Here is a 57,150-nt window from a genome sequence, read left to right on the forward strand (position 1 = left end):
GCTTGGGTGTGGTTGCTAAACACCCCCCCCACACAATCCTTATGAGCGGGGCTGGTTGATCCGAGCAGGATCAACCAGCCCCGCTTTTTCGTCGTGAGGTTCTTCGGCCGTGGTCCCGGCCGGTCGGAGCGGGTCGACGAGCTGTACGATTTGTAGAAGGCGGTTCGGTCGTGGCTGTTCAGTCCCGCTCGGGGCTTGGATGACAGCACGGGCGCAGGTGGTCGATCAAGACCCCGCGATGACGGGCGCGCTAAGCCAGGGCTACTACCTTGGTAAGATTTTTTGGCTTTTCTTCTTCAGGAGGTTCGGTGTCCGGTTCCGACGACAAGCGCGGCGGTCCCCGCCGCGGGGCCGGTGCCGGCCGCAGCGGCCAGGGCGGCCGCGGCAACTACGACCGCAAGCCAGGCGGCAACTCGCAGGGCCGCGGCTCGTACGGTGGCCCGCGGCGCGACAACGACGGTGGTCAGCGTCGCTTCAACGACCGGGACAGCCGGGGCGGAGAGCGCGGCGGCTACCGCGGCGACCGCAGCCGGGATGACCGGGGTGGGTTCCGCAACGATCGGAACGACCGCGGTGGTTACCGGGGCGACCGGGACAACCGGGGTCCGCGCGACGATCGTGGTGGGTTCCGCAACAACCGCGACCGGTTCAACGACAACGATCGCCGGGGCCCGCGCGACGACCGCAACCGGGATGACCGAGGCGGCGCCCGCCGTGACGATCGTCCGCGGCGTGATGACCGGCGTGATGATCGTCGGGACAACCGGGGTGGCGACTTCCGTCGCGATGACCGTGGCCGGGACAACCGGGGCGCGGATCGCGGTGGCTACCGCAACGACCGCAACCGCGACGACCGCGGCGGCTTCAAGCGTGACGACCGCCCCCGTCGTGACGACCGGGACAACCGCGGGAACTTCAACCGCGATGACCGCCCCCGCCGCGATGACCGTGGCGGCCGCGATGGTTTCCGGCGTGATGACCGGCGTGATGATCGTCGGGACAACCGGGGTGGCGACTTCCGTCGCGATGACCGTGGCCGGGACAACCGGGGCGCGGACCGGGGCGGCTACCGCAACGACCGCAACCGCGACGACCGCGGCGGCTTCAAGCGCGATGACCGCCCTCGTCGTGACGACCGTGGTGGTTTCAAGCGTGACGATCGCCCGCGTCGTGATGATCGGGACAACCGCGGGAACTTCAACCGCGATGACCGCCCCCGTCGTGACGACCGTGGTGGTTTCAAGCGTGACGATCGCCCGCGTCGTGATGATCGGGACAACCGCGGGAACTTCAACCGCGACGATCGTCCCCGTCGTGACGACCGGAATCGGGATGACCGTCCGCGCCGCGACGACCGTGACAACCGTGGCGGCTTCAAGCGCGACGACCGACCCCGCCGCGACGACCGCGGTGGCCGGCGCGACGACTTCAAGAAGAAGGACGGCTTCCGCAAGGACGACGGCGGCTTCAAGCGCGATGATCGCAAGCCGGAGCGCAAGGACGACGATGCGCCGAAGCCGGTCGAGCCGGAGCTCCCCGAGAGCGGCGTCGACCCGTCGGAGCTGGACCCGGAGGTCCGCCGCGAGCTGCTGTCGCTGCCGAAGGGCGCTGCCGACAAGGTCGCGCAGCACCTGGTCGCAGCCGGTCAGCTGATCGACGAGGACCCCGAGCGCGCCCTGGCGCACGCCCGCTTCGCGCGGCAGAAGGCCTCCCGGACCCCGTCGGTTCGCGAGGCCAACGGTCTCACCGCCTACCTGACGGGCGAGTGGAACGAGGCGCTGTCCGAGCTGCGCGCTGCGCGGCGGATGGGCGGCGGCCCGGGCCACCTGGCGATCATGGCCGACTGCGAGCGGGCGATGGGACGTCCGGAGCGGGCGATCGAGCTGGTGCGCAGCGAGGAGGCGTTGCAGCTCGACAAGGAGGACGAGATCGAGCTGCGGATCGTCGCGGCCGGCGCGCGGCGCGACCTCGACGAGATCGAGGCGTCCGTGGTCAGCCTGCAGATCCCGGAGCTGGACCCGAAGGTCCAGGAGCCGTGGAGCGCCCGGCTGTTCTACGCCTACGCCGACAACCTGCTGGCGGCCGGTCGCGAGCGGGACGCCTTCACGTGGTTCGTCCACGCGGCGCACGCCGACGACGAGGAGGAGACCGACGCTCCCGAGCGGCTCGAGGAGCTCGCGGTGCAGCTCGGTGGTCCCGAGGTCGTCGAGGAACTGGTCAACGAGGCCGAGGCCGCGGCGGAGATCGACGACGACGATGACGACCTCGATGAGGACGACGTCGATGGAGAAGATCTCGACGAGGACGACGAGGACGACGAGGACGACGAGGACGACTTCGACGAGGACGACGTCGAGGAAGGCGATCTCGACGAGGACGACGAGGCGGACGCGGACGACGTGAAGGTCGACGAGGACGGCGCCGACGCCGAGCCCGCGGCCGAAGGAGGATCGCGGACGCAGTGAGCGGCATGCTGCTCGACGATCACGACGTCGTGCTGTTCGACCTGGACGGCACGGTGTACCGGGGCGGGGAACTGGTCCCCGGCGCGCTGGAAGCGATCCAGCGGGTGCACGACCGCGGCGTGCCGGTCCGCTACGTCACCAACAACGCCTCCAAGCCCGATCGGGCGGTCGTCGACCACCTGATCGGGCTCGGGCTGAAGGCCGAGCGCAGCGAGGTGAGCACCAGCGCCCAGGCGGGTGCTGCGATGCTCGCCGAGAAGCTGCCCGCCGGATCCCGGGTGCTGGTCGTCGGTTCCGCAGCGCTGGAGTCCGAAGTGGACCGGCTCGGTCTGGTGCCGGTCACCGAGTTCGCCGACGAGCCGGTCGCGGTGGTGCAGGGCCTGTCGACGGACCTGGGCTACCGCGACTTCGCCGAGGCGTGCCTGGCGATCCGCGACGGCGCGTTGTGGGTGGCGTGCAACGCCGATCGCACGCTGCCCACCGAACGCGGGCTGATGCCCGGCAACGGCGCCTTGGTCGAGTTGCTGCGCGCGGCCACCGATCAGGACCCGCTGGTCGCGGGCAAACCGGAGCGTCCGCTGCTCGACCGCGCGGTGTCGTCGGCCGGAGCCGATCGGCCGCTCATGGTCGGGGACCGGCTGGACACCGACATCGCCGGTGCGGTGAAGGCGGGCATGCCCTCGTTGATGGTGCTCACCGGTGTCAACACGCCTCGCCACCTGCTGGAGGCCGTGCCCGGTGAACGGCCGGGCAGCGTCGCGGCCGATCTGCGCGGCCTGTTCTCGCCCCAGTCCGAGGTCGCCATCGCCGCACAACCGGCGTGGTCGGTGACGGTCGGCGACCGGCTCGAACTGTCCTCGCGGGGTGACGGCGACGAGCTCGGTGCGCTGCGCGCGCTGTGCGCGGCGTGGTGGTCGGCGGGTTCCGGACCGGTGCAGGTGGAGGGCAGCGACGACGCGGCGCGCGCGGCGCTGCGGGTGCTGAACATCGACTGACCTGACGGGAACGTCCTGGATCAGTCGGCTAGCGTGAAGGTGGTGCCGCGCAACGTTCGCGCCCACCGGTGATCGAGGGGAGTACCCGCCCATGACCTCTCCGTGGCAGCAGCAGGCGCCCAACCCGGCGATGCTGGCGCGTCAGGCCGACGACGGGCAGTCGGCGATCGACGCGATCTCCGCGGCGATGACCGAGCTCGACGAGGTGCGCGATCAGCCCGTCGCCGAGCACGTGCAGCGCTTCGAGAACGTGCACAGCTCGTTGACCGAGGCGTTGTCGAAGGCCGACCACCTGCAGTCCCAGAACACCCCTCGGAGTTGACGAAGTGCCTCGCAAGGCGCGCCTGGACGCCGAACTGGTTCGGCGCGGGCTGGCCCGGTCCCGGGAACACGCTGGAGAACTGGTCGCGGCAGGCCGGGTGAGCGTGCGCGGCATGATCGCGCGCAAGGCCGCCACCGCCGTGGAGATCGACGCACCCGTGCTGGTCACCGACGACGTCGACGACCCGGGCTGGGCTTCGCGCGGCGCCCACAAGCTGGTCGGCGCGCTGGAGGCGTTCGAGCCCGGCGGGCTGTCGGTGGCGGGCAAGCGTTGCCTGGACGCGGGTGCTTCCACCGGCGGGTTCACCGACGTGCTGCTGCGTCGCGAGGCTCGAGAGGTCGTCGCCGTCGATGTCGGGTACGGCCAGCTGGTGTGGAAGTTGCAGACCGACGAGCGGGTGCACATCCACGACCGCACCAACGTGCGGTCGCTGACGCCCGAGGACATCGGTGGCCAGGTGGACCTGGTGGTCGCGGATCTGTCGTTCATCTCGCTGAAGCTCGTGCTGCCCGCGCTGGTCGCCTGCGCCACCGAGAACGCTGATCTCGCCCTGATGGTCAAACCGCAGTTCGAAGTGGGCAAACAGCGGCTAGGCTCGGGTGGCGTGGTGAGGGATCCGCAGCTGCGCGCCGAAGCGGTGCTGGAAGTGGTCGACTTCGCCGCCGAGCACGGATTGGGACTGCGCGACGTCGTCGCCAGCCCGCTTCCGGGCCCGTCCGGGAACGTCGAGTTCTTCGTCTGGCTGCGGCCGGGCGCCGAAGCGGACCACGATCGCGCCAGCAGCATGGTGGCGGACGCGGTCGAGCGCGGACCGCAGACGTCGACCAGGAATTCATCCCGGCAAGGGAGTGGGAGTTGACCCGACGGGTGCTGCTGGTGGTGCACACCGGCAGGGAGCAGAACCTGCGCACAGCGGAGAAGGTCGCCGGTCGTCTGCTCGACGCGGGGATCGAGGTCCGGGCGCTCGCCGGCGAAGCCGATGAGCTGCGGGAATCCGCCTGCGAGGTCGCGAGACCGGACGAGAACCCCGCTGTCGGCACCGAGCTCGTGCTCGTGCTCGGCGGTGACGGCACGCTGCTGCGCGCCGCCGAACTCGCCCGACCCGCCGGGGTGCCGCTGTTCGGGGTGAACCTCGGCAGGGTCGGGTTCCTGGCCGGTGCCGATTCCGACGCCCTCGACGAGGCGATCGCCGCCGTCGTCGAATCCCGCTACCACGTCGAGGAGCGGATGACCCTGGAGGTCACCGCGACGCTCAACGGCGACCAGGTCGCCTCCACCTGGGCGCTCAACGAGGCCAGCGTGGAGAAGAGCAGCCGGGAACGGATCCTGGACGTGGTCGTCGAGGTCGACGGCCACCCGGTGTCGGCGTTCGGCTGCGACGGCGTGCTGTGCTCGACCCCGACCGGTTCCACGGCCTACGCGTTCTCCGCGGGCGGTCCGGTGGTGTGGCCGGACGTCCAGGCGCTGCTGGTCGTGCCGAGCAACGCCCACGCGCTGTTCGCGGGCCCGCTGGTGGTGTCGCGGGATTCCCTGGTGGCGATGGAGATCGACCAGCACGGTCACCACGCGGTGCTGTGCTGCGACGGTCAGCGGCAGTTCGACCTGCCGCCCGGGGCGCGCGTGGAGGTCGTCGGCGGTTCGACGCCGATCCGCCTGGTGCGCCTGCACGACACGTCGTTCACCGATCGGCTGGTTCGGAAGTTCGAGCTGCCCGTCCAGGGATGGCGCGGACCTGCCAAGTAGCGACCGCCGGCCGAGCAGATCGAACACAGTGTCTAACGATTTCGGTGGCGATCACCGCAGTGGGGCGTTCTCCGGCGCTCGGTGCCGATAGGGTGCTGTGTGTGTTGGCGGAGATGCGTATCCAGGGACTGGGCGTCATCGACGACGCCACGCTCGCACTGCACGCCGGCCTGACCGTGGTCACGGGTGAGACGGGCGCGGGCAAGACGATGGTGGTCACGGGACTCCATCTGCTCAGCGGCGGCAGGGCCGACGCCTCGCGGGTCCGGTCCGGTGCGCAGCGTGCCGTCGTGGAGGGCCGTTTCGCGACCACCCCGGACTCACCGGCGGCGAAGGTCGCCGGCGACGCCGGTGCCGAACCCGACGACGATGGAAGCCTGATCGCGCTGCGCACGGTGACCTCCGACGGGCGTTCGCGGGCGCACCTCGGCGGGCGTTCGGTGCCCAACGGCGTGCTCTCCGAGCTCTCCGAGCAGGTGCTCGCGGTGCACGGGCAGAACGACCAGCTGCGGCTGCTGCGCCCCGGAGAGCAGCGCGCGGTGCTCGACCGCTTCGCCGGTGAACCGGTGCTGCACGTGCTGGCCGACTACCAGCGGGTTCGCACCGAGTGGGCCGAGGTGGTGGGCGAACTCACCGAGCGCACCGAGCGCTCCCGCGAGCTGTCCCGCGAAGCCGACCTGCTGCGCCACGGGCTGGCCGAGATCGAAGCCGTCAACCCCGAAGCGGGCGAGGACGTTTCGCTGGTCGACGAGGCGCGGCGACTCGCCGACGTGGACCAGCTGCGGGAGATCGCCGCAGGCGCCCAGCACGCGCTGTCCGGTTCCGCTGACGCCGACCCGGAGGCGCCGGGCGCGATCGGGTTGATCGGGGAGGCCGCCCGGCGGCTGTCCTCCTCGGAGGACCCGGCCCTGCGGGAACTCGAACCGCGCGTGGCCGAGGCCGTTGCCGTGCTCTCCGACGTCGGCGGCGAACTGGGCGCCTACCTGGACAAGCTCGACGCCGACCCGGCCCGCCTGGAGCAGGTGCTGGCCCGGCAGGCCGAGCTCAAGCAGCTCACCAAGAAGTACGCGGCCGACGTCGACGGGGTGCTGGCCTGGGCGGAGGACGCCCGCTCGCGGCTGTCCGGAATGGACACCTCCGAGGAGGCGCTGGCCGCGCTGGCGGCCCGCCGCGACGAGCTCGCGGTGGAACTCGCCGAACACGCCAAGGTGCTCAGCGCGGCCCGCGCCGAAGCAGCCGTGCGCCTGGCCGACGCGGTCTCGGAGGAGCTGTCCGGACTGGCGATGGCGCAGGCCAAGCTGCAGGTCCTGGTGCACGCCAAGGAAGCCGAGGACGGCGACCCGAACGGGATCCCGGTCGACGACCGCAGGCTGCACGCCGGGCCGGAGGGCGTCGACGAGGTCGAGCTCCAGCTCGTCGCGCACTCCGGAGCGCCCGCGCTGCCGATCCACAAGGGCGCCTCGGGCGGTGAGCTCTCCCGCGTCATGCTGGCGCTGGAGGTCGTGCTCGCCGACGCGGACACCGTGCCCACGCTCGTCTTCGACGAGGTCGACGCCGGTGTCGGCGGTCGCGCGGCCGTGGAGATCGGACGTCGGCTGGCCCGGCTCGCGCGCACCCACCAGGTCGTCGTGGTCACCCACCTCCCGCAGGTCGCGGCGTTCGCCGACCGGCACCTGGTGGTCGACAAGGGCCAGGTGGACGGCGGTCTCACCAAGAGCGACGTGCGCCTGGTCGCCGACGAGCGCCGAGTGGTGGAGCTCGCGCGCATGCTCGCGGGCATGGAGTCGACCGAGACCGGTCGTGCGCACGCCGAAGAGCTGCTCGAGACCGCGAAGACCTACAAGCTAACGCAAGAGAAGTTCGGCCGAAAGAACAAGAGCGGCAAGGCCTCCAAGTAGCTCTGTGGTCGCCCTGCTTGACGGTGCGGGTGGCGGAACCTCAGACGCCGTCTGGCTCCGGGATCCGAGACTCGAGTATGAACGGATACGCGGCGCTACGGCTGTCCTCGCCAGACGACGTCTGAGAACCCGCGGCGGCGCGAGTTGGTTGCTCGGGACAAGGAGAAAGCGACTGCGTCGCTTGCCTGACGGCTGGGCCGACATGAACGACTAGGCCGAAAGGTTCTTTGTGCGCTGCGGCATATGGCGCAGTGGTTTCGGCGTGGCGCGGCCACGATCGGTGATTGGTTTGTCACCATCGGCTCATGAAAATCAGCGGACTGCTGACTCGACAGCAGGAGGACCTGCCCGGTCTCGCCGGGGTCGCCAGGGTGGAACGCCGCTCCGGTGATCTGCCACGCCGGGTCCGCGCCGGTGACATCGCGGTGATCGACCACGCCGACCTGGATCGGCGCAGCGCCGAGGCACTGGTGGCGGCCGGGGTGATCGGTGTGGTCAACGCCGCCCCGTCGATCTCCGGGCGCTACCCGAACCTCGGCCCGGAGGTGCTGCTCGCCGCCGGGATCGCGCTCGTCGACGGCGTCGGAAGCGACATCCTCAACCAGGTCAAGGACGGCGCGAAGATCCGCCTGTTCGAGGGCGGCGTCTTCGCCGGGGAACGCGAGCTGGGGCGCGGCGTCGAGCAGGACGCCAACTCGGTCGCCGACCAGCTCATCGAGGCCAAGGCCGGGATGTCCACGCAGCTGGAGGCGTTCTCCGCCAACACCATCGAGTTCCTGCGCACCGAGCGCACGCTGATCCTCGACGGCATCGGCGTTCCCGCGCTCTCCGGTTCCATGGAGGGTCGGCAGGTGCTGGTGGTCGCGCCCGGTTACGGCCACGCCGACGACCTGCGCACCCTCAAGCGCTACATCCGCGAGTACAAGCCGGTGCTGATCGGCGTCGAGGGCGGCGCCGACTCCCTGCAGCGCGCCGGATACAAGCCGGACGTCATCGTCGCCGCCCCGGACACCGTCAGCACCGCCACGCTGCGCAGCGGTGCCGAACTGGTCATCCCCGCGCACCTGGACGGGCACGCGCCCGGCCTGGAGCGCATCCAGGACCTCGGCGTGGGCGCGATGACCTTCCCCGCCTCCGGCAACCCGGAGGACCTCGCGCTGCTGCTGGCCGACGCGCACCAGGCGAGCCTGGTGGTGACCGTCGGGTTCCAGGCCACGCTCAGCGAATTCCTCGACCGCGGCCGCTCGGGTTCGAACCCGTCGACGTTCCTGACCCGGCTTCGGCTGGGCAGCAAGGTCATCGACGGCCCGGCAGTCGCCGCGCTGCAGCGCAGCCGCACGCCGATGTCGGCCGTGGTGCTGCTGGTGCTGGCGGTGCTGCTGGTGGTCGCCGTGGCGCTGCTGGTGTCCGGGCTCGGCGCCGCCGCCATGAGCCAGATGGCCGACACCGCCGGTGTCGTGTCGGCCTACTTCAAGGGGCTGTTCTCGTGATCACGCTGCGCTACCACATCATCTCGATCGCCGCGGTCTTCCTCGCGCTGGCCGTGGGCGTGGTGCTGGGCACCAGCTCGGTCAGCGAAGGCCTGCTGACGGCTATGAGCGGGGAGAAGCAGGAGCTGCGCGCTCAGGTCGACGAGTTGGGTGCCGAGCGCGCCCAGCTCAAGGCCCAGGCCGACGCCGCCGACCAGTTCGACACGACCATCGCGCCGATGGCCGTGCGGGATCAGCTCGCCGGTCGCAGCGTCGTGGTGATCAGCTCCGCCGACACCGACGACGGCCAGCGCACCGCGATGACCAAGCTGCTGCGCGACTCCGGCGCCGACATCACCGGTGAGGTTCGCCTCGGCGAGGCGCTCACCGACCCGGACCGCACCGACCAGCTGCGCGGCGTCGTCACCCAGCTGCTGCCCGCCGGGGTCCAGCTGCCCACGGCGGCGGACCCGGGCACCCTCGCCGGCGGACTGATCGGCCCGCTGACGCTGGTCAACCCGCAGACCGGGCAGCCGCAGGCCGCCGACGACGCCCGCGCGGCGGCGCTGTCCGGCCTGGCCGGTGGCGGCTACGCGACCGCGTCGGAGGGACTGCGTCCCGCGCAGCTGGCGGTGGTGCTCACCGGCGGTCGCGTGGAGGGCGACAACGCGGCGGACCGGGCGACGGCGCTGGCGCGCTTCGCCACCCAGATCGACCGCTCCGGGCAGGGCGCTGTCCTGGCCGGTACGACCGGGTCCGCCGACGGGCGCGGTGCGGTCGGCGTGGCGCGCGTGGACCCGGCGATGTCGTCGAGCCTTTCCACGGTGGACAACGCGGAGACCGGTGCCGGTCGAGTGGCGGTCGTGATGGCCGCCCGCGAGCAGGCGGACCGGCAGGCCGGGCACTACGGTGTGGCCAGCAGCGCGCAGGGGCCCGTGCCGGGCACCCGCGGCGCTTCGTGACCCGCGGGTTCGCCCCTGGTCGTGCGCGGTTCACCGAGACGTCACGGTTGACCGGCCGGTAGGCCGCCGGATGGCGGTTGACCCGGCCGGTTCGCGTTTTCCAGGTAGGGCGGGTCTCGGTGCGGGCCTCGACCGTCGTGCGTTAGGCTGGAATTCCGTGGGAGCGACGGATCCAGCCGTCCTGCCAGCGCAGAAATCCAGCCAGGCGACGGCTTGACCACGGGGAGCTTTTCTTGGTGCCGCAAGCACGCACTATCAAGCATGTTTTCGTAACGGGGGGCGTTGCCTCGTCGTTGGGGAAGGGGCTCACGGCGTCCAGCCTGGGCGAACTGCTCACCTCCCGCGGCCTGCGGGTGACCATGCAGAAGCTCGACCCTTACCTGAACGTCGATCCGGGGACGATGAACCCCTTCCAGCACGGTGAGGTGTTCGTCACCGAGGACGGCGCCGAGACCGACCTGGACATCGGTCACTACGAGCGGTTCTTGGACCGCGATCTGACCCGCAACGCCAACGTCACCACCGGCCAGGTGTACTCCGCGGTCATCGCCAAGGAGCGCCGCGGCGAGTACCTGGGCGACACGGTGCAGGTCATCCCGCACATCACCGACCAGATCAAGGCCCGCATCCGGGCCATGGCCGAGCCCGACGAGAACGGCGTCACGCCTGACGTGGTGATCACCGAGGTCGGTGGCACCGTCGGCGACATCGAGTCGCTGCCGTTCCTGGAGGCCTGCCGCCAGGTCCGCCACGACGTGGGCCGGGACAACTGCTTCTTCCTGCACGTCTCGCTGGTGCCGTACCTGGCGCCGTCGGGCGAGCTCAAGACCAAGCCCACCCAGCACTCGGTGGCGGCGCTGCGCAACATCGGCATCCAGCCGGACGCGCTGGTCTGCCGCGCCGACCGCGAGCTGCCCTCCGACCTCAAGCGCAAGATCGCGCTGATGTGCGACGTCGACACCGACGGCGTGGTGGCCTGCCCGGACGCGCCGTCGATCTACGACATCCCGAAGGTGCTGCACAGCGAGGGCCTGGACGCCTACATGGTGCGCAGGCTCGGCCTGCCGTTCCGCGACGTCGACTGGTCGGTGTGGGGCGACCTGCTGGACCGGGTGCACAACCCGTCCGAGCGGGTGCGCATCGCGCTGGTCGGCAAGTACGTCGACCTGCCCGACGCGTACCTGTCGGTGACCGAAGCCCTGCGCGCGGGCGGGTTCGCCCACCACGCCAAGGTGCAGATCTCCTGGGTCGGTTCGGACACCTGCGAGACCGACTCCGGCGCGGCGCAGGCCCTGGCCGGCGTGGACGGCGTGCTGATCCCGGGCGGGTTCGGCGTGCGCGGCATCGAGGGCAAGCTCGGCGCCATCCGCTACGCGCGGACCAACAACATCCCGGTCCTCGGGTTGTGCCTGGGCCTGCAGTGCATGGTGATCGAGGCGGCCCGGTCGCTGGGCGGTCTGGAACGCGCGAACTCCACCGAGTTCGAGGAGCCCTGCCAGCACCCGGTGATCAGCACCATGGCCGACCAGCACGACGTGATCTCGGGTGATCGGGACATGGGCGGCACGATGCGGCTGGGTTCCTACCCGGCGAAGCTGGGCGAGGGCTCGATCGTCGCCCAGGCCTACGGCACCACCGAGGTCCACGAGCGGCACCGGCACCGCTACGAGGTCAACAACTCCTACCGGGACCGGCTGAGCAAGGCCGGCGTGGTCTTCTCCGGCACCTCGCCCGACGACCGCCTGGTCGAGTTCGTCGAGCTGGACCGCGAGATCCACCCGTTCTTCGTGGGCACGCAGGCGCACCCGGAGCTCAAGAGCCGTCCGACCCGCCCGCACCCGCTGTTCGCGGCGTTCGTGAAGGCGGCCATCGACTACCAGGCGGCCGAGCGGCTCCCGGTGGAGCTGGAGACGGCCGCTCCGGAGCCGGAGTCCGAACCCGCCGGAGCTTGATTCATCGCAGGTGAGCGGCCCGCACGACCGGTGACGGTGGTGCGGGCCGCTTCATCGGCGGGCGATCGGCTCTAGGGTGGTCCTCGTGGAGACCACGGGTAGCGGTGTCGCGCGCACCAACGGAGAGCACGAGTTCACCACGCTGGCCAGCGAAGACGTCTACGTCGGGCGGATCCTGGCGCTGCGGGCGGACGAAGTGGGCATGCCCGGCGGAGGTCACGCCCGCAGAGAGGTCGTCGAGCACTACGGCGCCGTGGCCATCGCCGCGATCGACGAGCAGGACCGGGTCGTCCTGGTCCACCAGTACCGCTATCCGGTCGGCCGCAGGCTGTGGGAGCTCCCCGCCGGTCTGCTGGACGTGGCCGGCGAGCCGCCGGTGCGCACCGCGCAGCGCGAGCTCGCCGAGGAGGCGGGACTGGCCGCCGAGGACTGGTCGGTGCTGGTCGACGTGGCCACGTCGCCGGGCTTCACCGACGAGGTGGTGCGCGTGTTCCTGGCCACCGGGCTGTCCGAGGCGACCCGTCCCGACGCCGTCGGCGACGAGGAAGCGGACCTGGTCATCGAGCGGTTCCCGCTGGCGGAGGCGGTGCGGATGGCGTTCGCGGGGGAGATCGTGAACGGTCCCGCGGTGGCCGGTCTGCTGGCCGCCAAGGCGGCCCGCGACGGTGTCGCGCAGACCCGCCCGGCCGACGCCGAGTGGATCGACCGCCCGCTGCGATTCGCCGCCCGGTGAAGGGTTTCGAGTCGCTGCCGCCGGGGTTGCGCACCGCCGTCGGCGAATACCTCGACCACCTCGCGGTCGAGCGCGGAACCGCGCGCAGCACGCTGGACTCCTACGCCCGCGACCTGCGCAGGTACGCGGAATTCCTGATGACCCGAGGCGTTTCCGGGCTCGGTGAGGTGCGCACCGAGCACCTGGCGGAGTTCCTGGCGCAGCTGCGCGAAGGCGTCGAAGGCCGGCCGCCGCTGGCGTCGTCCTCGGCGGCGCGGGCGCTGGTGGCCGCGCGCGGCCTGCACCGGTTCGCGCACGCCGAGGGCAGGATCGCCGTCGACGTGGCGCGCGAGGTCGCCCCGCCGAGCCCGCCGAAGCGGCTGCCGAAGGCGCTGTCGGTCGACGACGTGGGACGGCTGCTGGAGCACTCCGGCGGCGACGATCCGCGAGGGCTGCGGGACAGGGCGCTGCTGGAACTGCTGTACTCGACCGGAGCCCGCATCTCCGAGGCGGTCGGGCTCGACGTCGACGACATCGACCGCACCGACCGGACCGTTCTGCTGGACGGAAAGGGCGGCAGGCAGCGGCTCGTGCCGATCGGGCGTCCCGCGCTGGCGATGCTGGAGGCGTACCTGGTGCGGGCGCGGCCCGTGTTGGTGGCGCGCGGGCGAGGCAGTTCGGCGGTGTTCCTGAATTCGCGCGGAACCGGACTTTCTCGCCAAAGCGCGTGGAACGCGTTGAAAACAGCTGCGCAACGGGCGGGAATCGCGGAAACGGTTTCACCGCACGTGCTGCGCCATTCCTTCGCCACGCACCTGGTCGAAGGAGGGGCTGATGTGCGCGTGGTGCAGGAGTTGCTGGGGCACGCTTCGGTGACGACGACGCAGGTGTACACGCTGGTCACGGTCAACACGCTTCGGGAGGTCTACGCCACGGCACATCCGCGCGCGCACCTTTCGGGGTGAGATCACCGCTTGCGCATGCGCGCGTTCACCGAAAGCGGTAGATCTTCATCACACGAACATCACGAACTTCCGCCGACCCAATTACCGACACGACGGCGAGGCACGTTGCCGCAGGTCGTTTGAGCGACTTAGGCTGCGATCGATCGCCACCGGTACCGAAGGAGTCAGATCGCCATGTCGTTGCCGCATCCTTCCGCCGCCCGGCGGCCTCGGGGCGCGGTCGACCTGAGCATCGCCCCCGAGACCACGGGTCCTGCGGCCAACGCCGATCAGAACCAGGACGCCCGCGGTCTCGGTCCCACCGGTCGGCCGCTCCGGTACATCCCCGAACCTCCGCTGCTGGACGAGCACGGTCCCGCTTCGGTGCTGGCGATGTGCAACCAGAAGGGCGGCGTCGGCAAGACCACTTCGACGATCAACCTCGGTGCCGCGCTCGCTGAACACGGGCGCCGGGTGCTGCTGGTGGATTTCGACCCGCAGGGCGCGCTTTCGGTCGGCCTCGGCGTTCAGCCGCACCAGCTCGACCAGACGATCTACAACGTCATCATGGAGCGCGGGGTCGCCGTCGAGGACGTGGTGCGCCGCACCACCGTCGAGGGCATGGACCTGCTGCCCAGCAACATCGACCTCTCCGCCGCCGAGGTGCAGCTGGTCACCGAGGTCGGCCGCGAGCAGACCCTGCACCGCGTGCTGCGGCAGTCGATCGAGGAGTACGACTACATCCTGGTGGACTGCCAGCCCTCGCTCGGCCTGCTCACGGTGAACGCGCTGGCGGCCGCCGACGGCGTCATCATCCCGCTCGAGTGCGAGTTCTTCAGCCTGCGCGGGGTGGCGCTGCTGATCGACACCATCGAGAAGGTGCGCGAGCGGCTGAACCCGAAGCTGGAGATCAGCGGCATCCTGGCGACGATGTTCGACCCGCGCACGTTGCACTCCCGCGAGGTCATGCAGCGCGTGGTGGAAGCGTTCGGCGACGTCGTCTACGACTCGGTGATCAACCGGACGGTGCGGTTCCCGGAGACCACGGTCGCCGGTGAGCCGATCACCAGGTGGGCGCCGCGTTCCGCGGGAGCCCAGGCGTACCGGGCGCTGGCCCGCGAGGTGATCGCTCGATGACGCGTCGGGTCGCCCTGCCCGGGGCCGCTGAACTGTTCCGTACTACTGTGCCTCGGACGGATCAGGCCTCCGCGCCGCAGGAGGACCCGACGCCGCCCGCCCCGGTCAAGGAGCAGGGGCGAGCGAGGTCGGCGGGTTCCGGTCGGCGCAAGCACGATTCGAAGATCACCGTGTACGTGTCCGACGAGGAGTTGCTGGGTTTGGAGCAGGCTCGGCTCGCGTTGCGGGCGGACCACGGCATCGCCGTGGACCGCGGTCGCGTCGTGCGCGAGGCGATCGCGGTGCTGCTGGCCGACTTCACCGAGCACGGTGCGGACTCGGTGCTGGTGCGGCACCTGCGGGAGTCCGGCGAGTGACCGATGCCCCGCAACCCGGCGCCGAACTCGCACCGTCCGACGCCGGGGTCGATGCAGCACAACAGGATTCCTCGTTAGCTGAGGCCGAAGCGCAGCCCGGTGACGGGAAGTTCACCGTGCGGCTGGAGAACTTCGAGGGTCCCTTCGACCTGCTGCTCCAACTGATCTCCGCGCACGAGCTCGACGTCACCGAGGTGGCGCTGCACAAGGTCACCGACGAGTTCATCGCCTACACCCGCACGCTCGGTGAGCACTGGGACCTGGACGAGACCACCGAGTTCCTGGTGGTCGCCGCGACCCTGCTGGACCTCAAGGCCGCCCGGCTGCTGCCCGCCGCCGACGTCGAGGACGAGGCCGACCTCGCGCTGCTGGAAGCCCGCGACCTGCTGTTCGCGCGGTTGCTGCAGTACCGCGCCTACAAGCAGGTGGCCGCGCTGTTCGCCGAGCTGGAAGCCGGTGCGCTGCGCCGCTACCCGCGCTCGGTGTCGGTGGAGGAGCGCTACGAGAACCTGCTGCCGGAGGTGGTGATCGGCGTCGACCCGCAGCGGTTCGCCGAGATCGCCGCGTCGGTGTTCCGGCCGAAACCGCCGCCCACGGTGTCGCTGGACCACATCCACCAGCACGGGGTGTCGGTGCGCGAGCACGCCGCCCTGCTGCGGGTGCGGCTGGCGGAGAAGGGCACGTTGACCTTCACCGACCTGGTGTCGGACTGCGGGCACACCGTCGAGGTGGTGGCCAGGTTCCTGGCCCTGCTGGAGCTGTACCGGGAGAAGGTCGTGCAGTTCGAGCAGGACAGCCCGCTCGGCGAGCTGCAGGTGAGCTGGGTCGGCGGCAGCATCGCCCAGGCGCAGGCCGAGGCCGAGGCGCAGCGAGCCAACCGGGAAGAAGAGGAGTACGGCTGATGGCCGCCGAAGCGGAACCCGAAGTCGACGCGCAGCCGGACGAGGTGACGGGTCCGGAGGGTGCCGAGGTGGGCGGCGAAGCTCCCGCCGAACCCGCACCGGAGGCGGCTGCCGATGAGGCGGTGGAGACCACCGGGGCTCCCGACCTCACCGCCGATTCCGAGCTGGATGCCGCGCTGGAGGCGTTGCTGCTGGTCGTGGACGTGCCGGCGGGGGACGAGCTGCTCGCGGAGACGCTGGAGCAGCCGGTCGCCCGGGTCCGATCCGCGCTGCGGAGGCTTTCCGAGGGCTACGCGGAGAGCGAGCGCGGCATCGAGCTGCGCTACGTCGGTGACGGCTGGCGCTTCTACTCGCGCGAGAAGTACGCGCCCTACGTCGAGCGCTACCTGCTCGACGGGCAGCGGACCAAGCTGACCCGCGCTGCGCTGGAGACCCTCGCGGTGATCGCCTACCGGCAGCCGGTGACGCGCTCCCGCGTCGCGGCGGTACGGGGTGTGAACGTGGACGGCGTCATCCGTACCCTTGTGGGGCGCGGCCTGATTAGCGAGGCCGGCACCGACCCGGAGACGGGCGGCATCCTGTACTGCACGACCGAGCTGTTCCTGGAACGGCTGGGGCTGTCGTCGCTCAAGGACCTGCCGCCGCTCGCACCCCTGTTGCCCGAAGTGGATTCGATCGATGACGTCTGAACGCCGTTCCCCCTCCAGTGCCGCGAAGGACCCCAACGAAGAGGGGGTGCGCCTGCAGAAGGTGCTGTCGCAGGCCGGTGTCGCGTCTCGGCGGGCGGCCGAGGAGATGATCGTCGAGGGCCGCATCGAGGTCAACGGCGAGGTCGTCATGGAGCTGGGCCGTCGCGTCGACCCGGAGACCGCGGTGATCCACGTCGACGGCAGCCGGGTGATGACCAACAGCAACCTGACGCACCTGCTGCTGAACAAGCCCGCCGGGATCCTGTGCACCATGTCCGACGACAAGGGACGTCCGTGCATCGGTGACTACCTGCGGGAGCGCCAGGGCAAGCTGTTCCACGTGGGGCGCCTGGACCAGGACACCGAGGGTCTGCTGCTGATCACCAACGACGGTGAGCTCGCCAACCGGCTGATGCACCCGTCGTACAAGGTGCGCAAGACCTACATGGCCGAGGTGCTGGGACCGATCCCGAAGGACCTCGGGCAGCGGCTGCGCGAGGGCGTGGAGCTGGAGGACGGCCCGGTCAAGGTGGACCGCTTCAAGCTGGTCGACCAGAACCAGAACCGCGCGCTGGTGGAGATCGTGCTCCACGAGGGCCGCAAGCGCATCGTGCGCCGGCTGCTCAAGCACGTCGGACACCCGGTGCAGCGACTGGTGCGCACCCGCATCGGCGACGTGCAGCTCACCACCGAGCGCCAGGGCGCGATCCGCCCCCTCAACGGCCAGGAGGTCGCGTCCCTCTACAAGATCGTCGACATGTGAGCTTCCGCTGAAGAAGAATCCGCGGCCGGGAAATCCCGGCCGCGGATTCTTCTTCCAGGGGGTGAACCGCTCACGCGGTTTGGGGCTTGCGCATCAGGACCGCGCGGGCGAGTGGCTCGACGACGCGGGCCGCGACCGGGCCGATGATGGCCATGAGCAGGACGTAGGCGGTGGCCAGGGCCGCGAGTTCGCCGTCGACCGCGCCGGAGGACACCGCCAGGCCCGCGATGACGATGGAGAACTCGCCGCGCGCCACCAGGGCCGCGCCCGCGCGCAGCCGGCCCATCCGGGCCACGCCCTGCATGCGGGCCGCGATCCACCCGGTGAGGACCTTCGTGGCGCAGGTCAGCACGGCCAGGCCCAGCGCGATCGGCAGCACCGGCGGGATCTGGACGGGATCGGTGTTGAGGCCGAAGACGACGAAGAACACCGCGGCGAACAGGTCGCGCAGCGGCTCGAGCATGCGGGTCGCGTTCTGCGCCGTGGACCCGGAGATCGCGATGCCGAGCAGGAACGAGCCGACCGCGGCCGAGACCTGCAGCTCGGAGGCCAGCCCGGCCACCAGCAGCGCGGCACCCAGCAGCCGCAGCAGGAACACTTCGGGGTCGGGGCTGTCCACGATCGCCGAGACGTACTTGCCGAAGCGCAGCGCGATCAGCAGCACCACGGTGATCACCAGCAGCGAGATGCCGACCGCGGTCAGACCGCCGACGAAGCTCACCCCGGCCAGCAGCGCGGTGAGGATCGGCAGGTAGACGGCCATCGCGAGGTCTTCGAAGACCAGGATCGACAGGATCACCGGCGTCTCGCGGTTACCGAGCCTGCCCAGGTCGCCGAGGACCTTGGCCACGATGCCCGACGAGGAGATGTAGGTGACGCCGGCCATCGCCAGCGCTGCGATCGGGCCCCAGCCCAGCATGAGCGCCACGAGCGCTCCGGGAGCGGCGTTGAGCACGATGTCGATCAGCCCGGCCACCCAGGAGCGGCGCAGTCCGGTGACCAGTTCGCCCGCGGAGTACTCCAGCCCCAGTAAGAGCAGCAGGAGCACCACGCCGATCTCGGAGGCGATGTGGGTGAATGGCTGGATGCCGTGCAGCGGGATCAACCCACCGGTGCCGAACGCGACTCCACCGAGCAGGTACAGCGGGATCGGTGATATGCCGATCTTCCACGCGAGTCTCCCGAGGATGCCGAGACCGAAGAACACCGCTCCCAGCTCGATAAGGGAGATCGCCGTGTCGTGCACCGTGTTTCCTCTCGCGTGTTCCCTGCGTATGGAGTTGTGACGGTCGGTCGGCGTCGACCTCCGCCGGCTCAGCCCTGGGTGAGGATCTCCCCGGCCGCCCGCAGCCCTTCGGCCGTGCCCACCACGACCACCAGGTCACCGGCGGCGAAGACGAAGTCCGGCCGCGGCGACGGGTGGACGACGCTCTCCCGCACCACCGCGACGATCGACACCGAGGTGCGGGTGCGCATCTCGGTGTCGCCCAGCTCGCGGCCGGCGTAGGGCGAACCGGCGGGGACCGGCAGCTGCCAGGTGGTCACCCCGGCGACCTCCCGCTGCTGCTCGGAGAGCTTCGACACCAGCTGAGGCGCCCCCAGCAGACCGGCCAGCGTGCTGGTCTCGGTACTGGACAGCTCGACCGAGGCGGCGACCTTGTCCGGGTCCTCGTGGTCGGAGACGATCAGCTCGAAACGCCCGTCCCGATAGGTGATCACCCCGACGCGGTGACCAGATCCAGTGGTGAAGTCCTGGCGCGTGCCGAGCCCCGGCAGCGGAGTCACAGTTACGTCCACTCGTGGAACCCTAAAGGGCTTCACGTCTATTCCTTGATCCGCCCGGAGGAGTCCCGGTCTCGGTCCGGTTCCGATCCCGAACCGGACGCGATTGGGATTCACCGGTGGCGGCCAGGCAGAATGGTTGGTTGGTTCCGGCGATCCGCCGGGAAGGATTCTGCGAACGGGGAGGAACGGCGACGTGGCGCAGGCCAGGCTTCGTGGAGTAGTGGCTCTCGACGGACCGTCGGGTACCGGCAAGTCCACGGTGTCGAAGAAGTTGGCGGCGGCTCTCGGCGCGACCTACCTCGACACCGGTGCCATGTACCGGGCCGTGACGCTCGCGGTGCTGCGCGCGGGGATCGACCCCACCGACGCCGCAGCGGTGACCCGGGTGGCCCGCGCCGCAGAGCTGGGCATGGGAACCGACCCGCTCGCGCCTGCCGTGCGGCTCGACGGCGCGGACGTGGAACCGGAGATCCGCGGTCCCGAGGTCACCGCCGCCGTCTCGGCGGTCTCCGCGGTGCCCGAGGTCCGCGAGCTGCTGGTGGCGATGCAGCGCGAGCTGATCGGCGTCGCGATCGACGATCCGGGCGGCATGGTCGTCGAAGGCCGCGACATCGGCACGGTCGTCGTGCCGGACGCAGGTCTGAAGGTGTACCTGACGGCCTCCCCGGACGCGCGCGCCGCGCGCCGGACCGCGCAGGACGCCTCCGACGGCCGCGAGAGCGACCTGCGCAGCACCCACGCCGATGTGCAGCGCCGCGACGCGCTGGACTCCGGCCGCAAGGTGGCGCCGCTGCGCCAGGCCGAGGACGCCGTCGAGGTCGACACCACCGACCTCGACATCGCGGGGGTGCTCGAACAGCTCACCAAGCTCGTGGAGTCGCGCGGGCTGCTGGGAGGTGCGGCATGAGCGCGGAGCTTCCCGAGGGCACCTCGGCCGGCCTGCACCGCGTGGCCCGGTGGATCTCGCGCTGGCCGCTGCGGCTGCCGTTCCGCGTGAAGGTGCGCGGTCGCGAGCGGATCCCGCGCAGCGGTCCGGTGGTCCTGGTGGCCAACCACAGCTCGCTGCTGGACGGTCCGCTGCTGCTGGGAATGGTTCCGCGCCCGATGGTGTTCCTGATCAAGCAGGAGATGTTCAGCGGTGCGCTGGGCTGGTTCCTGACCCGCATCGGGCAGATCGGCGTCCGGCGCGGTGAACCCGATCGAACTCCGCTGCTGACCGCGGTCCGCGTGCTCAAGGGCGGCGGTGTGGTCGGGGTGTTCCCCGAGGGCACGCGCGGTTCCGGGGAGATCGACAACGCCCAGCACGGGGCGGCGTGGCTCGCGCGCGCTTCGGGGGCGCAGATCCTGCCGGTGGCGTGCCGGGGCACCCGACGTCCCGAAGGCTCGGGCCGTAGGCTGTTGCCCAGGATCGACGTGTTGTTCGGGGAGCCGATTTCCCCGGCGGGCGGCAAGGGCCGCGCCGGGCTGGTGGCGGCCACCGAGACCGTCCGCAACGAACTGGTCGCGCTGATCGCCGAGTTGGATCGGCAGGTCGCCGACCGGACCAATGACGATGTGAGAGGTAAACGAGCGTGACCGACGAGTCGCTGGAGGACCTGGACGGCACGTGGTCCGACGAGTCCGAATGGGCGGAGTTCGACGAGGCCGCCGCGCAGGGCGACGAGGCGCCGCCGAAGCCGCAGCCGGTCCTGGCCGTGGTCGGGCGCCCCAACGTGGGCAAGTCCACCCTGGTCAACCGCCTGCTGGGGCGTCGTGAGGCCGTCGTGCAGGACACCCCGGGCGTGACCCGGGACCGCGTCGCCTACGACGCGCTGTGGAGCGGTCGCCGCTTCACCGTGGTCGACACCGGTGGTTGGGAGCCCGATGCCAAGGGCCTGCAGAGCGCGGTGGCGGCCCAGGCCGAGCTGGCCATGCACACCGCCGACGCGATCGTGCTGGTCGTCGACGCCAAGGTCGGCGCCACCGCCACCGAGGAAGCCGTGGCCCGCGTGCTGCGCCGCTCGAAGCGGCCGGTGATCGTGGTGGCCAACAAGGTCGACGACGAGCGAGGCGTGGCCGACGTGCACTCGCTGTGGTCGCTGGGCTTGGGCGAGCCGATGCCGGTCAGCGGTCTGCACGGGCGAGGCTCGGGCGACCTGCTGGACAGGGTGCTGGAGGCGCTGCCGGAAACCCCGCGCGAGGTCTTCGGCGCCACCGGCGGACCCCGCCGCGTCGCGCTGGTCGGCAAGCCCAACGTCGGCAAGTCCAGCCTGCTCAACAAGCTCACCGGCGAGGACCGCTCGGTGGTGCACGACGTCGCCGGCACCACCGTGGACCCGGTCGACTCGCTGGTCGAGCTCGACGGCCAGGTGTGGCGCTTCGTCGACACCGCCGGCCTGCGCAAGCGGGTCAAGACCGCCAGCGGCACCGAGTACTACGCGTCGCTGCGCACCAAGGCCGCCATCGAGGCCGCCGAGGTCGCGATCGTGCTGGTCGACGGTTCGGAGCCGATCAGCGAGCAGGACCTGCGGGTGATCACGATGGTGGTCGAGGCGGGGCGCGCGCTGGTGCTGGCCTACAACAAGTGGGACAAGGTCGACGACGACCGCCGCAATCAGCTGGAGAAGGAGATCGACCGCGAGCTGGTGCGGGTGCGCTGGGCGGAGCGGGTCAACGTCTCGGCGCTGACCGGCCGCTCGGTGGCCAAGCTGGCTCCGCAGCTGCGCACCGCGCTGGACTCCTGGGACACCCGGGTCTCCACCGGTCGCCTCAACGGCTGGCTCAACGAGCTCGTCGCGGCCAACCCGCCGCCGGCGCGCAGCGGTCGTCAGCCGAAGATCCTCTTCGCCACCCAGGCGCAGACCCGGCCGCCGACGATCGTGCTGTTCACCACCGGCTTCCTGGAGGCCGGCTACCGGCGGTTCCTGGAGCGCAAGTTCCGCGAGACCTTCGGGTTCGTCGGCAGCCCGGTGCGGATCTCGGTGCGGGTGCGCGAGCGCAAGGCCAAGGGCAAGCGCGGCTGAGCAACTCGCCTCTCTCAGCGGTGCGGTAGCAGGTCGAGCAGGCGGCGAGGGCCGCGTGTTCGGGTGGTGCGTGCGCTGAGGACATCCGCTGCCGTTAGTCTGCTGGCGACCCTCGGGAACGGCGGAGGTGAACCGAGAGGTGGCGGCAACCGACGGCGGCGGGCCGATCCGGGTCGTGCTGGCCGACGACGAGCCGATGCTGCGACGCGGGCTCAAGGTCATGCTGGAGAGCAGCGGCACCATCGAGGTGGTGTCCGAGGCCGGTGACGGTCACGGACTGCTCTCCGAGGTGCGCGCGCACCGGCCGCACGTCGCCCTGATCGACGTCCAGATGCCGGGCAAGGACGGGCTCACCGCGCTGCGCGAGGTGGTGCGGTTGCCCGAGCCACCCGCGTCCGCCGTGCTGACCACGTTCGACCTCGACGACTACGTCGCCGACGCGCTGCGCTTCGGCGCTCAGGGGTTCCTGCTCAAGGACGCCGAGCCGGAGGTGCTGGTGCGCGCGGTGCAGGACCTGGCCGCGGGCGGTGCGGTGCTGGATCCGCGGATCACCGCGCGACTGCTGCCCCGGCTGCGCGCCACCAGCGACAACGCCCGTGAGCTCGACCTGGTCAAGGCGTTGTCCGCGCGGGAGCGGCAGGTGCTGCAACTGCTCGCCGACGGCCGTTCCAACGCCGACATCGGCTCCCGGCTGGGACTGACCGAGGCGACCGTGAAGAGCTACGTCTCCACCGTCCTGTCCAAGCTCGGCGCGCAGAACCGGGTGCAGGCCGCTCTGATCGCGCAGCGGGTCGCCGGGGTCGGCGGTGAGCGGTGAACGGCGTGAACTGGCGGTTCTGGGGCCTGGAGGTCCTGGCGGTCGGTCTGCCCGTCGCCGCCGTCATCGCCGCCCCGGACCCGATGGGCTACGAGGTCCTGTCCGGGTTGGCCGCGGGGCTGCTGCTGCCGTTGCGGCACCGGTGGCCCCGGCTGACCGTGCTGCTGTGCATGCCCGCGATGGCCGGTGGCCTGGGCTGGGCGGCGATCCTGGTGGCGATGTTCCGCCTAGGACGGGTGCGCACCAAGCCGCTCGAACTGGCCGGGTGGGTTCTGCTGACCTGCGTGGTCGCCGTCACGCCCGTGCTGATCACGCAATCGCTGACACCCGGTTCGATCTTGCTGACCCTGGCGTTCGTGGTGCTGTCGGCGGGAGCGCCCGCTGTGCTGGGACTGCTGGTGGCGTTGCGCGAGCAGCTGGCCGAGAGCCTGCAGCGGCTCGCCGACGCCGGTGAGGTGGTCGCGCAGGCCAAGGCCGAGATGGCCAAGTCGGAGGAGCGCGCCCGCATCGCCCGGGAGATCCACGACGCCGTCGGTCACCACGTCACGCTGATCGCGGTCGAGTCCGCCGCGCTCGGTGCGAGCAGCGGCGAGCCGGCCGTGCGCGAGGCCGCCAGGCGGGTGCGCGGGTTGGCCAAGCAGGCGCTGGACGAGATGCGCACGACCCTCGGACTCAGCTCGACCACAGCCGAGGCCGACGCCAGGACGATCACCGACCTCGTGCGCCAGGCGCGGGCGTCCGGTGTGGACGTCGAGCTGACCGGCGAGCTGGAGCACCACGAGGTGCCCGGTGCTGTGGAGCGGGCCGCCTACCGGGTCGTGCAGGAAGCGCTGACCAACGCCTCCAAGCACGCGCCCGGCGCCGGAGTCCGGGTGGACCTGAGCAACCGGGCCGACGCGCTGCGCATCGTGGTCACCAACGACGCCCCGGACGGCGAGCCGATCACCGAGCTCACCGGCGGTGCCGGGCTGGAGGGCCTGTCCGAGCGGATCCGCATGGCCGGCGGCGAGCTGGACGCGGGCCCGTCCGAGGACGGCGGTTTCCGGCTCGTCGCGCTGCTCCCGCAGGAGTCCTAGCGCGCCAACGACGCGCGCAAGAAGTCGACCTGCATGAGCAGGAGGTTCTCGCTGGTCGTCTCGTCGGTGGGCATGTGGCTCACGCCGGCGAGCGGGAGCACCGAGTGCGGGCGCGCGGCTGCGGTCAGCGCCGCTGACAGGCGCAAGCCGTGCGCCAGGACCACGTTGTCGTCCACCGTGCCGTGCACGATCAGCATCGGGCGTTCCAGCTTCGCCGCGTCGCGCAGCAGCGAGTTGGCCTCGTAGACCTCGGGCGCGGTGTTCGGATCGCCCAGGTAGCGCTCGGTGTAGTGGGTGTCGTAGAGCCGCCAGTCCACGACGCCCGCTCCGACGATCGCGGCGTGGAAGACGTCCGGGCGGCGCAGCACGGCCAGTCCGGCGAGGTAGCCGCCGAACGACCAGCCGCGGATCGCCACCCGGTCGAGGTCGAGCTCGGGGTGCTCGGCAGCGGCGGCGTGCAGCGCGTCGACCTGGTCCTGCAGCGGCGGACCGGCCAGGTCACCGGCGATTGCCCGGTCCCAGTCAGGACCGCGACCGGCCATCCCGCGACCGTCGGTGATCAGCACCGCGAAGCCCTGGTCGGCGAACCACTGGGAGGTCAGGTAGCCCTGCTGGCGAGCCAGCACCCGCTGGGCGTGCGGGCCGCCGTAGGGGTCCAGCAGCACCGGCAGCGGCCCGTCCGCCGCGGTGTATCCGCTGGGCAGCAGCAGGGCGCTGCGCAGCTCGCGCTCGCCGAGCCGCAGCAGCCGGACGTTGAGGTCCAGTCCGTGGGCCTCGGCGTGGTTGTCGATCTCGGCGATCGTCCGCGCGCCGCGCCGCACGACCACGCCGGTCCGCGGCCGGTCCAGATCGCTGGTGGCCACGACCAGGACGTCGCCGCCGCGAGTACCGGTATGCACGCCGAAGCCGCTGGTCAGTCGCTCGTGGCCGGTTGCGGTGACGCGGTAGAGGTGCACCTCGGCCGGATCGTCCTCGGAGCCGGAGACCAGCACGTCCTCGGTGCCGATGTCGACGATGCCGCGCACCTGCAGCGGAGGCGCGGTCCACGGCCGGTCGCCGACGACCAGGCGGTAGGCGCCCTCCGCGGCGTCGATGCGCACGAGCTCACCGCCCGGCGTCCACGACGGCCCGCCCGGCTTGATGTCGATCCACTGCGGGTCGGTGTCCCGGTGGATCTCGGTGGTGGTGCCGGCCTCGGTGTCGACGGCCAGCAGCAGCTGGGTTCGCTGGTCTCGGGTCTGCACCGCGATCAGCGGGCGGCCGTGCCGCGACCAGTGCGCCGTGACCAGGTACGGGTAGGTGCTCCGGTCCCACTCGACGGCGACGCGCCGGCCGTCCAGCCCGATCGCGGCGAGCGTGACCTCGGCGTTGGCGGTGCCCGCGGCCGGGTAGCGGGTGGCGACGGGGACGCGGTCGGGGTGGGCGGGATCGCCCAGGTACCAGTGCCGGACCGGGGTTTCGTCGACGCGCGCGACCAGCAGTTCCTCGCCGCTGGGCGCCCACCAGTAGCCGCGGTGGCGGTCCATCTCCTCGGCCGCGATGAACTCGGCGGCTCCCCAGGTGACGTTGTCGCCGTCCGGTTCGGCCAGGGCGCGGTCGCCGGAGCCGTCGGCGGCGATCACGCGGAGCTGACCAGCGGAGAGGTAGGCGATGTGGCGTCCGTCGGGGGAGGGGCGCGGGTCCGCGACCGGCTGCTGGACCGGGAGCTCGCGGGCGTCACCTGTGGAGACGTCGGCGATGAACAGGCGCCCGGACAGGGTGAACACGACCTGCTCGCCGTCGCGGTCGGTGCTGTAGCCGGTGATGCCGGTCGCCCGTTCCCGCGCGCGTTCCCGCCGGGCCTGCTCTTCGGCGGTCACCTGGTCCTCGGCCTGCAGCTTCGCCGGGTCCAGCAGCAACCGCTCGGTTCCGGTGGCGGTGTCCAGCGCCCACAGCGCCGTGGTGCGGTCCGTGCCGCTGGTGGAGCGCAGGAACAGGACGCGCGCGCCGTCGCCGACGACGGTGAAGTTGCGTGGCGCACCGAGGCTGAACCCCTGCGTGCGCGCGCTTCGGCGAGGAAACGATGCGGACGACATGCGAACCAGCCTGCCATCACGCACACCCCGATGCCGCACCAGGTCCGCCGGTCAACCCCGTCGGTGCGTCCACCGAACATCCGGTGGCGCGCGCTCCACCTCCCGGCGACCGGATCCCGGTGCGACGGCGTCCGCCCTCTCCCGCCGCCGGATCCAGGCGGACGGATTTCCATTGAAATCCGGTTCCCCGGTGAGGATCTGACGCTGGGGTGGGGGATTCGTCGGTGTGTTGGGAGGGGGTTCAGGCGGGGGCGGCGGGCATGGTTCGGGGCGATCCAGCAAGGCCCGCAGCGGTTTCCGGGGTTTCCGGGGTGCGCGGGCCGCCGGCCCCGAGACGGATGAGAACTGCACCATGCACCTGTCGATCGTCGTGCCGTGCTTCAACGAGGAGCACGGACTGCAACGGCTGCGCGACGCGCTGGTCGAGGCGCTGTCCGGACACGTCCGGGATTACGAGGTGATCCTGGTCGACGACGGCAGCACCGACCGCACGTTGTCCGAGGCCCGGCGCCTCAGCGAGCACGACCCGCGGTTCCGCTACGTGTCGCTGAGCCGCAACTTCGGCAAGGAACCTGCGATGCTCTGCGGGCTCCGGCACGCCTGCGGCAACCGGGTGGCGCTGCTCGACGCCGATCTGCAGCACCCGCCGCGTCTGCTTCCCCGGATGCTGGTGCTGCTCGACACCGGGTACGACCAGGTCGTCGCGCGGCGCAGCCGATCCGGAGAACGGGCCTGGCGGACCGCGGCCTCGCGCGCCTACTACCGGCTGGCGAGCCGGTGGCTGGACGTGCGGCTGCAGGACGGTGCCGGGGACTACCGGGTGCTGTCGCGACGCGCGGTCGACGCCCTGCTGTCCTTGCCCGAGCACCACCGCTTCTCCAAGGGGCTGTTCGCCTGGATCGGTTTCGACACCGGATGGGTCACCTACCGCAACGTGCCGCGCGAGACCGGTGAGTCGCGGTGGCGGCTGTCCGACCTGGTCGATCACGGCATCGACGGGCTGACCGCGTTCAACGACAAGCCGCTCCGCCCGGCGATCTACCTCGGCCTGCTCGTCGCCGGACTCGGGGGTCTGCTCGCAGCGCTCGCCGATGGCGAGAAGCGCTGGGCCGCACTGCTTCTCGGGTTGGGCGGTGTTCATCTCCTCGTGCTCGGGGTGCTCGGGGAGTACGTCGGTCGCGGTTACGCCGAGTCCCGGCGACGGCCGCACTACCTGGTCAAGGAGACCGGCCCGGTACCGGACCCGCTGCCCGGCGAGCACCGGGTGTGCACCGCGGGACTGGTGTCGTGATGCGGCGGCTGATCGAGTCCTCGCAGTTCGGCCGGTTCGCCATGGTCGGTGGGGTGAACACCGGCGTGCACTGCGCCGTGTACCTGGCGCTGTGGTTGGTGCTGCCGTACCTGGTGGCGCACGCGCTCGCGACCGGCGCGGCGATGGTGTGTTCCTACGCGCTGAACTGCCGGTTCACCTTTCGGGTGCGACCGAGCGGGCGCTCCTTGCTGCTGTTCCCGCTGGCGAGCCTCGTGCTGCTGGGCGTGAGCACCTCGGCGGTGGCGCTCGCGGTGGCGGTGTTCGGGGTCGATCCGAGGCTCGCGCCGCTGGTGGGGTTCGCGTTGGTGCCGGTGACGTTCCTGGCGAGCCGCGCGGCGCTGACCCGCCCGGACCGCGGTGAGTGGCGAGGTGCCGCCGGTGTCGGGCTGGCGGTGGCCGGGCTCGGGACGCTGCCGCTGCTGGTCAACCCCTCGTTCTACTTCGCCGACGACAGCGCGGCCCAGTTCCTGCCGATGTGGCACCGCCTCGGCGAGCGACTGCTGGCGGGCGAGTGGGCGTTCGGGCTGGAGCCGGATTCGTGGATGGGTGGGAACCTGGCCGCCGAGTCGCTGTTCGGGATCTGGAACCCGCTGCACCTGCTGGACTTCGCCGTGGTCGCGCTGATCGGCGACCTGGCGATCGCGGCGGCGGTGGTGAAGATCCAGTTCCTGGTGCTGCTGGCGGTCGGCACGCACCTGCTGTGCCGGGGCTACGGGGCGAAACCCGCTGCGGCGTCGGCGATGTCGGTGGCGCTGCCGGTGTCGGGTTTCGTGCTGCACTTCCAGGCCGCGAGCTGGGCCGGCGGGCTGATGGGCTTGGCGTTTTTGCCGTGGGCGTGGTGGGCGCTGCGCCGGTACCTCTCCGGAGAAGCACCGGCGGTGCTGCCGTTCGTGCTGTGCTACCTGTGCGTCTCGGCCGGTGATCCGTACGGCCTGCTCGCGTTGTGCTTGGTCTTCGCCGCGCTGGCGGTCGAATCCGGGCCGCGCCGGTTGGTCGCGATCGGTGTCGCGGTGGCCGCGTGCCTGCCGCTGGTGTTCTGGCCGGTGCTGGCGACCGCCGGGGTGGGCTGGCGGTCGGGTCGCGAGCTGTTCAACTCGGGTCTGCTGGTACCGGGCATCGGCGATCTGCTCAACGCGAGCACGCCCGGTTTCCTGCCGCAGATCATCTCCTTCGGCGACTACCGGATGACGGTTCCCGCCACCTTCCTCTCGTGGTTCGCGGTCCCGCTGCTGCCCTGGCTGAAGTGGCGCGAGATGCCGTGGCGGCGGTGCACCGCGGCGGTCCTCGTCGCGGGCTGCTTCGCGCTGCTGTGCCTGGGCCCGTCCAACGTGTGGATGTTCCGCTGGCCGCTGCGGCACATCGCGGTCCTGCACCTGGCGGTGGCGGTGCTGCTGGCGGTGGCGTTGTCCAGCGGTCTGCGCCGGGACCGCGCCCCGACGCGTGCGGTGGCCTCGGCGCTGCTGATGCTGGCGGGCGGCTACTTGGCCTTCGCGGCCTGGCCCGCGCAGGCGCCGAAGCACCTGGTCGGACTGGTGCTGGTCGCCGGGCTGCTGGCGTGGGCCCTGCGCGGCAGGCTGTTCCCGGTGCTGCACCTGGGAACGGCGTTGGTGCTGGGTCTCCAGCTGCTGTGGTTCCCGATCAACCGCGATGTCGCCGACTACAACTTCCCGACCGACGTCGACGCCCTGCGCCGCGCCCACGCGCCGCTGCGCGACGGCACGGTGGTGCAGGTGGCGGCGCGCGAGCGGATCCCGCCGGAGCGGATCGCCGACCGCAGCGCGTGGTCGCATCTGCTGCTGGGCAACATGCCGGCCGCCGCCGGGGTCGCGAGTCTGGTGTCCTACACCGGGATGGGCCACGACGCCCTGCACACGTCGTTGTGCCTCAACTACTTCGGCGGAACCTGTCCGCGCGCGTACGACCGCCTGTGGGGTCCCGATCGGCTCGCCGACCAGCTCAAGGCGACCCACGTCGTGGTGCAGCGACGGCTGCGCGAGGTCACCCAACCGCCTCCGGGCTGGCGCGTCGCGCACCGCGACGACGAGGTCGTCGTGCTCACCCGCATCGCTCCGGTCCCGTGGCCGCAGGGGCGGTTGAGCGTGGCCCGCGGGGTCGAAGTGCTGGGGGACGTGCAGCGCGGCGCGCGCACCGAGACCGTCAGGTTCACCGGGAGCGGGGACCTCGTGTTCGCGCGACTGTCCTGGCCCGGCTACCGGGCCACTGTGGACGGACGTCCGGTGCCGATCTCCGCGACCGGAGCTGGGCTGCTGAACGTGCGGGTTCCGCGCGAGATCTCCGGAGGGACGCTGACGTTGTCGTGGTCACCACCGGGTGTCCGGGAGGGGCTGCTGCTGGTGGTCACCGGGGCGCTGGGTGCGCTGTGGATGTCGTGGCGGTGGGCGCGATGAGGACTGCCGTGCTGCTGCTCGCGGTCGCGTTGCTGCTGGCCACGTCGGGGATCGCGGCGGCGGGTTCACCGAGGCCCTCGCACCTCCAGGTCGTGGCGCACCCCGACGACGACATGCTGTTCATGAGCCCGGACGTGCCCCTGGCGATCCGCTCGGGCGCCCGGGTCACGACGGTGTTCCTCACCGCGGGCGAGAGCGACGTGCAACCGCCCGCGGACTACGCGGCGAGCCGCCAGGCCGGTGCTCGCGCCGCGTTCGCGGCGATGGCCGGGGTCGCCGACGACTGGACGCGCTCGGCGCTGGAACTCCACGGAGGCCGCTCGGCGGAACTGCACCGGCTTCGCCGGCGGCCCTCGGTGGGGCTGGTGTTCCTCGGTCTGCCCGATGACAACGACCCGCGCGCTCGGCACGCGCTGAGCGAGCTCTGGCGGAATCCGGCGCACCGCGTGGACACCGTAGCCGCTGCGGGGTCGGTCGTGCCCGTGACCAGCCACGACCGCAGTTCGGTGATCGATTCGCTGATCGGCCTCCGGGCGGAGTTCGCGCCGACGCTCGTCCGCACGCAGGACCCGCGACCGGACCCGCGCCACCAGCAGCAGTGGGGGAGTGCCCACGACCACCCCGACCACCTCGCCACCGCTCGGTTCACCGAAACCGCGCTGATCGGCACCGATCTGCCGCTGCTGCACTACCGCGACTACAACGTCGCCGACGCGCCGCCGAACCTGCCGGAACGCGTGGTGGCCGGAAAGCGCGCGGTTTTCGCCCGCTACGCCGAGCACGATCCGCTGGTCGGGCTCGGTGAGCCCTACGACGCCTGGCTCGCCGCGATGCGCCTGCGCAGGCCGTGGGGAACGCGGTGGCTGACAAGCGGTCGCCACGCGCACGTGCGCGGGCGTGATCTGGTGATCGGGGAGTCCGTAGTGGACACACCTGGTTTCGCCCCGCGCGAGGGATCCGCCTCCTTCGTCGGTCCTGCGACGGTGGTGGTGCAGGACCGGGATTCCGGAGCGGTGTGGCTCAAGGAAGGGGACCGGCCGTGGCGTTCTCTCGGCGTGCCACCGCCGCGGGAACCGGGCGTGGACCTCGGGCCGCCGTCGGCGGTGTCGGTGCGGGGACGCGTGGTGGTCGCGGTCCGCGACTCCGGCGGCGGGGTGAGCGTCCGCGACGCCGGGACGTGGTGCCGGCTCGGTGGTTCCGACGTGGGTGACGAGGTCTCGGTGCTGGCATCGGGGAGCGGCGAGATCCACGTGATGGCCGCGTCCCGGAACGGGATGCGGCACTGGCGGCTGACCGGGCCCGGATGCGGACTGCCCGTCGCTTCCTCCGAGCACCCGGTCGGTGCCATCGCCACGACCAGCGGATACGCGGCCTACCGCGACTCCCGAGGTGATCTGGTGGTGCTGGCCGAGAACGCGGGCTGGGGGCGAGTGCGGACCATCGACGCCGAGGCGATCTCCGATCCGGCGATCGCCCCGGGCCCGGTGCTCGCCGCCCGCAACGCCGACGGACTCCTGCAGATCTTCCGGCCGGACGGCACGACGACCCTCGGCCCCGTCGAAGCGCAACCCGCGTTGTCCCCGAACGGAGATCAGGCCGCCGCCCTCACGGGCGACGGCCTGATCAGGACCTTCTCCGTTCCCTAGGCCGAAGCCCCAGCGGCCTCCGGTGCCCCGGCGCGCGGCGCGCGGTGCTCGCCGGGGTCGCTGTCGTCCTTCATGCGCAGCGACAGCACACCCACCGCCAGGTACATCAGGCAGAACACGATCGTCGCGCCACCGCCCCCGACCAGCGGGTACAGCACCGTCACGACGACGGGGCCGACGAAGGCCGCGCCACCGGCACCGAAGTTCAGCACCGCCAGCGCCGAACCCTTGTCCTTGGTGGCGACCATCGAGGGCATCAGCGCGGACAGCGGCACGAAACCGGCCAGCAGCAGGCCGTAGACCACGCCGAGCACGGCCGCCACGGCGAAGCTCTGCGAGGCCACCGAGCTGAAGTACCAGAGCGGAGTCGCGATCGCGCAACCCAGGCAGCCGAACCAGGTCACCGTGCGGCGCCAGCCGAATCGGTCGCCGAACACGCCGAAGAACAGGTTCGCCGCGATGTTGGCGCCGTAGGCGATCGACGCCAGCGATGCCACCTGCGCCGCGGTCAGGAACCCGCCGTCCGGTGCCGCAGGCCCGAAGGTGAACGGGAACATGGCGAAGAACCCGTACTGCGGCGCGGTGTTGACGATGCGGATCAGGCCGCCGGCGAGCACCCGGCGGTCCCGCCACAGGATGTCGACGCCCTCGGCGAGCCGCTTGAGGCTGCGCGGGTTCTCCACCGTCTCATCGGCGATCGGCTTGAGTCCGTGCTCCTCGCGCACGGCGAAGGACCCGAGCAGCACGCCGACGGTCACCACGACCAGCGACAGCACCAGGGTCTGGTAGTCGCTCAGGCCGAACACGCCGATCGACAGCGCCGCCAGCGCGGCACCCAGCGTCGGCAGGCCGCCGGTGAAGGCGAACCAGAACCAGCCGGCCACCGAGCCGCGCATCTTCGTCGGGCTCGCGACCTGGGCCCACGCCAGGAACGAGAACGCGAACAGCGGATACGCCAGGCCGCGGATGCCGTAGGTCGCGACGATGAACGCCCCGTTGTGCGAGGGCAGCGCCACGAACAGGAACAGGCACTCGAAGCCGACCCACCACGCACCGCCGAGCCACATCACCCGGCGCGGTCCCCAGATCGCCGAAAGCGTTCCGGAGAACCACGCCGCGATCATGGCCGCGACGCCGTAGAGGGTGACCGTGGCGAAGGAGGCCACCGCACCGGGCAGCGCACCGCCCTCGGGTCGCTGCAGGTAGTCGGACAGGAACGTGGTCTCCACGCCGTCGCCGATCATGAAGATCAGCACGGCGACGAAGCCCCAGAAGAGCTGCCGCGGAATCCCAATGCGGTCGAGGAAGCCCGGGTACCCGGTTGCGGACGTTTGGGACATCACTGTCTCCAACAAGGTCGGATGTGTCGGTGCGTCGCCGCACCTAGCCAACGAATGTCGGCCATCATGCACCCTGTTGAAGTTAACGCACAAGATGTTAAAACCACATCAGTGGTCTTTTTTCTCGGCGGTGCGGACTCCGTGCGCCGCTTGCCCGACGGGGTGTGCTCAGCTCACCGGGGACAGGCGGACGTCGGTCTGCTCCCGCATCTCCTCGACGAGGGCGTCGTCGAGCTTCCCGGCGAGCAGGACGTGGTCGAAGGCGCTGACCGGGGCGAGCTGGTGCAGCGCCGAGCGGGCGACCTTGCTGGCGTCCATCATCAGGACCTTGGTCGTGGCGCTGCCCATCATCGCGCGCTTGACCAGCACGATCTCCTGCTCCTGGTGGTAGGTCAGGCGCGCGTTCATGGCGGAGGTGGACAGGAACACGATGTCCACCGAGAACGTCGAGATCATCTCCTGGCACGGCAGGCCCAGGTAGGAGTCGTGCGTGCGGGAGTACTCGCCGCCGAGGCCGATGAGCCGGATGTCGGGCACGTCGCGCAGCGCCTCCTGGACCTGCCGGTAGTTGCTGACCACGGTCAGCGGACCGACCTCCGGCAGCAGCCTGGCCAGCGCGAGCGCGGTGGTGGAGTCGTCGAGCATCACCGACATGCCGGGCGTGATGAACCGCAGGGCGTCTGCGGCCAGCGCCTCCTTCTCGGCGGTGTGGGTGTGCAGCCGGAAGTCCGAACTGGACTCGAACACCGTGGACGGCTGGGCCGAGACCCCTCCGTGGTACTTGCGCAGCAGGCCCCGCGTCGCCAGGTCGTCGAGGTCGCGGTGCACGGTCATCAGGCTGACCCCGGTCAGCGTGGACAGCTCCGCGGCGCTGGCGAACCCCTGCGAGAGCACGTGATCGACGATCTTCTGCTGCCGCTGGAGGCGGGGGGACTGCTTCTTCGGTGCTGACGCCATGCGCTCATCTTGCCTCGTCGGGTGCCTGCAGCGGTGCAGACCTGCCGGAGTATCACACTGCTAGTGACAGTTAACGTCATGAGTGTTAATTTGGGTCCATCAGTGATTGGCGGGAGGTACGTATGACCCAGCCGGATCGGCCGAACAGCGCCCACAGCGCGGTCGTGTTCGACATGGACGGCGTCCTGGTCGAGAGCGAGCACCTGTGGGAGCGGATGTGGACCCGCTTCGCCGCGGCTCGTGGACGCACCTGGACCGGGCAGGAGACCCGGCAGGTCCAGGGCATGAGCGCGCCGGAATGGGCCGCGTTCCTCGCCGAGTTCAGCGAGGCAGCTGAATCCGCGGCCGAGACCGAGCGGATCGTGGTCGACGACATGATCACCGCGCTCGACGACGGCGAGATCGAACTGCTGGCGGGCGCGGAGAAGATGGTCACCGACGTCGCCGCCCGCGCACCCATCGCGCTGGCCTCCTCGGCGCCGCGACGGCTCATCGACGCCGTCCTCGACCGCCACGGGCTGACCCCGCACTTCTCGGCGACCGTGTCCAGCGCCGAGGTGCCGCGCGGCAAGCCGAGCCCCGACGTGTACCTGGCCGCGGCCGCGAAGCTCGGCCACGAGCCGCAGCTCTGCCTCGCCGTCGAGGATTCCAGCAACGGGTTGCGCGCCGCCGCCCGAGCGGGCATGACGGTGGTGGCCATCCCCAACGGTGACTACCCGCCTGCCGAGGACGCGCTCGCCGGAGCCGCCCACATCGCCACCGACCTCGACGACGTGCGGCTGAAGCTGGTCGGATCGCTGCCGCAGGCACGCTGAACTGAGCTGAGCTCGCACACCTCGCGACAAAGGAGTCCGGAGATGACAAGCGTTCTGGCCGCCGGCGACCACTTCGTGCACCCCGAGGTGTTCGTCGACGCCTTGCGCCGCGCGACCACGCGCGAACTGCGCTTCGACACGCTGAAGCTGCCGTGGCCGGTCGAGCCGTTCGGCCCGGTCGGCAACGTGCAGGAGGCCAGCGGCACCGAGCAGCGGCTGCTCGACGCCCTCGGCGACACCGAGGTCGTCGCCACCCAGATGGCGCCGTTCACCGGAGACGTGCTCAACGCCGCCGAGAACCTGAAGTTCGTCGGCGTGTGCCGGGGCGGCCCGGTCAACGTCGACCTGCAGGCCGCGACCGACAACGGGGTCATCGTCAGCTACGCGCCCGGCCGCAACGCGGCCGCCGCAGCCGAGTTCGCGGTGGGGCTCATGCTCGCCGCGCTGCGCCGGATCCCGGGATCGGACGCCGAGCTCAAGGACGGCAACTGGCGCGGCGACTACTACGCCTACGAGAACGCGGGCATCGAGCTCGAAGGCTCCACCACCGGGCTCGTCGGCTACGGCGCGATCGGTCGCATCGTCGCCCGCGTGCTGCGCGCGTTCGGGGCGAACGTCCTGGTCGCCGACCCGTTCGTGAAGGCCGCCGATGTCGCCGGCGAGGGCGTCGAACTGGTCGAGCTGGAGGAACTGCTGCGACGCAGCTCGGTGGTGAGCCTGCACGCGCGGCTGACCCCGGAGACCCGCAACCTGCTCAACGCCGACAACCTCAAGCTGCTGCCGGAAGGCGCGGTGCTGGTCAACTCGGCGCGCGGCGGGCTGCTGGACTACGCGCCGCTGCCCGACCTGCTGCGCACCGGCAAGCTCGGCGCGCTGGCGGTCGACGTCTACGACATCGAACCCCCGCCGCGCGACTGGCCGCTGTTCGACGCGCCGAACGTGATCACCACCCCGCACCTGGCCGGTGCCACCCGCCAGACCGCGCACCGGGCGGCCGAGATCGTGGCCGGTGAGGTCGCCAGGTTCCTCGACGGGCAGCGGCCCCGGTTCGTGGCCAACCCGGACGTGCTGGCGAAGTTCGGAGACCTGCGGCCATGATCATCGGAGTGGACGTCGGCACCTCGGTGACCAAGGCATCGCTGCTGGGCCGCGACGGGTCGGCTCTGCTGACCCGCGGCGTGCGCTCCACCCTGCACCGGCCCGCACCCGGACTGGTGGAGCAGGACCTCGACGAGGTCGTCGATTCGGTCGTCCAGGTCGTCCGCCAGGTCGCGGCCGCGGCCACCGAACCCGTGCAGGCCCTGGCCATCACCGGTCAGGGCGACGGGCTGTGGCTGCGCGACGAGCACGGGCGCAGCGTCGGGCGTGCCATCTCCTGGCTGGACGCCCGCGCCGCCGGTGTGCTGCGCGACTGGGAGACCAGCGGCGTGCAGCGGAAGGTGCACGCGCTGACCGGTTCCGGGATGTTCCCCGGTTCGGCCGGGCCGCTGCTGGCCCACCTCGCCGAGCACGAGCCGGAACGCCTCGAACGCGCGGCCGTCGCCGGGTACTGCGTGGACGCGATCGTCCAGCGCTTCACCGGTGAGATCACCGTGGACGCCTCCGACGCCTCGATGCCGTTCCTCGACGTGCCCGAGCGCGAGTACTCGACCGAGGCGCTGGAAGCCTGCGGCATCGCCGAGCACCGCCGCCTGCTGGCCGACACCACCCCCGTCGGCAAGCTCTTCGCGCTCTCCGACAAGGCCGCGGCCGAACTCGGCCTGCCGTCGGGGCTCCCCGTGTCAGCCGGGCCGTTCGACCTGCCCGCCTGCGCCTTCGGCTCCGGTGTCAGCGACGTCGGGGACGGCAGCCTGGTGATCGGCACGACGCTGGGCTGCCAGGTGCTGCGCGACGAGGTCGTCATCGACGCCCGCGGCGAGCCCGCCGGGATGTGGCTGGCCACGCCGATCCCGCAGCGCTACCTGCGGGTGATGCCCGCGATGGTCGGCACCGCCAACCTGGACTGGGTGCTGGCCACCACCGGATCGAGCGTCGAGCAGCTGGAAACCCTGCTCGCGCAGAGCCGGCCGGGAGCCGGTGGCGTGTCGGCGCTGTCGTTCCTGTCCTCGTCGGGCGAGCGCGCGCCGTTCGTCGACTCGCGGGCGCGCGGCCAGTTCACCGGGCTCTCGCTGGAGACCACCCCCGCCGACATGGTGCGCGCGATGTGCGAGGCCGTCGCCTACGCCGCCCGGCACAACCTGGAGAGCGCAGGGATCAGCGGAGAGGTCGCGGCCTGCGGCGGCGGTGCCCGCTCGCAGGCGTGGAGCCAGATCTTCGCCGACGTCCTCGGCCGACCGCTGAACGTCCCGCACGAAGAGGGCGTCGGCGCGCGGGGAGCGGCGATGACCGCGTGGGATGCGCTGGGCGAACCCGTCGACCGGGAGCAGTGGGCCGCCGACCGGCACGTCGTGCACCCCGATCCGGGAGCCGTGGAGTTCTACGACCGCGGCTACCACGACTACTTGACCGCCATCGAACGCGCCCGGCCGCACTGGGCGCCCGTCGAGGAGGGCTGACGTGACGCGCTTGTACGACGATCCGGCCACTTTCACCGAGGACATGGTCACCGGGTTCGTGGCCGCGCACCCCGATCACGTGCGCCGCGTCCCCGGCGGCGTGGTGCGCTCCCGACCGGCCCGGCCGGGCAAGGTCGCGGTGGTCACCGGCGGCGGATCCGGCCACTACCCGGCGTTCTGCGGAGTCGTCGGGCCCGGTTTCGCCGACGGTGCGGTGATCGGCAACATCTTCACCTCGCCATCGGCCGCCGACGCCTACTCCGTGGCGCGCGCGGCCGACCGAGGCGCCGGAGTCGTGTTCTCCTTCGGCAACTACGCCGGTGACAACATGAACTTCGGACTCGCCGTGGAACGCCTGCGACGCGAGGGGACTCGCGCGCACAACGTGGTCGTCACCGACGACGTCGCCAGCGCTCCCGCCGAGGAGCAGGCCAAGCGGCGTGGCGTGGTGGGCGATTTCGTGGTGTTCAAGGTCGCCTCCGCCGCAGCCGAGGAGGGGTACGACTTCGACGAGGTGGTGCGCGTCGCCGAGCACGCCAACGCGCGCACCCGCAGCCTCGGCGTCGCATTCGACGGCTGCACGCTGCCCGGCCAGGACCACCCGCTGTTCGAAGTGCCCGAAGGCCGGATGGGCCTGGGACTGGGCATCCACGGCGAGCCCGGCGTGTCCGAGACGCCGATGCCCTCGGCATCGGAGCTGGCGAAAACCCTGGTGGACGGCGTTCTGGCGGAGGCTCCAGCCGAAGGCGGCCGGGTCACGGCGATCCTCAACGGGCTCGGCGCCACCAAGTACGAGGAACTGTTCGTGGTGTGGGGAACCGCGTCCCGGCTGCTGGCCGAGGCCGGCGTCGAGGTCGTCGCTCCGGAGGTGGGGGAGCTGGTGACCAGCCTGGACATGGCCGGCTGCTCGCTGACCCTGACCTGGCTGGACGACGAGCTCGAACGGCTCTGGCTCGCCCCGGCCGACACCCCGGCCTACCGCAGGGGATTCGTCGAAGCGTCCACATCGGACGTCGAGGTCGAGGACCCGGTGGTGGCCGAACCGGAGGTCGTGGTCGCGCCGGAGCAGGGGCAGGCCACGGCCGCCGAGGTGGTCGCGTCGTTGCGCGCGGTAGCAGACCTGTTGCGCGACAACGAGGACGAGCTCGGACGCCTGGACGCGATCGCGGGCGATGGTGACCACGGACGCGGCATGACGCGGGGCAGCTCGGCGGCGGTCGAAGCCGCCGAAGCCGCAGCAGCCCAGGGCGTCGGGCCCGCGGCCGTGCTGCTCGCGGCCGGCGACGCGTGGGCGTCGAAGGCCGGCGGGACCTCGGGCGTGCTGTGGGGAGCCGCGCTGCGCTCCTTCGGCGACCTGCTGCCCGACGACCGCGAAACCCGCGCGGCGGACCTGGTGGCCGGAGCCGAGGCCGCGCTCGCCTCGGTGCAGCGCCTCGGGCGCGCCGAACCCGGGGACAAGACCCTGGTCGACGCCCTGGTGCCGTTCGCCGAAGAGCTCCGCGGCGCGGTCGACGAGGGCAGCGGGGCAGCGGTGGCGTGGCGGCGCGCGGCGGCGGTGGCGACCAAGGCGGCCACCACCACCTCGGAACTGCGGCCCCGGACGGGCCGGGCCAGGCCGCTGGCCGAACGCAGCGTGGGAACACCCGACCCGGGCGCGACGTCGCTGGCGCTCGTGCTCACCCGGGTCGGAGAGCTGATCGGCGAACACTCCGGAGGGGGAGAGGACCAGTGAGCGAACAGCCGTACCGCATCGTCGTCGGCTCCGACGACGCCGGGCTGGAGTACAAGAACGCGCTGAAGAAGGACTTGGAGAACGACTCCCGAGTCGCCTCCATCGTCGACGTCGGTGTCGGCAACGACGAGCACACCGCCTACCCGCACGTCGCGGTCCAGGCCGCCCGATTGGTCGCCGAGGGGTCGGCCGACCGGGCGCTGCTGGTGTGCGGAACCGGGCTCGGCGTGGCCATCAGCGCCAACAAGGTGCCCGGGATCAGGGCGGTCACCGCGCACGACAGCTACTCGGTCGAGCGGTCGGTGCTGAGCAACAACGCGCAGGTGCTGTGCTTCGGGCAGCGCGTGATCGGGCTCGAACTGGCCCGCAAGCTCGCCGGTGAGTGGCTCGACTACCGTTTCGACACGAGTTCGGCGTCGGCCGAGAAGGTCGCGGCGATCGACGGCTACGAGGGCACCGGGGTGGCCTGTTGAGCGGGAAGGGATGAGCGCATTGCGTCTGGCCGAGCAGCGCGGCGAGGTCATCGACATCGCGCGGCGGATGACCTCCGACCGGCTGGTGGTGGGAACCTCCGGCAACGTGTCGGTGCGCAGCGGCGACCTCGTCGCGGTCACGCCCTCGGGCGTGGAGTACGACGAGCTGCGGCCGGTGGACATCCCGCTGGTCGACCTCAGCGGTGAGGTCGTGGAGGGCGAGCTCAAGCCCACGTCCGAGCTGCCGATGCACCTCACGGCCTACGTCGAGCACGACGCGGGCGCGGTCGTGCACACCCACTCGCTGCACGCCACGGCGCTGTCGCTGCTGCGCGACGAGGTTCCGGCCGTGCACTACCAGCTGGCCGACTACGGCGGTGCCGTGCGCGTCGCCGACTACGCCACCTTCGGCACCGACGCCCTCGCGGTGTCGATGTCCGAGGCGCTGCGCGACCGCAACGGCTGCATCCTCCGCAACCACGGCACGGTCACCGTCGGCAACAGCCTCACCAAGGCCTACAACCGGGCCCGGCAGCTCGAATGGCTCTGCGAGCTCTGGCTCACGGCGGCCAAGCTCGGCGACCCGGCGGTGCTCTCCGACGAGGAGCTCGCCCACTGCTCGACCCTCTTCGCGGGCTACGGCCAATCGGTTCGCTGATCGTCGCGCGTTCACCGCTCGGTGTGATGTCCGCCTGTTAACGCCGGTGTGATCCGGGTTCGTCCTGGTGAAACGTGGTGCCTGAAGCATGGGGGCATGACTCCCAGCGAGCACCGTCGAGCCCACGGGGACTGGACCCGCGAGATCATCGAGCTGGCCGCGCTGTTCCTGGTCGCAGGCGCGGCGAACCTCCTCGTCACCGGCGTGCGCAGCCACTCCGCCGCGACGCTGGTGACGATGTCCCTCGGAGCGGCGCTGCTGGTCGCGGGTGCCGCGCGGTGGTGGTCGCGCCGCGGCACCGCGTCCACCGCGACCGACGACGGGACCGAACCGGTCCCGCCAGAGATCGGGTACGTCCCGCAGAACCTGTGGCGGCTGCGGGCTCGTGTCACCGACACACCCGGACGCCTGGCGAAGCTGGCCGGGGCGCTGGCGGCGCTCGGCGGCGACATCCGCACCATGCAGGTGCACCCGGTCGCCGACGGGGCGGTCGACGAGGTGCTGCTGCACGTTCCCACCCGGATCCGGCACGCCGACCTGGTCGCCGCGGTGGAGGGCGCCGGCGGTTACGACGTGACCGCCTCGCGCGCCGACGTCCGCGAGCTCGACGACGTGCCCACCCGCACCGCCAACCTCGCCAACGACCTGATCAACGGCCGGACCGACCTGGTGAGGGGCCTGCGCTCGCTGCTCGGGCACGTCGACGTGCGCTGGCACGAGGAACCCGAGCCGTCGCTGGAAGCCGGGGTCTTCACCGAGACCGCGATGTGCCTGGACGAACCCGGCGGCGGGTTCCTCGTGCTGACCCGGCCAGGAGGCGCGTTCACCCCGGCCGAGTTCGCCCGCGCCCGCGCGCTGGTCGACCTGGTCACCAGCTGTCGCGCTCGCGTCCGCCCGACCGAGCGGACCGCGATCACGCCCGGCGGGATCGAGCTGACCCTGCGCCCGGCGGATCGCGCGGACCTCGACCTGGTCGCCGAGTTCCACGAGCGCTGCTCCAGCGCCGCGCGCTTCCGCCGCTACTTCAGCCCCGGTCCGGCCCCGGGGGAACGAGGGCTGCGACGACTGCTGACCCCGGCGCTGGGGCGCTCCACGCTGGTGCTCGGTCCGCACGGCGAGGTCGTGGGGATGGGAAACCTGATGTACGACGGCGACAGCGGCGAGCTCGCCCTGCTGGTGCGCGACGACTGGCAGCGCCGGGGCGTCGGCGCGGTGCTCGCCCAGCACATCGTCGAACAGGCCGCCGAGCTGGGGATCACGACGCTCACCGCGCACACCCACGTCGACAACACCGCGATCTCCCGCACGCTGCGGAGCGCCGGGATGAAGCTCGTCGGTGCGCCCGAACCCGGCGAGTGGAGCTGGTCGCGCGACCTCACCCCGCTCGCACGGGCCGAGTAGCGCCCACCGAACGGCCCCGGAGCCGGCTGGGTTCCGGGGCCGTTCGGCGTTGCGCGTTCTCAGGCCACGCGGGCCGCCGGTGGCAGGGTCGCCGGGGTGCCGACGGGCCACTGCGCGGGTTCGGGCCCCAGCTCGGTGAGCTCGCGCACCTGCAGCGCGCACCAGGGGGAGACCTCGGTGTCACCGGAGAGGACCCCGGTGCTGAACTCCTTCCAGCGCACCCAACGAGTCGAGGCGACCTCGTCCGGGTTGGGCGCGGGTGTGCTGTCGGTGAAAGCGACGAACACCGGGCACATCTCGTTCTCCATGACCCCGTTGTCCATTGTGGCGTGATAGCGGAACGCGGGCAGCGCCAGTTCGAGCCCGCGCACCGCCAGGCCGAGCTCTTCGCCGAGCCGGCGGGTGATGGCGGCCTTCATCTCCTCCTCCGGAGCCGGGTGACCGCAGCAGGTGTTGGTCCACACGCTCGGGAAGGTCCGCTTGTGGTGCGCGCGCTGGGTGAGCAGGAATTCGCCGTGGTCGTTGAACACGTAGCACGAGAACGCCAAGTGCAGCGGCGTCTCCTGGTGGTGCACGGTCGCCTTGTCCTCGACGCCAATCGCCTGGCCGGCTTCGTCGAGCAGGACCACCTGTTCCACGTGCGGTACCTCCATGGGGTAGCGGGGGTGTCGTCCCAGCTTGCCTCAGCGCCGCCGGGAGAACAATGCGAGCCCTGATCGGCCTAGTGCGCCGAGCGTCGGGTTGTGCTCGGCAACCGTGAAATCCCCTCGCGAATACGGGAAAAACGCGTTGGTGAGGCGACTTTTGGTCAAAACGGTCTGCCTCGAGATTCCCGCCGATACGTTCGCCAGGCGAATACGCGATCGATCGAGATCGACTCCGACATCGACGAAGGGGATCGCGGAGATGCCGAACCGCCCGATGCTCGCCACCGCTGCCGCGCTCGCGGCGGCCGCAGCGCTGGTGCTGCCCACCGCGGCCGTTGCCGAGAACAGCGCACGCGCCGGTGCCGTGGCCGTGCAGGACCACCTGCAGGAACTGCAGAACATCGCCGGTGCCAACGGCGGGAACCGAGCCGCCGGGACGCCCGGCTACCAGGCTTCCCTGGACTACATCAAGGGCAAGCTCGACGAAGCCGGGTTCACCACGACGGTCCAGGAGTTCGACTCCCTCGGCGGTCCCACCTACAACCTGATCGCCGAAACGCCGGGCGGTGACGCCAACGAGGTCGTCATGTTCGGCGCCCACCTGGACAGCGTTGGCGAGGGGCCGGGGATCAACGACAACGGCACCGGTTCGGCCGCGATCCTGCAGGCCGCCCTCGACTACGCGGCGGGCGGCGAAACACCGACCAACAAGCTCCGCTTCGCCTTCTGGGGCGCGGAGGAAGAGGGCCTGGTGGGCTCCACCCACTACGTGGAGACGCTGCCGGAGGCCGAGCGCGGGAAGATCGCCGCCTACCTGAACTTCGACATGGTCGGCTCGCCCAACGCCGGCTACTTCACCTACGACGGCGACGACTCCGACGGCGTCGGCGCCGGCCCGGGCCCGGAGGGATCGGCGCAGATCGAGAAGCTGCTCAACGACTCGCTGGGTGCGGTGGGCGCGCCCGCCGAGGGCACCGATTTCGACGGTCGTTCCGACTACGGCCCGTTCATCGAGGTCGGCATCCCGGCCGGTGGCACCTTCACCGGCGCGGAGGAGACCAAGAGCCCGGAGCAGGCCGAGAAGTGGGGCGGCAAGGCCGGTGAGGCGTTCGACGCCTGCTACCACCAGGCGTGCGACACCGTCGAGAACGTCGACGCCCAGGCCCTGGAGCGCAACTTCGCGGCCATCGCCAACGCCGTGAAGACTTACGCGGCGCAGTTCCCGCAGCCGTAGACCTCAAGCCATCGGGAGAGGGAAAAGGCCGTCCCCGGCAGCACCGCAGCGCAGGCGGTGGCTGCCGGGGACGGCTGTTCTCGCGCATCAGTCCCATGTCTGACGGGCCTACGTCAATGGATTGATGCGCGATCTGATCTGGGGCAGTTCAATTTCTCCTGTCGGTTCGATCATCGGGAACCGAGCGCACCGGGCACGGGTGAGCACGCCGTGCCGGTGCAGATCCAGGAGGTGGCGGCTGTTGACCGGACCGTACCTGCTGCCCGCCCACCTGGACCCCGCACAACCGCGCTACCAGGCCAGCTTCGCCGTCGAGGTCGACGGGCGCCGGGTCACCGCGCACGCCGGGCAGACGGTCGCCGCCGTGCTGATGTCGCGCGGGCTGACCTCGTGGCGCGAATCCGGTGGTCGCGGCCGGAGACGCGGGCTGTTCTGCGGGATCGGCGTGTGCGCCGAGTGCGTGCTGGTGGTCAACGGAACCCCGGGCGTGCGCGCCTGCCTGCGGTCGGTCGAACCCGGCGACGTGATCAGCACCCGCGGCATGGGGGAGCGGGCATGAGCGTCGTGGTCGTGGGTGCGGGACCGGCAGGCATGACCGCCGCCCTGCACGCCGCCCGAGCCGGGGCCGAGGTGCTGCTCGTCGACTCCTCGAACGCGCTGGGCGGGAAGTACCACCAGGCCCCGCCCGAGCAGTTCGGCCTGGCCCAACCGCAGCGGATCCGGCGAGGGCAGCGGAGTTTCACGACCCTCGCCGAGGAGATCGACGCCCACCCGCGCATCCGGCGGTCGTCCGGCAGCGTTCGGTCGCTCGACGGGCACGACGTCCACGTTCGCGCCGGTCCCGGGGACGCCGGGGAGAGCTTCCACGCCGACGCGCTGGTGCTGGCCACCGGCGCGCACGACCGGGTGCTGCCGTTCCCCGGCTGGGAGCTGCCCGGCGTGTTCACCGCAGGGGCCGCGCACGCGCTGGCGAGTGGCCAGCGGATCGCGGTGGGCAGCCGGGTGCTGGTCGCGGGAACCGGGCCGCTGCTGCTGCCGGTCACCGAATCGCTGCTGGGTGTGGGCGCCGACGTGGTGGCCGTGCTCGACGCGGGGAGCCCGGCGGCGTGGTTGCGACGAGCACCGGACCTGGCCGGTCAGTGGGACAAGCTCGCCGGGTTCGCCGGTTACCTGCGCAGGCTCGTCGGCAACACGCAGTTCCGCACCAGGGCCGGGGTCGTGGCGGCGGTCGGCGAGGACCGGGTCAAGGAGGCCGTGGTCGCCAAGCTCGACGCGCGCTGGCGGCCGGTCCCGGGCACGCACCGGAGGATCCCGGTGGACGCGATCTGCGTCGCCCACGGCCTGGAACCGCGCCTGGAGCTCGCCAGAGCGGCGGGCTGCGACATCGAGGACGGCTTCGTGCGGGTCGACGGAGCGCAGCGCAGCTCGACGCCGTGGGTCTTCGCGGCGGGTGAGGCCACCGGCATCGCCGGAGCCCGTGCCGCGGCGGCCGAAGGCGCCGTCGCAGGGCTCGCTGCGGCGGTGCACGTCGAGGCGACCACGTGGAGCCAGGTCGAAAAACCCGCTCGCCGGGCGATGCTCGTGGTCCGATGTGGACGGCGATTCGGCCGGGCGATGGCGTCGGCGACCCGCATCGGCGAGGACTGGGACGAGTGGCTCACTCCGCAGACCGTCGTCTGCCGCTGCGAAGAGGTTCCCTATCAGGCACTTCGGGACAGCGCGCCCGCCCAGCGCGACGCGAGCTCGCTGAACCTGTCCTGCCGCGTCGGTCTCGGGTCCTGCCAGGGGCGGATGTGCGGCCGCAACGCCAGCGAGCTCGCCGAGAACCTCCTCCGGACGTCTGCGAAGGAACCCCCGGTCGCCTGATTCCTGCCATCATGTGCCGCATGGCCGAATTGCGGACCGCGCACACCGCGGACCTCGACGTGGCGAGCCTGGGCGCGGCGCGCCGGTTGCTGTGGGACGTCTTCGTCGAAGGCGACGCCATGACCGAAGCCGATTGGGAGCACTGCCTCGGCGGCATGCACGTGCTCGCCTGGGAGGGCGACGAACTGGTCGGGCACGCCGCGCTGGTGATGCGGCGACTGCTGCTCGGCGACCGCGCCCTGCGCACCGGCTACGTGGAGGGCGTCGCGGTGCGGCGCGACCGCCAGGGCCGGGGCATCGGTGGTGCCCTCATGGCCGAGGTCGAGCGCATGATCCGCGCGGCCTACGACCTCGGGGCACTCGGCGCCAGCGAAGCCGGCCGCCCCTTCTACGAAGCGCGGGGCTGGAAGCCCTGGCCCGCGCCGACCAGGGCTCTCACACCCACCGGCATCCGCCCGACCCCCGAGGAGGACGGCTGGATCCACTACTACCCGGCCGGGGCCACCCTCGATCGCAGCGCGCCGCTCACCTGCGACCCCCGCCCCGGCGAGCCCTGGTGAGCGCGCTGGGAACCCGCCGATGACGAACGGGGAACCCCGCCGCAGCGGGGTTCCCCGTTCGCTCGCGCCGCGATCAGGTCTGCGGATAGCGGTGGTAGCCCGGGAAGTTGCCGTAGAGCTGCTCTCCCGGAGGCCCCTGGGTGACCGCGTGGACGAGGTGCTGTCCTCCGACGAACGCGCCCTTCCACGACGCGCCCCGGCCGCCGAACGGCTCGTCCCGGTCACCGCGCGAGCGCGGCTTGTTGATGCCGACCTTGAACGCTTGGACGCTCTCGGCGAGCTCGGCGGCGAATGACTCGTCGTCGCACGCGACGGTGGCCACCAGCGCGCCGTTGGAGGCGTTCATCTGCGCCAGCAGCTCCGCCTCGGTGTCGACCACGACGATCGTGTCGACCGGCCCGAACGGCTCCTCGTGCATGAGCCGGCTGGCGCCCGGCGGTGCCAGCAGCGTCACCGGCGCGGCGTAGGCCGAGACGTCCTGACCGTCCAGGAAGTGCCCCTGGGAGCGGTCGCCGTGGTGCAGCGGAACTGCGCCGTGGCGCAACGCCTCGGCGACCCGGCCCTCCAGCTCGGTGGCCTTCGCCGCCGAGATCAGCGGACCGAAGTCCAGCGCGGGCGGCTCGCCGTTCTCCCCGGCAAGCGGGTGACCGAAGCGCACCGACTGGACCACCGGGAGGTAGGTGGCGAGGAACTTGTCCACGAGCTTTCGCTGCACCACGAACCGCGGGTAGGCGGTGCAGCGCTGCTTGGCGTACTCGAAGCCCTTGCGCAGGTGCGCGCTCAGTCCGTCCCAGTCGGAGAACTCCCACAGGCCCCAGGTGTTGAGGCCCTCCTGCTCCAGCATGTGCCGCTTGCCGGTGTCGACCAGCTGCGCGGCGATCTTGCCGCCGTTGGAGCGTCCGCCGACGAACGCGAGCGCGCCCACCTCGGGCGAGCGCACCAGCGGGTCGGACAGGGCGGAACCGTCCCCGGACAGCAGCGTGGCCGGTAGCCCGGCGCGGGCCATCAGCGCGTGCGCGACGGTCAGCGTCATCGCGCCGCCCTGCGTCGGGGTCTTGGCGATCACGGCGTTGCCCGCCAGCAGCTGCACGAGCTCGGCGTGCACCAGGACGCTCATCGGGTAGTTCCAGCTGGCGATGTTGCTCACCGGGCCGGGAAGCGGCTGGCGCTTGTACGGGGCGCCCTCCGCGTCCTGGTTGAGCATCTGCTCGGTGTGCTCGGCGTACCAGCGCACGCCGTCGAGGCAGCGGTCGACGTCGGCGCAGGCGGCCTTCCACGGCTTGCCGATCTCCCAGGCGAGCAGCAGTGCGAGGTCGTCGCGGACCTGCGACATGGCCTCGACCGCGCTGGTCACCGCTTCGCGGCGCTGCTCGAAGGTCGTCTGCGCCCACGCCTGGTGGGCCCTCGCCGCTGCCCGCACCGCGTCCTGCGCCGTGCCGGCGTCGATCTTGGGCAGCTGGGCGAAGACCGTGCCGTCCACCGGTGTGACCTGCGGGGTGGGCTCCCCGACGGCCTGCCAGCGGCGGTCGATGAGGTTGCGGGGCACGCCGTCGTCGAACGCCTCCGGCACTGCGGCGATGGCCCGCGACAGCACCGCCGAAGCGGTGTGGTGATCGGGAACCCGGAGTGTCATTACGCCCTCCTCAAATGATTGGGATGGGGTGCCGGGAGGCATAGGACTATGCCAGGTCGAGAGGCGCTGCGCCTGCTGCAATCGTACGAATTCGAACAAAACGTACGTGCGTCTTGTGAACCCCTTCAGAGCCTCGCCGCTCCGCCGCGGTTGGGAAATCCGGCGAAACAGGAACGCGGAATTGTCCTGATGGCGGCTACCGGTGTGACGTTCGAGCTGCAGCGAGATCGGGTTACTGGCGGGTACTCGCCAACTCCTCCGAAATTCGGCGCGGACTTCCTTGAATGAAGGAGCTTTTCGCGCTCCGAACGGAGGAAAACATGCGTCACGCAAGGTACCTCATCGGTGCGGTGGCAGCCTGCACGGTTGTCTCGGGCACCGCCGCACCGGCCTTCGCAGCTGATTCCGACTCCGCATCCGCCGCCGAAAACTACGTCGCCCTAGGCGATTCCTACGCCTCGGGAACCGGGACCCGGGAGTACTTCGAGGACAGCGGTAGTTGTCTTCGAAGCCCCAAGGCTTATCCGCAGTTGTGGGCCGACTCGCACGGAGTCGGCAGCTTCGAGTTCGCGGCCTGCTCGGGTGCGGTCACCGACGACGTCAACGCCGACCAACTCGGCTCGCTCAGCGCCGACACAACGCTGGTCACCATCTCCATCGGCGGCAACGACATCGGCTTCGTCGACGTCATCACCAGCTGTGTCGCGGGTACCGACGAGGGCTGCGACAACGCCGTCAACGACGCCTCCGAGAAGGCCCGCAACGAGCTGCCCGCCAAGCTCGACACCACCTACGCCAACATCCGCTCCGCCGCGCCCAACGCCGAGGTCGTGGTCCTCGGGTACCCGAAGATCAACGAGATGGGCGATTGCGGGATCCCGTTCTACTCCGAGTACAAGCGCCAGCGGATCAACGAGGGAGCCGACGAACTCGCCTCGGTGATCTCCGAACGCGCCTCGGCGGCCGGATTCTCCTTCGCCGATCCGCGAAGCGCTTTCGAGGGGCACGGCGTGTGCGCCTCCGACGAGTGGATCAACGGGCCGAGCAACCCGATCCAGGAGTCCTTCCACCCCGACGTCGACGGGCACGCCAACGCGTACCTGCCGACCCTGAACTCCGTCACCGGCTGACACTCCCGGAGGCGGAAGAGGCGTGTCGCATGGAGAAACCTCCCGTCGTTCCATGCGGCACGCCTCGTTCAGTCCTCGCGGTGTCACAAGGTCGGGACGAGGCCCCCGTCGCAGCGGATCGCAGTTCCGGTGATGTAGGAGGCGTGGGCGCTGCACAGGAACGCGGCCGTGGCGCCGAATTCGGCGGGCTCGCCGTAGCGCTTGGCCGGAATCGCGGCCTCTCCCCGGGCGCGGACCTCCTCGAGCGGTAGGCGTTCGCGCTCCGCCGTGGCGCTGTCCAGCGACGACAGGCGATCGGTGGCGATCCGGCCCGGCAGCAGCAGGTTCGCGGTGACGCCCTCGTCGGCCACGTCGATGGACAGGCTCTTCAGATACGCCGCCAGCGCGCTGCGACCGATGTTGGACAGCGCGAGGTTCGGGATCGGAGCCTCCACCCCGCTGGAGGCGATCGCCAGCAGCCGGCCCCAACCGCGCTCCCGCATCCCCGGCAGCACGCCGCCGACCAGCGTCTGGTGCACCAGCAGCAGGTTCCGCACCGCCTCGGCGGTGTCGTCCGGGCCGACCTCGGAGGCGCTGGCCGGGCGCGGTCCGGGACCGTTGAGCACCAGGACGTCGATCTGCCCCAGCGCGTCCTGCGCCGCCGACAACAGCTTCTCGGCCCCGCCCGGTGCGGTCAGGTCCACCTCCACGCCAGTGGCACCGGGCAGCTCGGCGGCGATCGCCTTCGCGCGGTCACCGCGACGGCCGGACACCACCACGTTGACGCCCTCGGCGGCCAGCGCCCGCGCGGTCGCCTCACCCAGCCCACCAGTCGAGGCGCAGACGAGCGCATTGCGGCCGGCGATTCCCAGATCCATCAGTTCTCCATGTTCTCCACGGCCGCCAAGTGCCGATCCAGTTGTTTCTCCAGGCTCTCCGGCATACCGGGCGCAGGTGCCCGCACCCGCGATTCGCCGATGAGGCCCCGTCGGCGCAGCGCCTCCTTGCGGATCGCCAGTCCGATGCGGGCCTGAGCCTCGAAGTTCACCAGCGGCAGGTACCGCAGGTACGCCTCGAGCGCGGCCTGGTAGCCGCCCCGCCGCCACGCGTCAACGCAGGCCTTGAGTCCTTCCGGGAACGAGAACCCCGTCATCGCTCCCGCCGCGCCCGCGGCCAGCTCGTCCAGCAGCCCGACACCGCCGAGCCCGCCGAAGACCGGAACACCGGTGCGAGCGGTCAGCGTGGCGATCGCCGGGGGAGTGGGCGGGGCCTCGGCCTTGACCGCCACCACCGATTCGACCTGCTCGACCGCCGAGGCCAGGTCGGCCGCGCTGATCGACACGCCGGTGACCAGCGGGTAGTCCTGCACGACCAGGCCGGCGCCGCTTCTCGCGTGCAGGGCGTTGAGCTGGGCGGCCAGCAGCTCCGGGTCAGGGGTGTTGACCTGCACCATCGCCCCGGCCAGCTGGTCGCCGACCACGTCGGTGGCCAGTTCGACCTCTTCGGCCACGGGTGCCGGCGAGGTGCTGGAGGCACCCACCACGATCGGCAGGTCCGCGGTTCGCACCACGACCTCGAGCACCGCTCGCTTCTCGGCCGCCGACAGGCGCACCGCCTCACCGAAGACGCCCAGCACGGTCAGCCCCGTGACGCCGATCCGCCGGTAGTGCCCGACGAGCTTCGCCAGCGACGCCAGATCGACGTCCTGTGTGGACTCGGTGAACGGTGTGGCGACCACGCCCCAGACACCGGACGCGAGCGGATCCGCAGCCATCTGCACCCTTTCAGCCAGCGGCTCGACCGGCGATCTTATGCACGTCGAATCACATCACGTCAAGGTCGCGTCGGGCCGCCCGAGCCACCAGGTGAGCAACGGGCCCGCCACGGCCAGGATCAGCACGTACCCGGTCGCCAGCGGACCCAGCACGCCGCCCTGGGCGGCGGCGACCAGGCCGACGATGATCACCGAGAACTCGCCGCGCACCACGAGCACGCTGCCCGCTCTCAGACGACCGCGACGGCCCGACCCGCTGCGGGCAGCCGCGAACCACCCGGTCCCCATCTTGGTCAGCGCGGTCACCACCGCCAGCCCGAACGCCACCGGCAGCAGCGGCGGCAACGAGGCCGGGGGTATCGAAAAGCCGATGGCCAGGAAGAACGCCGCTGCGAACAGATCGCGCAGCGGCGAGATCACGCTGCGCACCCGCTCGGCCAGGGGCCCGGTGAGCGCCAGCCCCACCAGGAACGCACCGACCGCGGCCGAGGTGCCCGCCAGCTCCGCGACCGCCGCCACCACCAGCGCCAGTCCCACGATCCGCAGCAGCAGCTGCTCGGTGTCCCGGTCGTCGACCACCTGGCCCACCCGGTGGCCCCAGTGCCGTGAGATCACCAGCGCCAGTGCGAGCACTCCCAGCGCGACCGCCACGCTCGCCAGAGCCTGCAGCAGCGTCCCGCCACTGGCCAGCACCGCGAGGATCGGCAGGTACACCGCCATCGCGAAGTCCTCCAGCAGCAGGATCGACAGCACCGCCGGGGTCTCCCGGTTGCCCAGCCGGTGCGAGTCGTCGAGCAGCCGGGAGACGATCGTCGAGGACGACACCCACGTCACCCCCGCCAGCGCCACGATTCCGGTCGCGTCCAGCCCCAGCAACCAGCCCGCCACCGCACCGGGTGGGGCGTTGAGCAGCAGGTCCACCACGCCTGACGGCACGTGCTTGCGCAGAGTGACGGGGAACTCCTCCACGGAGAACTCCAGACCCAGGGTGAGCAGCAGCAACACCACGCCGATCGACGCGCCGATCTCCACGAAGTCGCCGGCCGCAGGCAGCGGCGCGAACCCACCCTCACCCATCGCCAGCCCGCACAACAGGTACAGCGGGATCGGTGACACGCCGAACCGCCTGGTCAACGAGCCTGCCGCGCTCAGCAGGACCAGCACGGTACCCAGCTCGAGCAGCAGCGCGATCGACGTGTGCACGTCGGTCACCCGGCCAGGATGTGTTCCACCCCAGTGATCCCCTGCTGCGTGCCGATCACCACCAGAATGTCCCCGGCGCGCAACGATTGCCCGGGGGAAGGTGAGGCGATCACGTCCTCACCTCGCACGATCGCCACGATCGACGCGCCGGTCTTGGTCCGCGCCCGCGTCTCGCCCAGCATGCGACCGTCGAACGGGGAACCCGCCGTCACCTCGACCTGCCCGGCGTTGAGGCCGGGAACCTCACGGGTCAGGTCCGCGAACCGCTCGGCGATGCGCGGCGCTCCCAGGATCTCGGTGACCGCCTCGGCGTCGGTGGCGTTGAGCCGGAACAGCACTCGGACCTCGTCGGGATCCTGCTCGGGGTAGGACACGAACTCGAAGTCACCTCGTCGCCGCGCGACCACTCCGATGCGCTGGCCGTCAGCGGTGGTGAACTCGTAGCGCAGCCCGACTCCCGGCAGCAGCACTTCGGTCACGTCCATGCGGCCCATCATCACGCCGAGCGGACCGGCTCGCCGCGCCAGACGGATTTCACCCACAACGCCGCCTCGATCGGCTATGGTGGACGGCGATGCCGGACGGGTCCCCGCCCGCTGAGCATTCACCCCAGACTTACGCGGTCGTGCACCGCACAGCAGGCCGAGCCGGTCCCAGGCGCCATCCAGGACCGAGCCCGGCTCCCGGGTGGCCAAAAGGGAGGGGCGGCGGAGCGCCGCCTCGGTCATCCGCGTGGAAGAGCCCGCTGGCCAAGCAGGTCAGCGGGTTTTTTCGTTCCCGCGTTTCCCCTGGTCAGAGGCCTGCTAACTTGGGTTTCCCTCGACAGGTCGCTTGCGGTGCGTACGCATGACCTCAAGGTGGAGGACATGAGAATCTCCGCCAGCCCCGGAAGACGGCAGGGATCAAGGCCCGGCCCTGTCGAGCGCTCGGTGCTCGTCAGCAGCCTTCGGTGGTGATGCCTTGTTCGCAAAGCCATTGCCGTTGGGTCTCGCCGGAGGTCTTCTCCTGGCCGCAGGCGGTTCCGCACTGCTGGTAGCCGGGGAGCTGGTCGTACTCCTCGTAGCTGTAGGGGTAACCCGTGTTCTGCTTGTAGTCCTGGAACTGCTGGTTGCCGCTATTCCACTCGGGCTCGTGGGGCACGTGGTCTCCTGGTGAGGAAGTCGACCCCTCGGGCTCTGCCGGCTCGTCGACAGTCGGCTCCGCCGCCGGCGGATCCGCGGGATCAGTCACGGGAGGAGACGGTGCAACGGTCGGTGCCGGGGCCGTGGTGGTTGCCGGTGGGGCTGGTGGAGGTGGATCTGGAGCGGCGTTGCCCCAAACCAACGCCGAGCTCGCGAACAGCACGGCCGCGAACCCGACGGCCGCGGCCGTGCCGGTGAAGGAATCCATCGAGGTTACGTCCGTCTCCAGTTGTGTCGACTCCTGGGCAACACCAAGCGTGGGGTCTGGCTATTGGCGGAACCAGGGACCTAGTCCTCTGGGGCATCCCCAAAGCGGCAGGCGGCTCGCTGCCCCGGCTTGGCTGTCTGCGTTCCTCATCTCCTCCAGGCGCTTGGTCAGCACATGCAGGAGTTCTTCGACGTTCGTCATGGCGTCCCCCGAGCGTGAGTTTCTGACAACAGATGCTCTGGAATCCGGGGAGCCCAGTGCCTTTCGTCCCGGCTCGAAGTCATCGCGGCAGCGGTAACGGCATGGGACGGCGTGATGTGACACCCGGGGACTCTTGAAGTTTTCCCTGTGAAAACTGGGGGCCGAACTACACGGGGGACCTGCGGGTTCATGATCTAGAGCACCGGGACGACGAAGATCAGAAAAGGGGCCAGAGGTGCTCCCGCCGGATCGGTGGTCCGATACGGGGTGAAATACGGCCGGTCGGTTGATCTTGAGCTCGGCGCACGTCCTATCATTGCCGGGCGTTCTCATTGCAGCTCGTTGTTGCCGCGCGGTCCGGGAGGCGGGGGAGGGTAGTGCGCGGGGTCGACTACTACGAACTCCTCGGTGTGGGGAGCGACGCGACGCCGGTCGAGATCAAATCGGCTTATCGGACGCTCGCCCGCAGCATGCACCCCGACGTCGGCGGCAGCGACGGTGCGTTCCGGCTCCTGCAGGAGGCGTACGAGACGCTCACCGACCCGGTGCGCCGCGCTTCCTACGACAGCGCTCGGCGTCGTCCGGTCGAGGCCGAGACCGCTCCGTCGAGACGTCCGCGACGACCGGGGGGAACCAGGCGGCCCGGTCGCGACTTCGGGGAGGACCCCGACTACGTGCCCCGGATGCCGAGGGTGCGGCTCGACGACCTCGGCTGGTGGGACAGCGTCGACCCGCAGGCGCGGGTGCAGTACCTGCCGGTTCTCGGCCCGGACCGGATGCCGACGTTCGCACTGGTCGGCGCTTGGTCGTTGCTGTTGCTGGCCGGGATGGCGGTCGAGCTCAACGCGGTGTTGATGGCGACCTGGCTTGGTCTGCTGATCAGCTCCGGGGTCGTGATCGTGGTGCTGCTGCGCCGCCACATCGGCGCCCACCGGGAGCACCGGATGTTCACCGCCGAGTTCGGCAACCAGCGCATCTTCGGGCTGCCCGACATCCAGCACGAGCGGGCCCAGCTGCTCACCGCCGAGTTGTGCGCGAAGTACCTCATCCGGTTGCCCGGTGTGCGGGTGTTCCACGGTCTGACCTGGCCGGACTCGGTGTTCGAGGACGTCCACCACGCGGTGCTGTGCGGACGTCGCCTGGTGCTCGTGGAGTCCAAGAGCTGGTTGCCCGGGCACTACACGACCGACGAGAAGGGGTCGCTGTGGCGCAACGGGCATCCGTTCCGCGGCGGCGTGACCCGGTTGAACGAGGGCGTGGCCAACTTCGAGGCGCTGCTGCCCGAGGTCGAGGTGCGCGGTGCGGTGCTGATCTACCCCAGTCGGGCCGGTGAGATCACCACCGTCGAGCAGCCCGACGAGCAGGTGGTGCCGATGACTCCGGCGCAGTTCGTCAAGGACATCGGGCACTGGCTCGCGCAGGACCCGGTCACCGTGGACCGCGACGTCTTCACCACCGTGCTCGACCAGTTGGTGGACTGACACTCCTTCGTCGGTGGACACCGATGAGTTTCCAGCGCGCGTCGAGTCGATACCTGCGATCGAATCTCGACAGCGCGATGGAAGGGTGCGTCCGGATGACTACGAGAGCGAACGAAACCAAGGGTCCGCCGAGACGGGCGGTCAACATCGCGCTCTGGGTGCTGCAGGTGCTGCTCGCGGCGTTCTTCATCTTCGCATCGGTCCCGAAGCTGCTCGGTGATCCGATCGCCGTGCAGATGTTCGACCTGATCGGCTTCGGGCAGGGGTTCCGCTACCTGACCGGGGCGGTCGAACTGCTCGGTGCGATCGGACTGCTGATCCCGCGGCTCTGCGGACTCGCGGCGTTCGGGCTGGCGCTGGTGATGGTCGGCGCCGTGCTGGCGGAGGTCTTCCCGCTCGGAGCCCCTGCGATGGCCCTGTCGCCGCTCGTGCTGTGCGTGGTGCTGCTGCTCGTCGCCTGGGCTCGCCGCAGCACGATTCCCTTCCTCGCCCGATCCTGACAGTTCCGACCTCAACTGAGTGGAGTGATGACGATGGCCATGAAGACCTTTCTCAACCTGCCCGTCAAGGACCTGAACCGTTCCGTGGAGTTCTTCACCGCCCTGGGGTTCACCTTCGACCAGAACTTCACCGACGAGAACGCCACCTGCATGGTGATCAACGACGACAGCTACGCGATGCTGCTCGTGGAACCGTTCTTCAAGTCCTTCATCACCAAGGACCTGGCGGATTCGACCAAGGTCGCCGAGGTCATCACCGCCCTCACCGCCGACTCGCGCGAGCAGGTGGACCAGCTCGTGGCGAAGGCCCGCGCGGCCGGATCGCCGCGCATCGGGGACGTCGTGGAAGAAGGCCCGATGTACAGCCGGAGCTTCGAAGACCCGGACGGGCACATCTGGGAAATCTTCCACATGCCGCTCGACTGAGGGCTGCGGTGAGCTGTTCGCGGCGGGATCATGGTGCGGGCACGAGCGGCCCCGGCGACCGGTCATCCTCCGACGAAGGAGCACGAGCGTGACGAACCCGCACCAGAACGTCAGCTTCGCCAGCAACGGACGGACCGCCCACGGCTACCTGGCCACTCCCGGGCGACCCGGCCCGGGAGTGGTGGTGATCCAGGAGTGGTGGGGGCTGACCGATCACGTCGCCGATGTCGCGAACCGCTTCGCCGCTGAGGGTTTCGTGGCGTTGGCCCCGGACCTCTACGGCGGCCACACCACGCACGACGCGCAGGAAGCCTCCCGGATGATGCAGGAGCTGCCGGTCGACCGGGCGGCTCGTGACCTCGCCGGTGCCGTGGACCACCTGCTCGGGCACGAGCTGGTGACCGGGTCGGCGGTCGGTGCGGTCGGCTTCTGCATGGGCGGCAAGTTCGCGCTGGTCCTGGCCGCCCAGCAGGGCGACCGCATCGGCGCCGTCATCCCCTTCTACGGGATTCCGCCGGTGGAGACGGACTTCTCGGCGATGACGGCACCGATGCTCGGCCACTTCGGGGAGTACGACCGCGGCGTCACGGTGGACGCCGTCGGCGAGGTGGCGGACAAGATCAAGAAGCAGACGGACGTCCACCCCCAGGTCCACGTGTACGCGGCCGGTCACGCGTTCTTCAACGACCAGAACCCCGCGTCGTACCACGAGGAATCGGCCCGCGTCGCCTGGCCGCGCACCCTGGACTTCCTGCACCGCCACCTGGGCTGAGCTTTCCCACTCTGGACTTGTCAAACAACAGCCGTGCTCTGAAGGGGCATACCGGGACCGGTCTTCGCGGGCCGGTTCTCGATGGTCATCTGGCGGTTCCGAGACCTGGCTCGTGATCCCGTGGTCCGGGGGCCGGCACGCGAGTCGCGTCGCGGTCGACGGAATTCCTCGTCATGCCACCGCATCCGGGTGCTCGCAACTGCTCTCGGGTCATCTCCGGTGTCATCGAACTCATGTGCCCATTGTGCCGTCGGTCATTCGAAAACGCGAGCGAATAGCGATCGCTGGATGGGATGATCCACCTGATCACGCTCCGAAATGTGTTGGACTGGAAAGCGTTTCATCACACCACTGCGGAGTGAGCTTCACTGCTGGCCGGCGAAACGCGCCTTCTCCAAGGGCGGCAACGACTCCCGTCCGGCCAGCCGGTCCGGGCGGAAGTGCCGCAGCTCCGTCGCGGGTTCGCCACCGAGCACTTCGGTGGCGGCGAGCCTTCCGAGCAGCGGTCCCAGCGTGACCCCGCTGTGCGTGGCCAGCACGTAGATCCGCCCGGTCTCGCCCAGGAAACCCGCCGCCGTCAACCCGTCGCCGGGCATCGACCGCTGTCCGACCCGGATGGACTCCAGAACGGCGCCGGAGGTCCCCGCCAGCAGGTCGTTCAGCCGCCGGCACAGCTCCAGGGCGTGGTGGCCGTCCACCGCAGGAGGATTCGCCGGATCCGCGTCGGCGTCCAGGTCCAAGCCCTGCACCACGAGCCGCCCGCCACCGTCGGGACGCACGTTGAGCGCAGGCGTGGTCAGGACCGCGTCCAGCCTGGTCGGCAGCGCAGCGGTGTAGCCCAGCAGCCCGACGGTGGCCGATCCCGCGACGTCCGGATCGGCCATCGCCACCCGGTGACCGGTGGTCGCGGTGAGCGCCTCGGTCCAGCGCCCGGCAGCGAACACCACCGCGTCGGCGGTGGAGACCTGCCCGTCCGACAGGGCGATCCGCACCC

Annotated in this window: 54 protein-coding genes (1 of these 54 only partly in view); 40 read left to right on the plus strand and 14 right to left on the minus strand. The window is 70.9% G+C overall.

Translation table 11 applies throughout. From position 1 onward, the window contains the following. Positions 1-296: 296 nt before the first annotated feature. The gene (locus AB0J91_RS26050; protein ID WP_363873706.1) at positions 297-1,685 is read right to left on the minus strand and encodes a hypothetical protein; all 1,389 of its coding nucleotides are present in this window, start codon (positions 1,683-1,685) and stop codon (positions 297-299) included. 120 nt (positions 1,686-1,805) lie between these two features. On the opposite strand from AB0J91_RS26050, the gene AB0J91_RS26055 reads away from it, so the two are divergent. The 16 genes from AB0J91_RS26055 to AB0J91_RS26130 all read left to right on the plus strand — a co-directional run bounded on the left by AB0J91_RS26055 (position 1,806) and on the right by AB0J91_RS26130 (position 17,309). After that, positions 1,806-2,465 carry a hypothetical protein gene (locus AB0J91_RS26055; protein WP_363873709.1) on the plus strand — a complete coding sequence of 220 codons (660 nt, stop codon included), beginning with the start codon at positions 1,806-1,808 and terminating at the stop codon, positions 2,463-2,465. A gap of 5 nt (positions 2,466-2,470) precedes the next feature. Next, positions 2,471-3,460 carry an HAD-IIA family hydrolase gene (locus AB0J91_RS26060; protein ID WP_363873841.1) on the plus strand — a complete coding sequence of 330 codons (990 nt, stop codon included), beginning with the start codon at positions 2,471-2,473 and terminating at the stop codon, positions 3,458-3,460. A gap of 91 nt (positions 3,461-3,551) precedes the next feature. After that, positions 3,552-3,782, plus strand: coding sequence for a hypothetical protein (locus AB0J91_RS26065; protein WP_207918964.1), 231 nt, complete (start codon positions 3,552-3,554; stop codon positions 3,780-3,782). Between the two features lie 4 nt (positions 3,783-3,786). Next, complete coding sequence (locus AB0J91_RS26070; protein ID WP_363792257.1) at positions 3,787-4,641, plus strand: TlyA family RNA methyltransferase; 855 nt, start codon at positions 3,787-3,789, stop codon at positions 4,639-4,641. Then, positions 4,638-5,525 (plus strand): NAD kinase, encoded by an 888-nt coding sequence (locus tag AB0J91_RS26075; RefSeq protein WP_363792255.1) that lies wholly within the window; start codon positions 4,638-4,640, stop codon positions 5,523-5,525. Before AB0J91_RS26070 ends, AB0J91_RS26075 begins: the two co-directional genes overlap by 4 nt. Positions 5,526-5,626: 101 nt before the next feature. Beyond that, a complete protein-coding gene (recN, locus tag AB0J91_RS26080; protein WP_363873712.1) occupies positions 5,627-7,423 on the plus strand; it encodes a DNA repair protein RecN in 1,797 nt (598 codons plus the stop codon). A 305-nt stretch (positions 7,424-7,728) separates the two neighbouring features. After that, positions 7,729-8,913 (plus strand): putative cytokinetic ring protein SteA, encoded by a 1,185-nt coding sequence (gene steA, locus AB0J91_RS26085; protein WP_363873715.1) that lies wholly within the window; start codon positions 7,729-7,731, stop codon positions 8,911-8,913. After that, positions 8,910-9,854, plus strand: a complete 945-nt coding sequence (locus AB0J91_RS26090) for a copper transporter (RefSeq protein ID WP_363873718.1) — start codon at positions 8,910-8,912, stop codon at positions 9,852-9,854. Before steA ends, AB0J91_RS26090 begins: the two co-directional genes overlap by 4 nt. A gap of 233 nt (positions 9,855-10,087) precedes the next feature. Next, the gene (locus tag AB0J91_RS26095) at positions 10,088-11,806 is read left to right on the plus strand and encodes a CTP synthase (RefSeq protein ID WP_363873721.1); all 1,719 of its coding nucleotides are present in this window, start codon (positions 10,088-10,090) and stop codon (positions 11,804-11,806) included. 76 nt (positions 11,807-11,882) lie between these two features. Next, a complete protein-coding gene (locus AB0J91_RS26100) occupies positions 11,883-12,539 on the plus strand; it encodes an NUDIX hydrolase (RefSeq protein ID WP_363873724.1) in 657 nt (218 codons plus the stop codon). Then, positions 12,536-13,483, plus strand: a complete 948-nt coding sequence (xerD, locus tag AB0J91_RS26105; RefSeq protein ID WP_363873727.1) for a site-specific tyrosine recombinase XerD — start codon at positions 12,536-12,538, stop codon at positions 13,481-13,483. The genes AB0J91_RS26100 and xerD overlap by 4 nt, the downstream gene beginning before the upstream one ends. 174 nt (positions 13,484-13,657) lie before the next feature. Continuing rightward, positions 13,658-14,599: a ParA family protein gene (locus AB0J91_RS26110; protein WP_363873730.1), complete on the plus strand. Its 942-nt coding sequence runs from the start codon at positions 13,658-13,660 to the stop codon at positions 14,597-14,599. Continuing rightward, positions 14,596-14,955, plus strand: coding sequence for a hypothetical protein (locus AB0J91_RS26115; RefSeq protein WP_363873732.1), 360 nt, complete (start codon positions 14,596-14,598; stop codon positions 14,953-14,955). The genes AB0J91_RS26110 and AB0J91_RS26115 overlap by 4 nt, the downstream gene beginning before the upstream one ends. Continuing rightward, the gene (locus AB0J91_RS26120) at positions 14,952-15,857 is read left to right on the plus strand and encodes a segregation/condensation protein A (RefSeq protein ID WP_363792237.1); all 906 of its coding nucleotides are present in this window, start codon (positions 14,952-14,954) and stop codon (positions 15,855-15,857) included. Before AB0J91_RS26115 ends, AB0J91_RS26120 begins: the two co-directional genes overlap by 4 nt. After that, positions 15,857-16,546 carry an SMC-Scp complex subunit ScpB gene (gene scpB, locus AB0J91_RS26125; protein ID WP_363873735.1) on the plus strand — a complete coding sequence of 230 codons (690 nt, stop codon included), beginning with the start codon at positions 15,857-15,859 and terminating at the stop codon, positions 16,544-16,546. Before AB0J91_RS26120 ends, scpB begins: the two co-directional genes overlap by 1 nt. Beyond that, positions 16,536-17,309: a pseudouridine synthase gene (locus AB0J91_RS26130; RefSeq protein ID WP_363792233.1), complete on the plus strand. Its 774-nt coding sequence runs from the start codon at positions 16,536-16,538 to the stop codon at positions 17,307-17,309. The genes scpB and AB0J91_RS26130 overlap by 11 nt, the downstream gene beginning before the upstream one ends. Positions 17,310-17,379: 70 nt before the next feature. On the opposite strand, the gene AB0J91_RS26135 is transcribed toward AB0J91_RS26130, so the two are convergent. Beyond that, on the minus strand, positions 17,380-18,555 hold the full coding sequence (locus AB0J91_RS26135) for a cation:proton antiporter (protein ID WP_363873738.1): 1,176 nt from the start codon (positions 18,553-18,555) through the stop codon (positions 17,380-17,382). Positions 18,556-18,623: 68 nt separating this feature from the next. After that, positions 18,624-19,106, minus strand: a complete 483-nt coding sequence (locus AB0J91_RS26140; RefSeq protein WP_363873741.1) for a TrkA C-terminal domain-containing protein — start codon at positions 19,104-19,106, stop codon at positions 18,624-18,626. A gap of 181 nt (positions 19,107-19,287) precedes the next feature. Between AB0J91_RS26140 and cmk the strand changes: the two genes are divergently transcribed. The 5 genes from cmk to AB0J91_RS26165 all read left to right on the plus strand — a co-directional run bounded on the left by cmk (position 19,288) and on the right by AB0J91_RS26165 (position 23,989). Beyond that, the gene (gene cmk / locus AB0J91_RS26145; protein WP_363873744.1) at positions 19,288-20,001 is read left to right on the plus strand and encodes a (d)CMP kinase; all 714 of its coding nucleotides are present in this window, start codon (positions 19,288-19,290) and stop codon (positions 19,999-20,001) included. Further along, positions 19,998-20,669 carry a lysophospholipid acyltransferase family protein gene (locus AB0J91_RS26150; RefSeq protein WP_363873747.1) on the plus strand — a complete coding sequence of 224 codons (672 nt, stop codon included), beginning with the start codon at positions 19,998-20,000 and terminating at the stop codon, positions 20,667-20,669. Before cmk ends, AB0J91_RS26150 begins: the two co-directional genes overlap by 4 nt. A gap of 11 nt (positions 20,670-20,680) precedes the next feature. Further along, positions 20,681-22,096, plus strand: coding sequence for a ribosome biogenesis GTPase Der (der, locus tag AB0J91_RS26155; RefSeq protein ID WP_363792296.1), 1,416 nt, complete (start codon positions 20,681-20,683; stop codon positions 22,094-22,096). A gap of 139 nt (positions 22,097-22,235) precedes the next feature. Next, positions 22,236-22,913, plus strand: a complete 678-nt coding sequence (locus AB0J91_RS26160) for a response regulator transcription factor (protein ID WP_363873750.1) — start codon at positions 22,236-22,238, stop codon at positions 22,911-22,913. A gap of 5 nt (positions 22,914-22,918) precedes the next feature. Further along, positions 22,919-23,989 (plus strand): histidine kinase, encoded by a 1,071-nt coding sequence (locus AB0J91_RS26165; protein ID WP_363873753.1) that lies wholly within the window; start codon positions 22,919-22,921, stop codon positions 23,987-23,989. Here AB0J91_RS26165 and AB0J91_RS26170 read toward each other — a convergent pair. Next, positions 23,986-26,064, minus strand: coding sequence for a prolyl oligopeptidase family serine peptidase (locus AB0J91_RS26170; protein WP_363873756.1), 2,079 nt, complete (start codon positions 26,062-26,064; stop codon positions 23,986-23,988). The genes AB0J91_RS26165 and AB0J91_RS26170 overlap by 4 nt on opposite strands. 352 nt (positions 26,065-26,416) lie before the next feature. Between AB0J91_RS26170 and AB0J91_RS26175 the strand changes: the two genes are divergently transcribed. The 3 genes from AB0J91_RS26175 to AB0J91_RS26185 are packed head-to-tail and all read left to right on the plus strand — an operon-like array spanning position 26,417 to position 31,430. Continuing rightward, on the plus strand, positions 26,417-27,355 hold the full coding sequence (locus AB0J91_RS26175; RefSeq protein WP_363873759.1) for a glycosyltransferase family 2 protein: 939 nt from the start codon (positions 26,417-26,419) through the stop codon (positions 27,353-27,355). Next, on the plus strand, positions 27,355-29,784 hold the full coding sequence (locus tag AB0J91_RS26180; protein ID WP_363873762.1) for a GtrA family protein: 2,430 nt from the start codon (positions 27,355-27,357) through the stop codon (positions 29,782-29,784). The genes AB0J91_RS26175 and AB0J91_RS26180 overlap by 1 nt, the downstream gene beginning before the upstream one ends. Further along, entirely contained in the window at positions 29,781-31,430 is a 1,650-nt protein-coding gene (locus AB0J91_RS26185; RefSeq protein ID WP_363873765.1) for a PIG-L family deacetylase, read from the plus strand. Before AB0J91_RS26180 ends, AB0J91_RS26185 begins: the two co-directional genes overlap by 4 nt. Here the strand turns inward: AB0J91_RS26185 and AB0J91_RS26190 are convergent. Both AB0J91_RS26190 and AB0J91_RS26195 read right to left on the minus strand, forming a co-directional pair. Then, complete coding sequence (locus AB0J91_RS26190) at positions 31,427-32,770, minus strand: RbtT/DalT/CsbX family MFS transporter (protein WP_363792212.1); 1,344 nt, start codon at positions 32,768-32,770, stop codon at positions 31,427-31,429. The genes AB0J91_RS26185 and AB0J91_RS26190 overlap by 4 nt on opposite strands. Before the next feature lie 168 nt (positions 32,771-32,938). Next, positions 32,939-33,727: a DeoR/GlpR family DNA-binding transcription regulator gene (locus AB0J91_RS26195; RefSeq protein ID WP_363873768.1), complete on the minus strand. Its 789-nt coding sequence runs from the start codon at positions 33,725-33,727 to the stop codon at positions 32,939-32,941. A 122-nt stretch (positions 33,728-33,849) separates the two neighbouring features. Here AB0J91_RS26195 and AB0J91_RS26200 point away from each other — a divergent pair, with 122 nt between their 5' ends. The 7 genes from AB0J91_RS26200 (at position 33,850) to AB0J91_RS26230 (ending at position 41,361) form a co-directional block, all read left to right on the plus strand. After that, positions 33,850-34,542 (plus strand): HAD family phosphatase, encoded by a 693-nt coding sequence (locus tag AB0J91_RS26200; protein WP_363792208.1) that lies wholly within the window; start codon positions 33,850-33,852, stop codon positions 34,540-34,542. Between the two features lie 42 nt (positions 34,543-34,584). Beyond that, positions 34,585-35,640 (plus strand): 2-hydroxyacid dehydrogenase, encoded by a 1,056-nt coding sequence (locus AB0J91_RS26205; protein WP_363873771.1) that lies wholly within the window; start codon positions 34,585-34,587, stop codon positions 35,638-35,640. Continuing rightward, the gene (locus AB0J91_RS26210) at positions 35,637-37,097 is read left to right on the plus strand and encodes an FGGY-family carbohydrate kinase (protein ID WP_363873774.1); all 1,461 of its coding nucleotides are present in this window, start codon (positions 35,637-35,639) and stop codon (positions 37,095-37,097) included. The genes AB0J91_RS26205 and AB0J91_RS26210 overlap by 4 nt, the downstream gene beginning before the upstream one ends. Position 37,098: 1 nt before the next feature. After that, positions 37,099-38,829, plus strand: a complete 1,731-nt coding sequence (locus AB0J91_RS26215) for a dihydroxyacetone kinase family protein (RefSeq protein WP_363873777.1) — start codon at positions 37,099-37,101, stop codon at positions 38,827-38,829. Next, the gene (locus AB0J91_RS26220) at positions 38,826-39,302 is read left to right on the plus strand and encodes a ribose-5-phosphate isomerase (RefSeq protein ID WP_363792200.1); all 477 of its coding nucleotides are present in this window, start codon (positions 38,826-38,828) and stop codon (positions 39,300-39,302) included. Before AB0J91_RS26215 ends, AB0J91_RS26220 begins: the two co-directional genes overlap by 4 nt. Before the next feature lie 10 nt (positions 39,303-39,312). Further along, positions 39,313-39,960: a class II aldolase/adducin family protein gene (locus AB0J91_RS26225; RefSeq protein ID WP_363873780.1), complete on the plus strand. Its 648-nt coding sequence runs from the start codon at positions 39,313-39,315 to the stop codon at positions 39,958-39,960. 96 nt (positions 39,961-40,056) lie between these two features. Continuing rightward, a complete protein-coding gene (locus AB0J91_RS26230; RefSeq protein ID WP_363873783.1) occupies positions 40,057-41,361 on the plus strand; it encodes a GNAT family N-acetyltransferase in 1,305 nt (434 codons plus the stop codon). 59 nt (positions 41,362-41,420) lie between these two features. Here AB0J91_RS26230 and idi read toward each other — a convergent pair whose 3' ends face one another. Beyond that, on the minus strand, positions 41,421-41,999 hold the full coding sequence (idi, locus tag AB0J91_RS26235) for an isopentenyl-diphosphate Delta-isomerase (protein ID WP_363792194.1): 579 nt from the start codon (positions 41,997-41,999) through the stop codon (positions 41,421-41,423). Positions 42,000-42,267: 268 nt separating this feature from the next. Here idi and AB0J91_RS26240 point away from each other — a divergent pair, with 268 nt between their 5' ends. The 4 genes from AB0J91_RS26240 to AB0J91_RS26255 all read left to right on the plus strand — a co-directional run bounded on the left by AB0J91_RS26240 (position 42,268) and on the right by AB0J91_RS26255 (position 45,668). Then, complete coding sequence (locus AB0J91_RS26240; RefSeq protein ID WP_363873786.1) at positions 42,268-43,242, plus strand: M28 family metallopeptidase; 975 nt, start codon at positions 42,268-42,270, stop codon at positions 43,240-43,242. A 241-nt stretch (positions 43,243-43,483) separates the two neighbouring features. Then, the gene (locus AB0J91_RS26245) at positions 43,484-43,801 is read left to right on the plus strand and encodes a (2Fe-2S)-binding protein (protein WP_363792190.1); all 318 of its coding nucleotides are present in this window, start codon (positions 43,484-43,486) and stop codon (positions 43,799-43,801) included. After that, the gene (locus AB0J91_RS26250) at positions 43,798-45,108 is read left to right on the plus strand and encodes an FAD-dependent oxidoreductase (protein WP_363873789.1); all 1,311 of its coding nucleotides are present in this window, start codon (positions 43,798-43,800) and stop codon (positions 45,106-45,108) included. The genes AB0J91_RS26245 and AB0J91_RS26250 overlap by 4 nt, the downstream gene beginning before the upstream one ends. 20 nt (positions 45,109-45,128) lie before the next feature. Beyond that, positions 45,129-45,668 (plus strand): GNAT family N-acetyltransferase, encoded by a 540-nt coding sequence (locus tag AB0J91_RS26255; protein WP_363873792.1) that lies wholly within the window; start codon positions 45,129-45,131, stop codon positions 45,666-45,668. A 73-nt stretch (positions 45,669-45,741) separates the two neighbouring features. On the opposite strand, the gene AB0J91_RS26260 is transcribed toward AB0J91_RS26255, so the two are convergent. Then, positions 45,742-47,301 carry an aldehyde dehydrogenase family protein gene (locus tag AB0J91_RS26260; protein ID WP_363873795.1) on the minus strand — a complete coding sequence of 520 codons (1,560 nt, stop codon included), beginning with the start codon at positions 47,299-47,301 and terminating at the stop codon, positions 45,742-45,744. A 320-nt stretch (positions 47,302-47,621) separates the two neighbouring features. Between AB0J91_RS26260 and AB0J91_RS26265 the strand changes: the two genes are divergently transcribed. Beyond that, a complete protein-coding gene (locus AB0J91_RS26265) occupies positions 47,622-48,431 on the plus strand; it encodes an SGNH/GDSL hydrolase family protein (protein ID WP_363873798.1) in 810 nt (269 codons plus the stop codon). A gap of 83 nt (positions 48,432-48,514) precedes the next feature. Here the strand turns inward: AB0J91_RS26265 and AB0J91_RS26270 are convergent, their stop codons facing one another. The 5 genes from AB0J91_RS26270 to AB0J91_RS26290 all read right to left on the minus strand — a co-directional run bounded on the left by AB0J91_RS26270 (position 48,515) and on the right by AB0J91_RS26290 (position 52,527). Then, entirely contained in the window at positions 48,515-49,288 is a 774-nt protein-coding gene (locus tag AB0J91_RS26270) for an SDR family oxidoreductase (RefSeq protein WP_363792180.1), read from the minus strand. Further along, positions 49,288-50,184 carry a dihydrodipicolinate synthase family protein gene (locus AB0J91_RS26275; RefSeq protein WP_363873801.1) on the minus strand — a complete coding sequence of 299 codons (897 nt, stop codon included), beginning with the start codon at positions 50,182-50,184 and terminating at the stop codon, positions 49,288-49,290. The genes AB0J91_RS26270 and AB0J91_RS26275 overlap by 1 nt, the downstream gene beginning before the upstream one ends. A 54-nt stretch (positions 50,185-50,238) precedes the next feature. Continuing rightward, on the minus strand, positions 50,239-51,396 hold the full coding sequence (locus AB0J91_RS26280) for a cation:proton antiporter (RefSeq protein ID WP_363873804.1): 1,158 nt from the start codon (positions 51,394-51,396) through the stop codon (positions 50,239-50,241). Then, complete coding sequence (locus AB0J91_RS26285) at positions 51,393-51,929, minus strand: cation:proton antiporter regulatory subunit (protein ID WP_363792174.1); 537 nt, start codon at positions 51,927-51,929, stop codon at positions 51,393-51,395. Before AB0J91_RS26285 ends, AB0J91_RS26280 begins: the two co-directional genes overlap by 4 nt. 394 nt (positions 51,930-52,323) lie before the next feature. Then, positions 52,324-52,527, minus strand: a complete 204-nt coding sequence (locus AB0J91_RS26290) for a hypothetical protein (protein ID WP_363873807.1) — start codon at positions 52,525-52,527, stop codon at positions 52,324-52,326. An 827-nt stretch (positions 52,528-53,354) separates the two neighbouring features. Between AB0J91_RS26290 and AB0J91_RS26295 the strand changes: the two genes are divergently transcribed. The 4 genes from AB0J91_RS26295 (at position 53,355) to AB0J91_RS26310 (ending at position 56,156) form a co-directional block, all read left to right on the plus strand. Continuing rightward, on the plus strand, positions 53,355-54,458 hold the full coding sequence (locus AB0J91_RS26295; RefSeq protein ID WP_363873809.1) for a DnaJ domain-containing protein: 1,104 nt from the start codon (positions 53,355-53,357) through the stop codon (positions 54,456-54,458). A gap of 95 nt (positions 54,459-54,553) precedes the next feature. After that, positions 54,554-54,958 carry a DoxX family protein gene (locus AB0J91_RS26300; RefSeq protein WP_363873812.1) on the plus strand — a complete coding sequence of 135 codons (405 nt, stop codon included), beginning with the start codon at positions 54,554-54,556 and terminating at the stop codon, positions 54,956-54,958. 33 nt (positions 54,959-54,991) lie between these two features. Continuing rightward, on the plus strand, positions 54,992-55,384 hold the full coding sequence (locus AB0J91_RS26305) for a VOC family protein (RefSeq protein ID WP_363792166.1): 393 nt from the start codon (positions 54,992-54,994) through the stop codon (positions 55,382-55,384). 88 nt (positions 55,385-55,472) lie between these two features. Beyond that, positions 55,473-56,156: a dienelactone hydrolase family protein gene (locus AB0J91_RS26310; protein WP_363873815.1), complete on the plus strand. Its 684-nt coding sequence runs from the start codon at positions 55,473-55,475 to the stop codon at positions 56,154-56,156. 365 nt (positions 56,157-56,521) lie between these two features. On the opposite strand, the gene AB0J91_RS26315 is transcribed toward AB0J91_RS26310, so the two are convergent. Further along, on the minus strand, positions 56,522-57,150 hold the 3' portion of the coding sequence (locus AB0J91_RS26315; protein WP_363873818.1) for an FAD-binding oxidoreductase. 541 nt of this gene lie beyond the right edge of the window; the window shows 629 of its 1,170 coding nt (coding positions 542-1,170); its start codon lies beyond the right edge, outside the window — the gene reads right to left on this strand; it ends in the stop codon at positions 56,522-56,524.

This window comes from Saccharopolyspora sp. NPDC049357, from assembly GCF_040677225.1.
GTDB lineage: Bacteria > Actinomycetota > Actinomycetes > Mycobacteriales > Pseudonocardiaceae > Saccharopolyspora.

Bases quoted from the DNA above. Each gene is read 5' to 3' on its own strand.
- AB0J91_RS26055 (WP_363873709.1), top strand. From the start codon at position 1,806: ATGGGCGGCGGCCCGGGCCACCTGGCGATCATGGCCGACTGCGAGCGG.
- AB0J91_RS26060 (WP_363873841.1), top strand. From the start codon at position 2,471: ATGCTGCTCGACGATCACGACGTCGTGCTGTTCGACCTGGACGGCACG.
- AB0J91_RS26065 (WP_207918964.1), top strand. From the start codon at position 3,552: ATGACCTCTCCGTGGCAGCAGCAGGCGCCCAACCCGGCGATGCTGGCG.
- steA (WP_363873715.1), top strand. From the start codon at position 7,729: ATGAAAATCAGCGGACTGCTGACTCGACAGCAGGAGGACCTGCCCGGT.
- AB0J91_RS26110 (WP_363873730.1), top strand. From the start codon at position 13,658: ATGTCGTTGCCGCATCCTTCCGCCGCCCGGCGGCCTCGGGGCGCGGTC.
- AB0J91_RS26115 (WP_363873732.1), top strand. From the start codon at position 14,596: ATGACGCGTCGGGTCGCCCTGCCCGGGGCCGCTGAACTGTTCCGTACT.
- scpB (WP_363873735.1), top strand. From the start codon at position 15,857: ATGGCCGCCGAAGCGGAACCCGAAGTCGACGCGCAGCCGGACGAGGTG.
- AB0J91_RS26130 (WP_363792233.1), top strand. From the start codon at position 16,536: ATGACGTCTGAACGCCGTTCCCCCTCCAGTGCCGCGAAGGACCCCAAC.
- AB0J91_RS26150 (WP_363873747.1), top strand. From the start codon at position 19,998: ATGAGCGCGGAGCTTCCCGAGGGCACCTCGGCCGGCCTGCACCGCGTG.
- AB0J91_RS26170 (WP_363873756.1), bottom strand. From the start codon at position 26,064: ATGTCGTCCGCATCGTTTCCTCGCCGAAGCGCGCGCACGCAGGGGTTC.
- AB0J91_RS26175 (WP_363873759.1), top strand. From the start codon at position 26,417: ATGCACCTGTCGATCGTCGTGCCGTGCTTCAACGAGGAGCACGGACTG.
- AB0J91_RS26180 (WP_363873762.1), top strand. From the start codon at position 27,355: ATGCGGCGGCTGATCGAGTCCTCGCAGTTCGGCCGGTTCGCCATGGTC.
- AB0J91_RS26185 (WP_363873765.1), top strand. From the start codon at position 29,781: ATGAGGACTGCCGTGCTGCTGCTCGCGGTCGCGTTGCTGCTGGCCACG.
- AB0J91_RS26190 (WP_363792212.1), bottom strand. From the start codon at position 32,770: ATGTCCCAAACGTCCGCAACCGGGTACCCGGGCTTCCTCGACCGCATT.
- AB0J91_RS26195 (WP_363873768.1), bottom strand. From the start codon at position 33,727: ATGGCGTCAGCACCGAAGAAGCAGTCCCCCCGCCTCCAGCGGCAGCAG.
- AB0J91_RS26200 (WP_363792208.1), top strand. From the start codon at position 33,850: ATGACCCAGCCGGATCGGCCGAACAGCGCCCACAGCGCGGTCGTGTTC.
- AB0J91_RS26205 (WP_363873771.1), top strand. From the start codon at position 34,585: ATGACAAGCGTTCTGGCCGCCGGCGACCACTTCGTGCACCCCGAGGTG.
- AB0J91_RS26210 (WP_363873774.1), top strand. From the start codon at position 35,637: ATGATCATCGGAGTGGACGTCGGCACCTCGGTGACCAAGGCATCGCTG.
- AB0J91_RS26225 (WP_363873780.1), top strand. From the start codon at position 39,313: ATGAGCGCATTGCGTCTGGCCGAGCAGCGCGGCGAGGTCATCGACATC.
- AB0J91_RS26230 (WP_363873783.1), top strand. From the start codon at position 40,057: ATGACTCCCAGCGAGCACCGTCGAGCCCACGGGGACTGGACCCGCGAG.
- AB0J91_RS26240 (WP_363873786.1), top strand. From the start codon at position 42,268: ATGCCGAACCGCCCGATGCTCGCCACCGCTGCCGCGCTCGCGGCGGCC.
- AB0J91_RS26250 (WP_363873789.1), top strand. From the start codon at position 43,798: ATGAGCGTCGTGGTCGTGGGTGCGGGACCGGCAGGCATGACCGCCGCC.
- AB0J91_RS26255 (WP_363873792.1), top strand. From the start codon at position 45,129: ATGGCCGAATTGCGGACCGCGCACACCGCGGACCTCGACGTGGCGAGC.
- AB0J91_RS26260 (WP_363873795.1), bottom strand. From the start codon at position 47,301: ATGACACTCCGGGTTCCCGATCACCACACCGCTTCGGCGGTGCTGTCG.
- AB0J91_RS26265 (WP_363873798.1), top strand. From the start codon at position 47,622: ATGCGTCACGCAAGGTACCTCATCGGTGCGGTGGCAGCCTGCACGGTT.
- AB0J91_RS26270 (WP_363792180.1), bottom strand. From the start codon at position 49,288: ATGGATCTGGGAATCGCCGGCCGCAATGCGCTCGTCTGCGCCTCGACT.
- AB0J91_RS26275 (WP_363873801.1), bottom strand. From the start codon at position 50,184: ATGGCTGCGGATCCGCTCGCGTCCGGTGTCTGGGGCGTGGTCGCCACA.
- AB0J91_RS26300 (WP_363873812.1), top strand. From the start codon at position 54,554: ATGACTACGAGAGCGAACGAAACCAAGGGTCCGCCGAGACGGGCGGTC.
- AB0J91_RS26305 (WP_363792166.1), top strand. From the start codon at position 54,992: ATGGCCATGAAGACCTTTCTCAACCTGCCCGTCAAGGACCTGAACCGT.